The organism is Micromonospora sp. NPDC048986, assembly GCF_040649335.1.
In the GTDB taxonomy this organism is placed as follows: domain Bacteria; phylum Actinomycetota; class Actinomycetes; order Mycobacteriales; family Micromonosporaceae; genus Micromonospora; species Micromonospora alfalfae.
This window is the reverse complement of record NZ_JBEZFJ010000004.1, coordinates 55194-110435: the sequence shown is the minus strand read 5'-3', so window position 1 is coordinate 110435 and position 55242 is coordinate 55194. Positions and strand designations below refer to the sequence as shown.

61 protein-coding genes (2 of these 61 running past the window's edge) are annotated in these 55242 nt (G+C 72.5%); 30 read left to right on the top strand and 31 right to left on the bottom strand.

The features are described 5' to 3' along the window. The 3 genes from AB0B94_RS10765 to AB0B94_RS10755 all read left to right on the top strand — a co-directional run. A protein-coding gene (locus AB0B94_RS10765; protein WP_357271356.1) for a DUF2267 domain-containing protein crosses the window boundary here: on the top strand, nucleotides 1-977 show its 3' portion. Its footprint begins 1 nt before the window's first position; only the last 977 of its 978 coding nucleotides appear in the window; only part of the start codon is in view: it crosses the left edge, with 2 bases visible at nucleotides 1-2; the stop codon is at nucleotides 975-977. 103 nt (nucleotides 978-1080) lie between these two features. Then, nucleotides 1081-1875, top strand: coding sequence for a fused MFS/spermidine synthase (locus AB0B94_RS10760; protein ID WP_357271353.1), 795 nt, complete (start codon nucleotides 1081-1083; stop codon nucleotides 1873-1875). A 58-nt stretch (nucleotides 1876-1933) separates the two neighbouring features. Continuing rightward, nucleotides 1934-3019, top strand: coding sequence for an AI-2E family transporter (locus AB0B94_RS10755; protein WP_357271350.1), 1086 nt, complete (start codon nucleotides 1934-1936; stop codon nucleotides 3017-3019). A gap of 97 nt (nucleotides 3020-3116) precedes the next feature. Here AB0B94_RS10755 and AB0B94_RS10750 read toward each other — a convergent pair whose 3' ends face one another. The 4 genes from AB0B94_RS10750 to AB0B94_RS10735 all read right to left on the bottom strand — a co-directional run bounded on the left by AB0B94_RS10750 (nucleotide 3117) and on the right by AB0B94_RS10735 (nucleotide 8070). Next, nucleotides 3117-4418: an NAD(P)/FAD-dependent oxidoreductase gene (locus AB0B94_RS10750; protein ID WP_238666780.1), complete on the bottom strand. Its 1302-nt coding sequence runs from the start codon at nucleotides 4416-4418 to the stop codon at nucleotides 3117-3119. A gap of 54 nt (nucleotides 4419-4472) precedes the next feature. Then, a complete protein-coding gene (locus AB0B94_RS10745; RefSeq protein WP_357271346.1) occupies nucleotides 4473-6626 on the bottom strand; it encodes a glycogen debranching N-terminal domain-containing protein in 2154 nt (717 codons plus the stop codon). Nucleotides 6627-6749: 123 nt separating this feature from the next. Beyond that, on the bottom strand, nucleotides 6750-7277 hold the full coding sequence (locus tag AB0B94_RS10740) for a GNAT family protein (RefSeq protein ID WP_357271343.1): 528 nt from the start codon (nucleotides 7275-7277) through the stop codon (nucleotides 6750-6752). A gap of 70 nt (nucleotides 7278-7347) precedes the next feature. Beyond that, nucleotides 7348-8070: a VOC family protein gene (locus AB0B94_RS10735; RefSeq protein ID WP_357271340.1), complete on the bottom strand. Its 723-nt coding sequence runs from the start codon at nucleotides 8068-8070 to the stop codon at nucleotides 7348-7350. Nucleotides 8071-8382: 312 nt separating this feature from the next. On the opposite strand from AB0B94_RS10735, the gene AB0B94_RS10730 reads away from it, so the two are divergent. After that, nucleotides 8383-8790, top strand: coding sequence for a pyridoxamine 5'-phosphate oxidase family protein (locus AB0B94_RS10730; RefSeq protein ID WP_357271337.1), 408 nt, complete (start codon nucleotides 8383-8385; stop codon nucleotides 8788-8790). Between the two features lie 23 nt (nucleotides 8791-8813). Next, the gene (locus AB0B94_RS10725; RefSeq protein WP_357271334.1) at nucleotides 8814-9458 is read left to right on the top strand and encodes a hypothetical protein; all 645 of its coding nucleotides are present in this window, start codon (nucleotides 8814-8816) and stop codon (nucleotides 9456-9458) included. Here AB0B94_RS10725 and AB0B94_RS10720 read toward each other — a convergent pair. From AB0B94_RS10720 to AB0B94_RS10695, 6 genes are all read right to left on the bottom strand, one after another. Beyond that, nucleotides 9401-9883, bottom strand: coding sequence for a hypothetical protein (locus AB0B94_RS10720; protein WP_357271332.1), 483 nt, complete (start codon nucleotides 9881-9883; stop codon nucleotides 9401-9403). The genes AB0B94_RS10725 and AB0B94_RS10720 overlap by 58 nt on opposite strands. A gap of 34 nt (nucleotides 9884-9917) precedes the next feature. Next, complete coding sequence (locus AB0B94_RS10715) at nucleotides 9918-10211, bottom strand: DUF6510 family protein (protein ID WP_238666790.1); 294 nt, start codon at nucleotides 10209-10211, stop codon at nucleotides 9918-9920. Nucleotides 10212-10246: 35 nt separating this feature from the next. Beyond that, complete coding sequence (locus AB0B94_RS10710; RefSeq protein ID WP_357273818.1) at nucleotides 10247-11011, bottom strand: ferredoxin reductase; 765 nt, start codon at nucleotides 11009-11011, stop codon at nucleotides 10247-10249. 7 nt (nucleotides 11012-11018) lie between these two features. Beyond that, nucleotides 11019-11618, bottom strand: coding sequence for a sulfite oxidase-like oxidoreductase (locus AB0B94_RS10705; RefSeq protein ID WP_091408112.1), 600 nt, complete (start codon nucleotides 11616-11618; stop codon nucleotides 11019-11021). Between the two features lie 75 nt (nucleotides 11619-11693). Next, nucleotides 11694-12719 (bottom strand): TerC/Alx family metal homeostasis membrane protein, encoded by a 1026-nt coding sequence (locus AB0B94_RS10700; RefSeq protein WP_357271327.1) that lies wholly within the window; start codon nucleotides 12717-12719, stop codon nucleotides 11694-11696. Between the two features lie 216 nt (nucleotides 12720-12935). Further along, nucleotides 12936-13346 carry a DUF2267 domain-containing protein gene (locus AB0B94_RS10695; protein ID WP_357271324.1) on the bottom strand — a complete coding sequence of 137 codons (411 nt, stop codon included), beginning with the start codon at nucleotides 13344-13346 and terminating at the stop codon, nucleotides 12936-12938. A gap of 154 nt (nucleotides 13347-13500) precedes the next feature. Here AB0B94_RS10695 and AB0B94_RS10690 point away from each other — a divergent pair, with 154 nt between their 5' ends. Both AB0B94_RS10690 and AB0B94_RS10685 read left to right on the top strand, forming a co-directional pair. Beyond that, the gene (locus AB0B94_RS10690) at nucleotides 13501-13773 is read left to right on the top strand and encodes a DUF2795 domain-containing protein (RefSeq protein ID WP_030332551.1); all 273 of its coding nucleotides are present in this window, start codon (nucleotides 13501-13503) and stop codon (nucleotides 13771-13773) included. A gap of 42 nt (nucleotides 13774-13815) precedes the next feature. Then, a complete protein-coding gene (locus AB0B94_RS10685) occupies nucleotides 13816-14481 on the top strand; it encodes a DUF1345 domain-containing protein (RefSeq protein ID WP_357271321.1) in 666 nt (221 codons plus the stop codon). Between the two features lie 261 nt (nucleotides 14482-14742). Here the strand turns inward: AB0B94_RS10685 and AB0B94_RS10680 are convergent, their stop codons facing one another. The 6 genes from AB0B94_RS10680 to AB0B94_RS10655 all read right to left on the bottom strand — a co-directional run bounded on the left by AB0B94_RS10680 (nucleotide 14743) and on the right by AB0B94_RS10655 (nucleotide 19315). Beyond that, nucleotides 14743-15411, bottom strand: coding sequence for a hypothetical protein (locus AB0B94_RS10680; protein WP_357271318.1), 669 nt, complete (start codon nucleotides 15409-15411; stop codon nucleotides 14743-14745). A gap of 57 nt (nucleotides 15412-15468) precedes the next feature. Beyond that, nucleotides 15469-16443: a pirin family protein gene (locus tag AB0B94_RS10675; RefSeq protein ID WP_357271315.1), complete on the bottom strand. Its 975-nt coding sequence runs from the start codon at nucleotides 16441-16443 to the stop codon at nucleotides 15469-15471. 120 nt (nucleotides 16444-16563) lie between these two features. Then, nucleotides 16564-17217: a hypothetical protein gene (locus tag AB0B94_RS10670; RefSeq protein ID WP_357271312.1), complete on the bottom strand. Its 654-nt coding sequence runs from the start codon at nucleotides 17215-17217 to the stop codon at nucleotides 16564-16566. Beyond that, the gene (locus AB0B94_RS10665) at nucleotides 17214-17582 is read right to left on the bottom strand and encodes a hypothetical protein (protein ID WP_357271310.1); all 369 of its coding nucleotides are present in this window, start codon (nucleotides 17580-17582) and stop codon (nucleotides 17214-17216) included. Before AB0B94_RS10665 ends, AB0B94_RS10670 begins: the two co-directional genes overlap by 4 nt. Nucleotides 17583-17748: 166 nt before the next feature. Continuing rightward, nucleotides 17749-18333, bottom strand: coding sequence for a hypothetical protein (locus AB0B94_RS10660; protein ID WP_357271307.1), 585 nt, complete (start codon nucleotides 18331-18333; stop codon nucleotides 17749-17751). Between the two features lie 667 nt (nucleotides 18334-19000). Then, nucleotides 19001-19315 (bottom strand): MazG-like family protein, encoded by a 315-nt coding sequence (locus AB0B94_RS10655; protein WP_357271304.1) that lies wholly within the window; start codon nucleotides 19313-19315, stop codon nucleotides 19001-19003. A 189-nt stretch (nucleotides 19316-19504) separates the two neighbouring features. Between AB0B94_RS10655 and AB0B94_RS10650 the strand changes: the two genes are divergently transcribed. Next, on the top strand, nucleotides 19505-20875 hold the full coding sequence (locus AB0B94_RS10650) for a hypothetical protein (protein ID WP_357271301.1): 1371 nt from the start codon (nucleotides 19505-19507) through the stop codon (nucleotides 20873-20875). Between the two features lie 66 nt (nucleotides 20876-20941). Here the strand turns inward: AB0B94_RS10650 and AB0B94_RS10645 are convergent, their stop codons facing one another. Both AB0B94_RS10645 and AB0B94_RS10640 read right to left on the bottom strand, forming a co-directional pair. Next, the gene (locus tag AB0B94_RS10645) at nucleotides 20942-21655 is read right to left on the bottom strand and encodes a hypothetical protein (RefSeq protein ID WP_357271298.1); all 714 of its coding nucleotides are present in this window, start codon (nucleotides 21653-21655) and stop codon (nucleotides 20942-20944) included. Nucleotides 21656-22214: 559 nt separating this feature from the next. Then, nucleotides 22215-22685, bottom strand: coding sequence for a VOC family protein (locus tag AB0B94_RS10640; RefSeq protein ID WP_357271295.1), 471 nt, complete (start codon nucleotides 22683-22685; stop codon nucleotides 22215-22217). Between the two features lie 58 nt (nucleotides 22686-22743). Between AB0B94_RS10640 and tsaA the strand changes: the two genes are divergently transcribed. Continuing rightward, entirely contained in the window at nucleotides 22744-23172 is a 429-nt protein-coding gene (tsaA, locus tag AB0B94_RS10635; RefSeq protein WP_357271292.1) for a tRNA (N6-threonylcarbamoyladenosine(37)-N6)-methyltransferase TrmO, read from the top strand. A 37-nt stretch (nucleotides 23173-23209) separates the two neighbouring features. On the opposite strand, the gene AB0B94_RS10630 is transcribed toward tsaA, so the two are convergent. After that, entirely contained in the window at nucleotides 23210-23839 is a 630-nt protein-coding gene (locus AB0B94_RS10630; protein ID WP_357271289.1) for an MBL fold metallo-hydrolase, read from the bottom strand. Further along, nucleotides 23836-24924 carry an S-(hydroxymethyl)mycothiol dehydrogenase gene (locus tag AB0B94_RS10625; RefSeq protein ID WP_196922733.1) on the bottom strand — a complete coding sequence of 363 codons (1089 nt, stop codon included), beginning with the start codon at nucleotides 24922-24924 and terminating at the stop codon, nucleotides 23836-23838. Before AB0B94_RS10625 ends, AB0B94_RS10630 begins: the two co-directional genes overlap by 4 nt. Before the next feature lie 184 nt (nucleotides 24925-25108). Between AB0B94_RS10625 and AB0B94_RS10620 the strand changes: the two genes are divergently transcribed. Further along, a complete protein-coding gene (locus tag AB0B94_RS10620) occupies nucleotides 25109-25528 on the top strand; it encodes a hypothetical protein (protein ID WP_238670736.1) in 420 nt (139 codons plus the stop codon). A gap of 25 nt (nucleotides 25529-25553) precedes the next feature. Beyond that, complete coding sequence (locus AB0B94_RS10615) at nucleotides 25554-26735, top strand: low temperature requirement protein A (RefSeq protein ID WP_357271285.1); 1182 nt, start codon at nucleotides 25554-25556, stop codon at nucleotides 26733-26735. Nucleotides 26736-26742: 7 nt separating this feature from the next. Here the strand turns inward: AB0B94_RS10615 and AB0B94_RS10610 are convergent, their stop codons facing one another. From AB0B94_RS10610 to AB0B94_RS10595, 4 genes are all read right to left on the bottom strand, one after another. Next, on the bottom strand, nucleotides 26743-27651 hold the full coding sequence (locus AB0B94_RS10610) for an SDR family NAD(P)-dependent oxidoreductase (RefSeq protein WP_357271282.1): 909 nt from the start codon (nucleotides 27649-27651) through the stop codon (nucleotides 26743-26745). Between the two features lie 22 nt (nucleotides 27652-27673). After that, nucleotides 27674-29182, bottom strand: a complete 1509-nt coding sequence (locus AB0B94_RS10605) for an NAD(P)/FAD-dependent oxidoreductase (RefSeq protein ID WP_357271279.1) — start codon at nucleotides 29180-29182, stop codon at nucleotides 27674-27676. A gap of 73 nt (nucleotides 29183-29255) precedes the next feature. Beyond that, nucleotides 29256-29711, bottom strand: a complete 456-nt coding sequence (locus AB0B94_RS10600; RefSeq protein WP_238670740.1) for a hypothetical protein — start codon at nucleotides 29709-29711, stop codon at nucleotides 29256-29258. Then, on the bottom strand, nucleotides 29711-30190 hold the full coding sequence (locus tag AB0B94_RS10595; RefSeq protein ID WP_357271276.1) for a hypothetical protein: 480 nt from the start codon (nucleotides 30188-30190) through the stop codon (nucleotides 29711-29713). The genes AB0B94_RS10600 and AB0B94_RS10595 overlap by 1 nt, the downstream gene beginning before the upstream one ends. Before the next feature lie 44 nt (nucleotides 30191-30234). Between AB0B94_RS10595 and AB0B94_RS10590 the strand changes: the two genes are divergently transcribed. From AB0B94_RS10590 to AB0B94_RS10560, 7 genes are all read left to right on the top strand, one after another. Next, the gene (locus tag AB0B94_RS10590) at nucleotides 30235-31212 is read left to right on the top strand and encodes a YafY family protein (RefSeq protein WP_357271273.1); all 978 of its coding nucleotides are present in this window, start codon (nucleotides 30235-30237) and stop codon (nucleotides 31210-31212) included. A gap of 92 nt (nucleotides 31213-31304) precedes the next feature. After that, the gene (locus tag AB0B94_RS10585) at nucleotides 31305-31937 is read left to right on the top strand and encodes an ATP-binding cassette domain-containing protein (RefSeq protein ID WP_238670743.1); all 633 of its coding nucleotides are present in this window, start codon (nucleotides 31305-31307) and stop codon (nucleotides 31935-31937) included. Next, nucleotides 31934-33211 (top strand): extracellular solute-binding protein, encoded by a 1278-nt coding sequence (locus AB0B94_RS10580; protein ID WP_357271270.1) that lies wholly within the window; start codon nucleotides 31934-31936, stop codon nucleotides 33209-33211. The genes AB0B94_RS10585 and AB0B94_RS10580 overlap by 4 nt, the downstream gene beginning before the upstream one ends. After that, entirely contained in the window at nucleotides 33208-34974 is a 1767-nt protein-coding gene (locus AB0B94_RS10575) for an ABC transporter permease subunit (protein WP_357271267.1), read from the top strand. Before AB0B94_RS10580 ends, AB0B94_RS10575 begins: the two co-directional genes overlap by 4 nt. Beyond that, nucleotides 34971-37355, top strand: coding sequence for a tetratricopeptide repeat protein (locus AB0B94_RS10570; RefSeq protein ID WP_357271264.1), 2385 nt, complete (start codon nucleotides 34971-34973; stop codon nucleotides 37353-37355). Before AB0B94_RS10575 ends, AB0B94_RS10570 begins: the two co-directional genes overlap by 4 nt. Before the next feature lie 40 nt (nucleotides 37356-37395). Beyond that, the gene (locus tag AB0B94_RS10565) at nucleotides 37396-38019 is read left to right on the top strand and encodes an ABC transporter ATP-binding protein (protein WP_357271261.1); all 624 of its coding nucleotides are present in this window, start codon (nucleotides 37396-37398) and stop codon (nucleotides 38017-38019) included. After that, complete coding sequence (locus AB0B94_RS10560) at nucleotides 38016-39437, top strand: DUF6297 family protein (RefSeq protein WP_357271258.1); 1422 nt, start codon at nucleotides 38016-38018, stop codon at nucleotides 39435-39437. Before AB0B94_RS10565 ends, AB0B94_RS10560 begins: the two co-directional genes overlap by 4 nt. 44 nt (nucleotides 39438-39481) lie before the next feature. Here the strand turns inward: AB0B94_RS10560 and AB0B94_RS10555 are convergent, their stop codons facing one another. After that, nucleotides 39482-40969 carry a PLP-dependent aminotransferase family protein gene (locus tag AB0B94_RS10555; RefSeq protein WP_357271255.1) on the bottom strand — a complete coding sequence of 496 codons (1488 nt, stop codon included), beginning with the start codon at nucleotides 40967-40969 and terminating at the stop codon, nucleotides 39482-39484. Nucleotides 40970-41031: 62 nt separating this feature from the next. Here AB0B94_RS10555 and AB0B94_RS10550 point away from each other — a divergent pair, with 62 nt between their 5' ends. Both AB0B94_RS10550 and AB0B94_RS10545 read left to right on the top strand, forming a co-directional pair. After that, on the top strand, nucleotides 41032-41643 hold the full coding sequence (locus AB0B94_RS10550) for a LysE family translocator (protein WP_091406584.1): 612 nt from the start codon (nucleotides 41032-41034) through the stop codon (nucleotides 41641-41643). A gap of 7 nt (nucleotides 41644-41650) precedes the next feature. Next, entirely contained in the window at nucleotides 41651-42379 is a 729-nt protein-coding gene (locus tag AB0B94_RS10545; protein ID WP_357271251.1) for a phenylalanine--tRNA ligase beta subunit-related protein, read from the top strand. On the opposite strand, the gene AB0B94_RS10540 is transcribed toward AB0B94_RS10545, so the two are convergent. Next, nucleotides 42352-42954 carry an MBL fold metallo-hydrolase gene (locus AB0B94_RS10540; RefSeq protein ID WP_357271248.1) on the bottom strand — a complete coding sequence of 201 codons (603 nt, stop codon included), beginning with the start codon at nucleotides 42952-42954 and terminating at the stop codon, nucleotides 42352-42354. The genes AB0B94_RS10545 and AB0B94_RS10540 overlap by 28 nt on opposite strands. 79 nt (nucleotides 42955-43033) lie before the next feature. On the opposite strand from AB0B94_RS10540, the gene AB0B94_RS10535 reads away from it, so the two are divergent. Further along, the gene (locus tag AB0B94_RS10535) at nucleotides 43034-43840 is read left to right on the top strand and encodes an SDR family oxidoreductase (RefSeq protein ID WP_357271244.1); all 807 of its coding nucleotides are present in this window, start codon (nucleotides 43034-43036) and stop codon (nucleotides 43838-43840) included. Nucleotides 43841-43849: 9 nt separating this feature from the next. On the opposite strand, the gene AB0B94_RS10530 is transcribed toward AB0B94_RS10535, so the two are convergent. Further along, nucleotides 43850-44458 (bottom strand): hypothetical protein, encoded by a 609-nt coding sequence (locus tag AB0B94_RS10530; RefSeq protein WP_357271241.1) that lies wholly within the window; start codon nucleotides 44456-44458, stop codon nucleotides 43850-43852. A gap of 181 nt (nucleotides 44459-44639) precedes the next feature. Here AB0B94_RS10530 and AB0B94_RS10525 point away from each other — a divergent pair, with 181 nt between their 5' ends. The 4 genes from AB0B94_RS10525 (at nucleotide 44640) to AB0B94_RS10510 (ending at nucleotide 47372) form a co-directional block, all read left to right on the top strand. After that, nucleotides 44640-45737 carry a DUF5919 domain-containing protein gene (locus AB0B94_RS10525; RefSeq protein ID WP_357271238.1) on the top strand — a complete coding sequence of 366 codons (1098 nt, stop codon included), beginning with the start codon at nucleotides 44640-44642 and terminating at the stop codon, nucleotides 45735-45737. Between the two features lie 74 nt (nucleotides 45738-45811). Next, nucleotides 45812-46693, top strand: a complete 882-nt coding sequence (locus tag AB0B94_RS10520; RefSeq protein ID WP_357271235.1) for a pentapeptide repeat-containing protein — start codon at nucleotides 45812-45814, stop codon at nucleotides 46691-46693. Next, the gene (locus AB0B94_RS10515; RefSeq protein ID WP_357271232.1) at nucleotides 46575-47096 is read left to right on the top strand and encodes an MFS transporter; all 522 of its coding nucleotides are present in this window, start codon (nucleotides 46575-46577) and stop codon (nucleotides 47094-47096) included. The genes AB0B94_RS10520 and AB0B94_RS10515 overlap by 119 nt, the downstream gene beginning before the upstream one ends. 39 nt (nucleotides 47097-47135) lie before the next feature. Further along, nucleotides 47136-47372, top strand: a complete 237-nt coding sequence (locus tag AB0B94_RS10510) for a preprotein translocase YidC (protein WP_357271228.1) — start codon at nucleotides 47136-47138, stop codon at nucleotides 47370-47372. A gap of 7 nt (nucleotides 47373-47379) precedes the next feature. On the opposite strand, the gene rnhA is transcribed toward AB0B94_RS10510, so the two are convergent. From rnhA to AB0B94_RS10495, 3 genes are read right to left on the bottom strand one after another with little or no spacing between them, the layout of a single operon-like run. Further along, nucleotides 47380-47853, bottom strand: a complete 474-nt coding sequence (gene rnhA / locus AB0B94_RS10505) for a ribonuclease HI (protein ID WP_238670758.1) — start codon at nucleotides 47851-47853, stop codon at nucleotides 47380-47382. Between the two features lie 10 nt (nucleotides 47854-47863). Further along, nucleotides 47864-49144 (bottom strand): lycopene cyclase family protein, encoded by a 1281-nt coding sequence (locus AB0B94_RS10500; protein WP_357271224.1) that lies wholly within the window; start codon nucleotides 49142-49144, stop codon nucleotides 47864-47866. Nucleotides 49145-49199: 55 nt separating this feature from the next. After that, entirely contained in the window at nucleotides 49200-50468 is a 1269-nt protein-coding gene (locus AB0B94_RS10495) for an MFS transporter (protein ID WP_357271221.1), read from the bottom strand. 145 nt (nucleotides 50469-50613) lie between these two features. On the opposite strand from AB0B94_RS10495, the gene AB0B94_RS10490 reads away from it, so the two are divergent. The 4 genes from AB0B94_RS10490 to AB0B94_RS10475 all read left to right on the top strand — a co-directional run bounded on the left by AB0B94_RS10490 (nucleotide 50614) and on the right by AB0B94_RS10475 (nucleotide 54230). Further along, a complete protein-coding gene (locus AB0B94_RS10490) occupies nucleotides 50614-51447 on the top strand; it encodes a metalloregulator ArsR/SmtB family transcription factor (protein WP_357271218.1) in 834 nt (277 codons plus the stop codon). Nucleotides 51448-51757: 310 nt separating this feature from the next. After that, on the top strand, nucleotides 51758-52243 hold the full coding sequence (locus AB0B94_RS10485) for a hypothetical protein (protein ID WP_091406610.1): 486 nt from the start codon (nucleotides 51758-51760) through the stop codon (nucleotides 52241-52243). An 86-nt stretch (nucleotides 52244-52329) separates the two neighbouring features. Further along, on the top strand, nucleotides 52330-52941 hold the full coding sequence (locus tag AB0B94_RS10480) for a class F sortase (protein ID WP_357271215.1): 612 nt from the start codon (nucleotides 52330-52332) through the stop codon (nucleotides 52939-52941). A 188-nt stretch (nucleotides 52942-53129) separates the two neighbouring features. Then, nucleotides 53130-54230 (top strand): magnesium and cobalt transport protein CorA, encoded by a 1101-nt coding sequence (locus AB0B94_RS10475; protein WP_357271212.1) that lies wholly within the window; start codon nucleotides 53130-53132, stop codon nucleotides 54228-54230. Between the two features lie 18 nt (nucleotides 54231-54248). On the opposite strand, the gene AB0B94_RS10470 is transcribed toward AB0B94_RS10475, so the two are convergent. Then, a complete protein-coding gene (locus tag AB0B94_RS10470; protein WP_357271209.1) occupies nucleotides 54249-54959 on the bottom strand; it encodes an MBL fold metallo-hydrolase in 711 nt (236 codons plus the stop codon). Nucleotides 54960-55048: 89 nt separating this feature from the next. Between AB0B94_RS10470 and AB0B94_RS10465 the strand changes: the two genes are divergently transcribed. Continuing rightward, nucleotides 55049-55242, top strand: partial view of an SGNH/GDSL hydrolase family protein gene (locus AB0B94_RS10465; protein ID WP_357273815.1) — the start only. Its footprint extends 574 nt past the window's final position; the window shows 194 of its 768 coding nt (coding positions 1-194); its start codon is at nucleotides 55049-55051; its stop codon lies beyond the right edge, outside the window.

The window sequence follows — 55242 nt, the reverse complement described above, 5'->3', positions numbered from 1 at the left end:
TGCGCAAGCAGATGGAGGGCGACAACCAGAGGCGCCGGGCACTGGCCCGGCAGGCCCGGGAACAGAATCGCCAGCCCAGCGAGATCGGCGCCAGCCTGAGCGCGTCCAAGCAGCTCACGAGCCTCGATGCGGGTAAGCGGGCCGGCCCACCGGCGGCCGGAGCGCACAAGTCGGACACCACCCGCGGCGGGCCGGCACCGCCGCCGGTCGGTAGCGCCGACAACCCGCGACCCCAACCGTCCCCGCCGAGCGGCGCGGCCGGGGTGAACAGCATGGGCTACCACGACCTTGTCGACGAGGTCCGGCGTCGCGCCGGGGTCGACTTCAAGACCGCCAAGGTGGGTACCGAGGCGACGGTGCTGGTCCTCGCGTTCGCCCTGGAAGCCGCCGAACGGCAGCGGCTGCTCGCCGCGGTGCCGGCGTCGCTGCACGACGTGGTGCCGGTCGACGGCATCGAGCGACACCGGGACCTGCCCGGCTTCCTGGCCGAGGTGGGCCGGATCAGCGGCAACACCCCGGAACAGGCCCGTTACCAGGCCGAGGCGACGATCGCCGCGCTCGCCGAGCAGGACGGCGACCTGGTCGAGTCGTTGCACGTACCCGACGGGTTGCGCGACCTGCTGAATCCGCCGGAGGCCGGCGGCGGCCTGGTGGGCGCCTCCACCGCCACACCCACCCTGGACGCCGACGAGATCAGCGCGGCGCTGGACGACCTGCCCTACTGGGCCGGCGACAGCCAGGGCCTCTACCGGGTGGTCGCGCTGCCGCCCGACAACCTGGACCGGGTGCTCGCCCGGCTCGACCGGCTGCGTCAGGACAACGGCCGCGGCCCGAGCATCGGGCGTCCGGGCGACACCGCCGCCGTGTTGACAGTGCGGACCAACCAGGCCAACGGGGTCACCGCGCTCGACGTGGACCTCGCCCGCCAGATCGACGCCGCGATCGACGAGGTGGGTGCCGGGATGGCCGGCGGCTGACCGGCCACCACGACACTGTCGGGCCGGCGGAACGGGGGCGACCCCGCTTCGCCGGCCCGTCCGCCGTGCCGGGTCCCCGGTGGGCTCGGCTAGCGTGCCGGCTATGAACCGCGCCGCCGACCGGTTGGAGTTGGTCGCCGACCCGGTCCGCCGGACCGGGCGGACTCTGCTGTCCGCCGGGGTCGAGCAGTCGTACGTGGATGTCGAGGATCCCCGGCACCTGCACTTCGAGTACGTCCGGCGGATCGCCTCGGCAGTGGAGGTGGCGGCCCCGGCCGGCGCCCCGCTGAACGTGCTGCACCTGGGCGGTGGCGCGTTGACGCTGCCCCGCTGGGTGGCCGCCACCCGGCCCGGCTCCCCGCAACGGGTCGTCGAGCGGGACGCGGCGGTGGTTGAGCTGGTGACCCGGGAGTTGCCGCCGCTGCCGCCGGAGGTGCGGGTGGACGTCGCGGACGCCCGGGACGCCCTGACCGGCGCCCCCGACGGCCGGTACGACCTGGTGATCGCCGACATCTACCGCGCGGCCCGGATGCCTCGGCACGTGCGCACCGTCGAGTTCGCCGCAGAGGTCGCCCGCTCCCTGCGCCCCGACGGGTTGTACCTGGTGAACGTCACCGACCTGCCGCCGCTGGTCGGTACCCGGGTGCAGGTGGCCACCCTGCGGGCGGTCTACGCCGACGTGTGCGTGCTCGGCGACCGGCGGATGTTGCGCGGTCGCCGGTACGGCAACCTGGTGCTGGCCGCGACCTCCCGCCCCGGCGGGCTGCCGGTGGCCCGGCTGGCCGTGGCCGCCCTGCGCGACCCGGTGCCCGGCGGGCTGCTGCACGCCGCCGCGCTCGACACCTTCGTCGCCGGTGCCCGCCCGCTCAGCGACGCGGACGACACCTCCCACCACTGATCGCCGTTGTGCCCGCAATGCCGGGTTTCCGACGGCTCGGGCGGGGAAGGCCCGCCGGATGAGCGACGTCGACGATCGGGTGACCGGCCGCCGAACCCTGATCGTGATCGGTCTGGTGCTGGCGACCGCGCTCGCGCTGGGGTTCGTGTACGCGACCCGGCGGGTGCTGGTCTGGGCGGTGGTCGCCGCGTTCTTCGCCGTCGCGCTCAAACCCCTCGTCGACCGACTGCAACGCCGTTTCGTCCGGCGTCGGGCGCTGGCCACCCTGCTGGTGTTCCTCGCCGCGTTCGTGCTGCTGGCGATCCTGGCCGCGCTCATCCTGGTGCCGTTGTTCGGGGAGTTGGGCCGCTTCGCCGACCGGGCGCCCGAGCTGCTGCGGGAGGCCCGCGCCGGACGGGGACCGGTGGGGCAGGTGCTGGAGCGCACCGGGGCACGACGCTATGTCAGCGAGCACTCCGAGCAGCTGCGCGACCTCGGCAGCCGGCTGCGCCAACCCGCCGTCGGTGTGCTGCGCGGCGTCGTCGAGTCGGTCGCCGGGCTGGTCACGGTCATCGTGCTCGCGTACCTCATGGTGTTGGAGGCGCCGCGGATCACCAGGGGCGTACTCGCGGCGGCCGGGGACGGTCAGGGCGAGCGGCTGCGCCGGGTGGGCCGGGAGGTGTCGCGTACCGTCACCGGCTACCTCACCGGGAACCTGCTGATCAGCGTGATCTGCGGGGCGTTGACCTTCGTGGTGCTGACCGTCACCGGGGTGCCCTTCGCGGCGGTGATCGCCCTGCTGGTGGCGGTGGCCGACCTGATACCACTGGTCGGGGCGACCCTCGGCGCGGTGATCGCGGCCGGTGCCGGCTTCCTGCACTCCCCCACCGCCGGGGTGGTGGTGCTGGTCTTCTTCGTGGTCTACCAACAGGTGGAGAACCACCTGCTCCAGCCGCTCATCCTGTCCCGCGCGGTCCGGCTCAACCCGTTGACGGTGCTGATCAGTGTGCTGCTCGCGGCGGAGCTGGCCGGCCTGCTCGGCGCGCTGCTGGCCATCCCCGCCGCCGGCATCGTGCAGACCCTGCTGCGCGAGTACGGCCCGCGCCGGCTCCGACCCGCCCCGCCGGCCGGCCCGGCAGCGCGGTCGGCCGGCGCCGCCGACTGACCGTCGCGGGCGCGGCCGGTGCCGCCACCGGCCTGCTCCGCGACGACCTGGTCGGGGCCCGCCCTGCCGCCCCCGAGGACCTGGGCCGAGGGCCCGCTCAGCGGGACCGGGTCGCGACCTCGGGCGTGGTGCTCTCCAACGGCACCGCGTTCGCCGGCACCAGCCCCAACTGGACAGCGGACCGGGTCAACGCGGCGTCCAGCGCCCAGTCGGCGCTGACCCGCGTCCGGTTTCCCGGCATCGCCATCAGGTGGTACGCCCGGGTGACCGCCTTGGCCGGCAACCCGGCCAGGTTGACCTGCAACGGGTTCGCCGCCGCGTCCTTGCCACCCAGGTCGACGACCCAGCCCAGGTCGTGGTGCTTGTACGGCTTACGCCGGCCGAAACCGTACGACGCGGCGATGTTGTACGCCGCGCGCTTGCCCTGCCGCTGCGCGTGCTGGGCGGTCATCCCGCACACCTTCCCCGGGTTGACCAGGTCGGGCACGGCGGCGGCGTCACCGCAGGCGAACACCTCCGGATAGCCGGGAACGTTGAGGAACTCGTCGGTGACCAGTCGCCCCCGGTCGGTCCGCAGGCCCAGCTCGTTGACGAACGGGTCGGGGCGCACACCCACGCACCACACCAGGGTGCAGGTCGGCACGTACTCGCCGTCGGTGAGCTTCACCCCGTCGCACGTCGCCTCGGCCACCGAGGTGCCCATCCGCACGTCCACCCCACGCCGGTTGAGCACCTTGTGCGAGGTGTCCGACATCCGCTTGTCCAACTCCGGCAGCACCCGGGACGCCACGTCGAGCAGCATCCAGCGGGGCCGGACGGTGAGCCGGGGCCGCTGGGCGTGCAACGCGTCGGTGAACAACTGCCCGTGTGCCGCGACCTCGGTGCCGGTGTAGCCCGCCCCGACCACCACGAACGTGGACCGGGCCTGCTGCTCGGCCGGGTCCTCGGCCTGCTCGGCCAACTCCAACTGCCGAACGATGTGATCATGCAGGTAGACGGCTTCGGGCAGGCCGCGGAAGCCGTGCGCGTACTCGGTCACCCCCGGGATGGGCAGCAGCTTGTTGACGCTGCCCACGGCGAGCACCAGCCGGTCGTACGCCAGCCGGTTCTTCTCCCCCTCGGCCTGGGTGAAACCGACCCAGCGGTTCTGCAGGTCGACGTGGTCCGCCTCGCCGACCACCACCCGTACGCCCTTGAGCGTCCCGGTCAGCGGCACGGCGATCCGTTTGGGCTCGACCACCCCGGCCGCCACCTCGGGCAGCAGCGGCAGGTACAGGAAGTAGTCGGTGGAGTTCAGCACCACGATCTCGGCCCGGTCCCGGGCGATCCGGCTCAACGTCTTCGCCGCGTGGTAACCGGCGAACCCGGCCCCCACGATCACCACACGAGGTTTCGTCATTGCGGGCCGTTTCCCGTCGAAGCCCCGAACAAACGTCCGGCCCGCCAGCCGCGGTCAGCTCGGCTGGAGCCGGACGTGGCCGCTGCGGCCCACCGCCTCCACCTCCCACTGCTGGCCGAATGCCCGCACCCGCCCGGCGGTGATCCGGCCCAGCTCCTCCGGGACGTCCGGATCGAGGACCAGCCGGCCGTCGACCGGGTTGATGCCGAGCATGGCGCGGATCAGGGCCAGCGGCGTTCCGGCCGCCCAGGCCTGCGGGCTGCACGCGGTCGGGAACGGCACGGCGAAGAGCAGTCGCTCCCGATCGAACCCGCTGAGCGCCTCCGGCAGCCGGTAGCCGAACTGCTCGGCCGCCTCGATCATCGCCAGACTGATCCGGTTCGACTCGGCCCGGTAGCCGTACCGGGCCAGGCCGAGCGCGGCGATCGAGTTGTCGTGCGGCCAGACCGTGCCGAGGTGGTAGCCGAGGGCGTTGTAGGGTCGTTCCTCCCGGGACAGGGTGCGGATGCCCCAACCGGAGAACATCTCCGACGACATGAGTTGTCGCACCACAGCGTCGGCCCGCTCCGGCGGCACGATCCCGCTCCACAGCAGGTGACCCATGTTCGAGGTCTTGGAATCGACGCGGTTCTTGTCGCCGTCCAGGGCGACAGCGTAGTAGCCACCCCGCTCCTCGATCCAGAAGTCCTGGTTGAACCGCTCGTACAGGGTGGTGGCCTGGTCGCGCAGCCGGCGCGCCAACGTCGGGTCGTCCAACGGCCCGTCGAACAACTCGGCCAGCCGCATCTTCGCGTCGTAGGTGTAGCCCTGTAGGTCGCAGGTGGCCAGCGGGAGCACGGGGATCCGGCCGTCGGCGAAACAGACCCCGTCCGGGGAGTCGCGCCAGCACTGGTTGCCCAGCCCCTCGGGCGAGCGGGTGGCGTACTCGACGTAGCCGTCGCCGTCCCGGTCGCCGTACTCGTCGATCCAGCGCACCGCGGCCAACGCGTTGTCCCGCAGTTGCCGCACCGTTTCGTCGTCGCCGGTCCAGCGCCAGTACTCGGAGAGCAGGATCAGCCAGAGTTGGGTGGCGTCGGCGCTGCCGTAGTAGGGCCCGTACGGTTTTTCGCCGGAGCGGGTCAGCTCACCGCTGCGGACCTCGTGCAGAATCTTGCCGGGCTCCTCGTCGGTGAAGTCGTCGCAGGTCTCGCCCTGCAGCCGAGCCAGCGCGAGCAGGGCGCCCTTCGCCAGGGCCGGCCCGGCGACCAACGTCTGGTACGCGGTGATGAGGGTGTCCCGTCCGAAGACGGTGAGGAACCAGGGCAGCCCAGCACCGGGCAGCATGATCTGCTGACCCTTGACCTCCAGGTCGAGCCGCAGCGAGGACAGGTCGTCACGGGACTGGCGTATGGTGCGCTCCAACGGCATGCTGTCGCTGCGCAACACCGCCCGGTCCTCGGTCCACCGGCGCAGCGGGTCGTCGGCGCGGCCGTGGAAGACGTCCGCGATGTCGCCGCGCACCGGCTCGACCACCCCCAAGCCATGCGGCAGCGGCACGTGCAGGTCCACCTTCCAGACCTCCCGGGGACCCAGGTTCAGGTCCCAGATCAGGTCGTCACCCTCGACCCGGTCCGCCGGTAACGCACAGCACACCCGGGTCTGCGCGGAGAAGTCGCCGCGCCGGTAGGAGAAACACAACTCGGACCCGTCGGTGGCGTGGTTGCGGCTGATCTCGGCGGAGCGGTCCCGAACCGTCGACTTGACCTCGAACAGGTCGGCGAAGTCGGCGTCGACGGCCAGCCGCAGCTCCACCCGGGCCTGCTCCAGTTGGAACGAGACCAGTTCCAGGCGCTCGTGCAAGCCGTCGCTGATGTAGCGCAGCCGCCGCAGGCCCAGGCTGTTCGGCGGTAGCCCCGGCAGTTCGGGGTTGGTGAGCGTGTACTGCGCGGAGTAGTGCTCGATGGTCTCGGAGCGCAGCACCAGCAGTTCGCTGCCGTTGACGGTCAACGTCCAGCCGCTGAGCAGGCGAGTGTCAAGGTGGACAAGCCCGCCGATGCTGCCCGGCGGCACATCCCCCTGGGCGTTGGAGTAGAGAAATGTGGGCCCGCTGAGCACCGCGATGGAGTTGGGGCCCAATTCCGGGGGGATCGCCCGCTGGTCACCGCTGTCCGGATCCGCGACGGACAGGCCGGGGAAGGGGCTGGCAGGGGTCGCACGCACGGCAGCCATGCACCCACCGTAGGAAGTAGGGTGCGGAGCGTCATCACCCGGTCTGGGTGAAAGTCCCCGACGTCCGGGGAACGCTTGCCGCAGTGCCGGTCTGCCGTCAACCCGGCCGCGCCGGGCCGCCGGTCAGCCGAGGGTCGGTGCGGTGATCGCCCAGCGTTCGTGGTCGCGCCAGGCGCCGTCGATGAACAGGTAGTCCGGGGAGAAGCCCTCCAACCGGAAACCGAGCTTGCGGGCCACCCGCCGCGACGGCTCGTTGCCCGGTTGGATGTTCGCCTCCAGCCGGTGCAACCCGACCGAGGTGAACGCGTGGTCGATCACCAGGGCGACGCCCGCTGAGGCGTGCCCGGTCCCGCTGAAGGGCAGGAACGCCGCGTACCCCAGGTAGCCGCCACGCAGCGCGCCGAGCACGATCCCGCTGATGTTCACGTAACCGGCGATCTCGCCGCTGGCGCGATCGCAGATCAGGTACCCGGCACTGTCGCGGCGACGGATCCGGCGCAGATACAGCTCGTACTCCTGCGGGCTTGCCGGCGCGGCCAACCACGGGTGGTGCAGGTCTCGACTGCGCCGCGCGGCGGCGACGAACTCGTCGGAGTCGGTGGGCCGGGGCCGCCGGATCGCGGCGGGACCACCGGTACGCAGGTATCTCACGGCGGATCACTCTGACCGACGGGTGCCGCAGTTGTCCAACCGGCCGCCGGGTGGGTGGGCGTCGGTCGGCTCAGCGGGACGTCAGCAGGCCGAACTCCTGACCATCGGGGTCGGCCAGTGCCAGTCGGCCCGCCCGGTCCTGGTGGGTGTCGATTCGGGTCGCCCCGAGCGAGAGCAGACGGTCGACCTCGGCCTGCCAATCGCCGTCGACAGCCGGGGCGAGGTCGAACCGCACCCGGTCCCGTCCGCCGTTCGGCATGTACGGCGGACCGCCCCAGGAGATCTTCGTGCCGCCGTTCGGTGACTGGATCGCGGTCTCCTCGTCCTGGTCCCAGACCAGCGGCCACCCGAGCGCCTGGCTCCAGAAGTACCCGACCTGCTGCGATCCGTCGCAGGCCAGCGCGCCGACGAAGCCGCAGCCGGCGAGGAAGTTGTTGCCCGGCGCGATGACGTCGAACTCGTTGCCCTCGGGGTCGGCGAGCACCACGTGATCGATCTCGGGGCCCTGCCCGATGTCGGCGTGCCGCGCACCGAGTTCCAGTGCCCTGGCCACCGTCTGCCGCTGGTCCTCCAGCGAACTGCTGGTCAGGTCGAAGTGCATCCGGTTCTGGACGACCTTCGGCTGCTGGTCAGGGGCGAAGCGGATGTGGTACCCGTTGTCGTCGGCGGGTAGGAGCAGGACGCCGTCGTGTGGATCGTCGACGATCTCCCGCCCCAGCAGCCCGGACCAGAACCGCGCGAGCCGCAGAGGCTCGCTCGCGTCGAAGGTGATCGCGAACAGGTGTGCAGTCATCGCTGTGCTCATCTCCCATCGGACCGGACGCCGTGGCAGCCGTCGGAGCGGGAGCCTAGGGGTGTGCCAGGTCGACCGCACCCGAGTTTCCGGTCGAGCGGTGAGGTACGCCGAGGCGGTGCAGGTCGTTCGGCGGGATGCGGGTCATCCCCGGTAGGGCGGGGCGACACCCCAGCCCCAGCGAGGGACCGGCGCCTGCCGGATCGGGTCCGCGTCCGGTTGAGAATTGCCCGCACGGGCCGCTCGGGCCGGTACCGCGCAACAGGTGGAAGGTCGTCGTCGGGACGTGCGGCGTCGTGATCCACTGGTCCGGTGAGCCACGCCCTCTCGAACCCGCCAGCCGACGTCGAGGTACGACTGACCGACGAGTCGAACGTCTGGCTGTGCACGGTGCGGCGCGACGGATCCCCGCACCTGACACCGGTCTGGTTCGTCTACCTCTCCGCGACGTTCTGGGTCGGTTGTGAGAGCCGCAGCGTCAAGGCCCGCAACGTCGTGGCCGACCCACGGGTGTCAGTGGCACTGGAGAGCGGCAACGCGCCAGTGGTGGCCGAAGGCGCCGCCCGCGTGCACCGGGTCGGGTTCCCCAGCACCGTCGTCGAGGCGTTCGCGAGCAAGTACGACGGCTGGGACGTCGGCAGGCAGGTCAACCCGGACAGCGAGCGGGTGCTGTTGGAGATCCCGGTCCGGCGGTGGCTGCTCGCGGGCACCGCGCAGTGAGTAGTCGATGCGAGAATCGACCGGTGGAGAACGAGCTGAGGGCGGCCCTGGCGGGCGTACGGGACGCGTTCGGCCGTTACCCACGCCGCCCGGTGCTCGACGGGTGCCCGCACTGCAAGGGCTCCGTGCCGGTCGACGAGCACGACCTGTTCTCACTGACCATCAGCCTCGGCAGCACGGTCGGCGATCGTGCCGACGTGAAGGCCCTGCTCCCCGTCCTCCTTGAGCGCCTGCTCGCCTCCGACGACCTCGACCCGGCCATCGTCCTGGGCAAACTCCCCTATCAGGAGTGGCGTACCTGGCCGCGCGTCGAGCAGCAGGCCATCGACGCCTACCTCGACGTGGTGTGGCGGTCGTTGCTGGCCGACCACCCGCCGCGGCTCGGGTCGTTCACCGATCCGGCGACCTTCCTCGACGCGGCTCGCGCGGCCGGCGAGCGCGTCGAACGATTCCTCGACGTCTGGGACGCCACGCTCACCTCGTCGGCGGACCGTCACCTGGCCGAGATGGTCGGCGGGCTCAACTTCGCCAAGCAGAAGCCGAGCGCCATCGACGACTGGATACGCCGGGAGGCGACCCGCGACCGCCTGCACCGCGCGTGGGAACGTGACTACGGATCGCCCTGGGCCGACGACCTCGCCCGGGCCCACGATCTCCTCCGAGTCTGAACCGGCCTGCCGCTTCGACTGCGAGAGCCGATGAACCACGGTGCGAGCCACGGGCTGAGCGCGACGAGACCGACGGCGAGGCCGGTGATGACGGCCTGCCCGATCCGGCCCGGGGTGACGCCGGCCGCCGGGTCCAGCACGTAGTTGGCGTACCCGTTCGCGGCCGCGTCCGTCACCAGCACCGCGCAGCCCAGCACGAGCCCCTGCACCCGGCGAGCGGCCAACAGCAACGCCGCCAACGGATCCCACACGGTCAGGGACGTGAAGTAGAACGTCAGCCACCCGGGCAGGGCGAGCTGCGGCCCGAACTGAGGCAGGAGCAACTGCACCACGTGCACCGCGGTGCCGTAGGCGAAGACCAGCACGGCGAAGGCCACCACGCACCGGACCGCGAGCGGCACACCACCCCATCGACCGGCGCTCATCAGGCCATCGTGCCTCAGCCGGGCGAGCGTTCCGTCAGAGTGGGCCGGGGAACGTCTGCTCCATCGGCATCGGCACCTGGAGGAACGTGGTGCCGCGCATGTCCAGCCAGGCCCGGTCCGGCCCGCGCACCAGGCGCACCATCACCTCCTCGCAGGTGGGGCAGCGGGCGACGAGGCCCGGGGCGTGCGAGTAGACGTGCAGGCTGGCCATCGACCCGGTCGTCCCGCAGTTCTCGCAGCGGCCCATCGCGCTGCTCAGGTCGACGGTGAACAGCTCACGCATCGGGCCGTCGAGCATGTTGCCGTCCAGGTACGACATCTCGGTCATCGAATCTCCTCGAACACTGCGTGAGTGAGCGGTGGTCAGCCGGTGGGGCCGAAGCGTTCGGTCTTGACCCGACGCGACGGGTGACCGAGCCCCACCAGCAGGTCGGCAACGGTCTCCACGAACGCGGTAGGGCCACAGACGTAGGTGAGGGGTTCCAGGTCCGGTGGCCACCCGTGCGTGTTGACGTCGGCCAGCCCGATCCGGTGCGGCTCACCGCGCCAACCCTCGGGCGCCTCACGGGTGTAGACGTACGCGACGTCCAGCCCGAAGTCGTCGCGGACCCGGCGGCGCAGCTCGTCGGCGTAGATCACGTCGCCGGGGGTGCGCACCGAGTAGATCAGCCGGAACGGCGCCTTGCTGCCCACCGCCCGCCGCGCCCGGATCATCGCCATCAGCGGCACGACGCCGGAACCGCCGGCGACCAGCTGCACCGGCGCGGTCTCCTCGGACCGCCAGATGAACCAGCCACCGAGCGGTCCGCGGACCTCCACCGGGTCGCCGGCGCCAAAGACATCAATGAGGTACGGGGACACCTCGCCGTCGGGCACCCGCTGCACTGTCACCTCGATGCGCGGGCCCCCGGGCCCGTCCACGGCCGGCCCGGCGATCGAGTACGACCGGGCCGCCTGGTAGCCGTCCGGGGCGGTGAGTCGCAGGTCGACGTGCTGCCCGGCCAGGTGCCCCGGCCAGTCCGGCACCTCCAGCACCAGGGTCTGCGCGGTCGGAGTCTCCACCCGCCGCTCCACCAGCCGGCCGACCTGCCACCGGTTGGGCGTACGGCGCTGGGTGCTCGTCGCCACGGCGCGCTCAGTCACCCTGGTACCGCTGTTCGCGCCACGGGTCGCCGTAGTCGTGGTACCCGGCGGTCTCCCAGAACCCTGGCTCGTCCATCGTCTTGAGCCGGAGGCCGCGCACCCACTTGGCGGACTTCCAGAAGTACAGGTGCGGCACCAGCAGTCGCGCCGGCCCGCCGTGCTCAGCGGGCAGCGGTGCGCCGTCGAAGGTGTGCACCACCCAGGCCTGGCCGCCGCGCAGGTCGTCGAGCGGCAGGTTGGTGGTGTACCCGCCGTAGGAGTGCGCCAGCGCGAAGTGCGCCCCCGTGTCGACGTCGGCGAGCAGAGTGTCCAGTGAGACGCCCTGCCAGTTGGTGCCGAGCTTGGACCAGCGGGTGACGCAGTGGATGTCCACCATCGGCGTCTCCTGCGGCAGGGCCATCAGCTCCTGCCACGACCACCGGTGCTCGCTGCCGTTCTCGGCGGAGATGACGAACTCCCAGGTGTCCAGTGACACCCGGGGTGTCGGGCCGGCCGAGAGCACCGGAAAGTCCTCGGTCAGATACTGGCCGGGGGGCAGGGCCGGCTCCTGCGTTCGGGGCCGACCCTGAAAGCCCGGTGACACGATTCCCATTGCACAGTCGTACCACCCGCGCTGGTGGAGGCGGGAGCTTTCCCGCGTACCCCGTCGTCAGCCGGCGCGGCGCGGTCAGTGCCGCTCCGCGACGACGGTGCGGTCCTCGGGCAGGTTGCCGCCCCGGGTGGCGCGCAGGCTGGTCATCGTGACCACCACCAGCACACCGATGATCACGCCGAGCGAGGCCAGTGTGGGGATCTGCGGCACACTGTCCCAGATGCCGTGCGCCCAGTGCAGACCGAGCTTGAGGCCGATGAACGCCAGGATGATGGCCAGGCCGTAGCTGAGGTGCACCAGCCGGCTCAGCGCCGCGTGCAGGACGAAGTAGAGCGCCCGCAGGCCGAGCAGGGCGAACGCGTTGGTGGCGAACACCAGGTACGGGTCCTCGGTGATGCCGTAGACGGCCGGCACCGAGTCGACAGCGAAGACGATGTCGGTGGCCAGCACCGCTACCACCACAAGGGCGAACGGTGTGAGTGCGCGCTTCGCGCCCTGCCGGATGGTCATCTTGGTGCCGTGGTAGTCGTCGACCACCGGCATGACCTTGCGCAGCAGCTTCACCGACCGCATCTTGTTGATGTCGACTTCCTGCTGATGCCCGGACATGGCATCGCGCAGCAGCTTCACCGCGGTGGCGATGAGGATGATCGCGAAGAGCAGGAAGGCGAAGTCGAGGGTCTGCAACGCCGCCGCGCCGAGGGCGATGAAGACGGCCCGCAGCACCAGCGCGCCGGCGATGCCGTAGAGCAGCACCCGCTGGGCGAGCACCGCCGGCACCGCGAACGCCGCCAACAGCAACATGAAGACGAAGAGGTTGTCGACCGAGAGCGACTTTTCCACCAGGTAGCCGGTCAGGTACTCGACGCCCTGCTGGGAGCCGAATCGGGACCAGATCCAGCCACCGAACGCCAGCGGCAGCGCTATGTAGAACGCCGACCAGCCGATGGCCTCCCGCATGGACACCTCGTGCGGACGACGGGTGACCAGGAAGTCCAGCACCAACAGCAGGAGGACCCCGATGATGGTGACCGCCCACAGCGTGGGCGTGCCCACCGACGACAGGTCACTGGCGGCGGACAGATACGACACTTGGCTCATGTGGGGTCTCCTCGAACACCGTCATGTTCGAGGTCTCCTTCACCCACCACCTGATGGGCAACCACCCGAGGCGCGCCGGGCGCGCCGTACTGACCGGAATGGTTCGTGGGAAGTACTCCCCTCGCACGACAAGGTTAGGCCAGGCGGAATCGCCACGCCAAGCGGGACATCGATGGTTGCCCTGGTAAACCGCTGTGTGCCCGTACCAGCGCTGTGTCAACCACGGCGCAACGTCGCGCCCGGGGCCATCGCCTGCTCGACCAGGCCCCGATAGTCACGTGGCAGTTGGGTCGCCACGTCATCGAACTCACCGCCGGTGATCGCCTCGCGCAGAGTGGTGAAGACCGCTCGACTGGCGTCCTCGGCGGCGGGCTCCTGCACACCGGCGCGCAACGCGACCCGGGCGACGAACTCCGCGGCGCCGAACCGGTCCGCCTGCTCGGTGCTCGGGCTCGGCTTCAGCACGAGTTGCAGCGGCTGGGGCAACTGGGCGGCCAGGTCCAGCACCTCACCGCCGGTCAACCGCTCGGCGAACGTCTCCAACACGGCCCGGGTCAGCTCGACCGCACGCTCGGACGACGTGGCGGTGCGCTGGGAAACCTGGTCGATGAAGGTGTCGTAGTTCATCGCGTACTCCCTTGGCTCGCGTCGGCGTCAGCGGGTACCCGCGGCGGCCGAGGAGAAACGGTGCCGGTTTCCTGCGCCGGGCGGGCGTGACCGGCCGGCGGGCGGGTAACCGCCGCCGGTCGTCACCACATCGATGCCCGAGGGAGCCCACGCCATGGCGAGCTACGCCGACGTCCTGCAGTACCTGTCGAGCCTGGACTACCCGGCCGAGAAGGACGACGTGGTCCGCGAGGCCGAACGGGAGGGTGCCCCGCCGGACGTGTTGAAGGCGCTGCGCGCCCTCCCGCCGGTCGACTACGCCAACGGGACCGAGGTGGCCCGCTCGGCTGGGATCGAGGCGGCACCCGAGGTCGGCCCCGCCCAGCGGGCCGAACAGGCCCGGGACAAGAAGCACAACCGGGTCTCGCAGCACCTGCGCGGCATCTGACCCAGCTGTGACGCCCACCGCCCTGGCCCGGGAGCGTCCCGAATGACCCAGACCGGCCCCGACCGGCCAGCGGACGTGCGTTTCCCGGCTGCGAAGCAGCTCGCCGTCGTGGCGGTGGTCGGCGTCATCGCCGGCTGCGTCTTCGCGCTGCTGCTGCCCCTGCCGCTCGCCGCGCTGGCCGGCTGGGACGTTGGCGCGCTGAGCTGGCTCGTGCTGGTCTGGCACAAAATCTGGCCGATGGACGCCGAGCGGACCGCCCAACTCGCCGTCCACGAGGACCCCAACCGGGCGATCCGGGACGCCCTGCTGCTCGTCGCCTGCCTGGCCAGCCTGCTGGCCGTCGGGTTGGTCGTGGCCAGCGCGCAGAGCGCGCCCCCCGGGACGGCCCGGGAGCTGCACAGCAGCCTGGGCGTGCTCAGCGTGGTGCTCTCCTGGTTCGTGGTGCACACCGTGTTCGCCGCCCGGTACGCCCGGATCTACTACACCGGCCCGGACGGCGGAGTGAACTTCAACCAGCCCGAACCGCCGCGCTACTCCGACTTCGCGTACGTCGCGTTCACCATCGGGACGACGTTCCAGGTCTCCGACACCAACCTGACCAGCAACGAGATGCGTCGAACGGTGCTGCGCCACTCGATGGTGTCGTACCTGTTCGGCGCGTTCATCATCGCCGTGACGGTGAACCTGCTGGCGGGTCTGGCGCGCTGACGACACCGGCTGCCTGGTCCCCCGGAGCATGACACGGGGCGGGGCCGATCGAAGGGCCGGGACAGGCGGGCGCCCCTGGTCACGAACCGCGACCCAGGGCGCCACGCAAGCCTGCCCAGGCGGTGAACCGCATCCGAACCGGTCGCGGTCACCAGGCGGTGGAGGGCCGCTCGAACCGAGCGGCCAGCACTGCCGGGTCCAACCATACGGCAGAACATCCTCCGTTTGGTCAGAATTTGGGGAAGTGTGGGCCAGGGCACGTCACGGCCGACCGGTCACCTCCGCGTACCGATGCTCCAGGTCGACCCGGGCCAACGCCCCCACCAGCCAGGCCAACTGCTCGGACTCGCCAGTGGCAAGGCCGGCCAGGTCGTCCGCCGACCTCCCCAGCCCGAGCCGCCGGGCGGCGGTCAGCGCCCGCCGATCGGCGACCGGGGCCACCTCCCGCCACAACGCCTGCGCCTCGCGGAGAAACAGAACGACAACCTGATCGTCCACGCCCGGAAGCTCGGCCAGCAGCGCCCGCTCCCGGACCGGGTCGTGGTGCGCCACCGCCCGCAGCCGGCGCAGATCACCCCGGTACCGCTCGACCACCGCCCGAGCCAGGTCACCCAGCACCGCGGCCAGCGCGTCCACGTCACCGCGCTGGCCGCTGGCGCGCAGCACCCGGACCCGATCCTCGTGCAACGAACGCGCCAGCCGGGCCGCGCTGTCCCACCCCTCGTCGCGCACCGCCCGCGCCCCGTCCAACGCCCGCCGGAAATCACCACGACGGGCCAGCAACACCGACAGGTACAGCACCTGGAACAGGCTCGCCGGGTTGTTGGTCACCCGGAACCCGTACTGCTCGGCGAAGCCTCGCCCGCTACCGGCGAGCCGGCGCGCCAGACGTTTACGGTCCTCCACCGGAGTGATCAAACTGGTCGCCATGCCGGCGACTACCCGCGCCGCCAACTGCCACACACCGGGCCGCGCGCGCCGGTGTCGTCAGTCGTGCAGGCCGCCGGTGCGGTCGCGGGCCTTGAGGCGGGTCGTGGGCAGGGCCGGCGCCGGCAGCGGCGGCGCCGCATCGTCGGCGACCACACCGAAGCGCCCGTCGCCGGCCATCCAGTCCTCCCGGGCAGCGGCGATCTCCTCGTGTGACCGGCCGACGAAGTTCCACCACATCACCAACGGCTCCTCGAACGGCGTACCGCCCAGCAGCAGCAACCGGGCCCCGGCCCCGCCCCGCACTGTCAACTCCCGGCGGCCCGAGCCCAGATACAGCAGCGCCCCCGGCTCGAACCCGACCCCGGCCGCCTCCGCGGATCCGGACATCGCCAGCACGGCGTACTCGAAATCCGGCCGCAACACCATCGTCGCCGGCGCCTCACCGCGCAGCTCCAGTTGGACCCCCACCAGCGGGGTGTGCACCACCGCCGGTGACCGCTCCCCGGCGAACCCGCCCACCAGCACCGTGACGTCCAGGTCGCCGTCGCGCCAACGCGGCAGGTCGGCGTGGTGGGCGAAATCGGCCGCTCCGGCCCGCGCCGGATCCGGCAGCGCCACCCAGAGCTGCACACCGTGCATCACCGGCGGATGGGTCGCCGGTGAGCGCTCCGAGTGGGCGATACCGTTCCCGGAGGTCATCACGTTCAGTTGGCCGGGCACGATCGGCTGCACGTTGCCGAGGCTGTCCCGGTGCAGAATCTCCCCGTCCAGCAGCCACGTCACCGTCTGCAGCCCGGTGTGCGGGTGCGGCGGCACCTCCATACCGGGCCGCTGCGCCACATCGTCCGGGCCAAAATGATCCACGAAACACCACGCGCCGACCATCCGGCGGGCGCGCTGCGGAAGCAGCCGCCGCACCGTGGTGTACCGACCCAACGGCACGTCGTGGCCGGGCAACAACACACTGCCGGGATCGACGTCGGCCACGCCAGGCGGTCGGGTCTGCGCCAGCATCGATTCAGTACGCTCCACCGCCCGACTGTACGCGCACGCCCACTCACGACCACGACGCTTCTGGCCAGGGCGGGCGTGGTTCACCGGCCAGTGGTTGTCAGGGTGGGCCGACCGGGCGCGCGCTGACCCGGCGCGGGTTCACCGGTTGCTGGAGGAGACCAGAACACTGTTGGCACCGGCGACCAGGTCCAGGTACAGGCGTTCCGCCGACCGGTCCCAATCCGGCGTACCCAGCACCGAGCCCGCGGCCACCCCATCCCAACGGTCGCCGCGTACCACCACTGAGCCGGCACCGACTCCCGCCCGAACCCGTACCGGAGTCTCCTCCGGGACCCGGACGTCGAGCTGGCTGGTCCCACCGGTGAGGCGTACGGTCAGGGTGCCGGCGGGCTGGTCTGCGCGCGGGCCGGTGGGGTTGCCGGGGCCAGCGGCGGTGATCGGTGGCAGAAGAATCTCGGTACGGCTGGAACCCCCGGCGAGTTCCACGCCCAGCAGCCGGGCCCGGGTCAGATCCAACACCTGACTACTCACCCCGCCAACGAGGTGGAGACGCCAGGCGACCCGCTCGTTGAGCAACACCCGCACGGCCCGTGGCCCGCGCGTCCCGGACCCCACGAGGTCGAGCCGCACGGTCTCCCCCCGCACCGCCGGTCGGCCCGCCACACCCGAGCCGGCCGGGATACTGATCCGGTACAGGTCATCGCCCAACTCGGCCACCCGCAGCTCGAACGAGGACAGCCCATCCGCGAGCACGAAGGTGCCCTTCCGCCAACCCGCCAACGGCGCTGTCAACAGGTGCTCGGCAGCGGCACCCGCACCACCGCGGCGACCCTCAGCCGCGTCCGGGTCAGCGACGCCCCCCGGGCGGCCGCCGTCCCCGGGGGGAGTGCCATCGGGCGAGTGCCATCGGGGCGAGTGCCATCGGGGCGAGTGCCATCGGGCTGGCTGGAGTAGGTCATGCCGAGGTGGTCGGGAGCGGCAACGATCACGGTCACCGCCGCCGCGCCCAGGAGCAGCACGACGGCGGCAGCGGCCACCAACAGACGAGCACCGGCTGACAACCGTCGTGGTGCCGGCTCACCGGACTGTGCTGACTCACCGGACTGTGCTGGCTCTGACTCCGGTTCGCGATCCGCGCCGTACCCCACTGCGGCCATGCCTGTGTCCCTCCGCCGGTCCCCGCCCGGTGGTACGTAAAGACCAACCGATCGGATCACTCGGCGCTGAACGGCGACCGGCCAGAGCAGAAAGGCCGCTGGCCGGCACCCGGGGTTGGGGGTGCCGGCCAGCGGTCGGTGTCGTGCGGTGGTGCTGTTGTACGGGTCAGCTGTTCCAGTACTGGCCAACCAGGTCGGCGGCCTGCTGCTCCCACTGGGCGTAGGCGTCCGGGTAGGCCGACACCTGCACGGTCTGCGCGGCGTCGGTCAGCGGCATGTCCTGCCACCCGTCGACCTGCTTCAAACCCTTGAGGAACGCCATCGTCGAGTAGGCCGGGTCAGTAATCTGCTCCGGCGTGCCCCAACCCGAGCTCGGGCGCTGCTGGAACAGACCCAGCGAGTCGTGATCGTTCATATCGCCCAGGTGGCCGAGGTTCTCCAGCTTCGACTCCTGCAGGCTCGTCGCGATCGAGATCACCGCGGCCCGCTCCGGCAGACCGGCCTTCTTCGTCGCGGCGATGATCGCCTTCACGTTCGCGGTCTGCTCGTCGTTGAGGGCGATCCGGGACTGCTCGCCCTGGGTGCCGTGCGGGATGAGCTTGCTGGTGTCGGGCTTGTCGGCCTGCACCGCAACGGCGACGGGCTTGGCGTCGACCGGGTTGGCCACGTGGGCGATCGGGCCGGCGAAGACACCACCGGCGAACGCGAGACCAGCAACGGACAGCACGCTCTTACGCATGATCGTGTTCATGGGGGTAGCTCCTTCGGGGGTAGGACACCCCGACCGCCAAAGGGGGGCGGCGGCGGGGTGTGAGCACCTCGTCCGGCGCTGCACATACAAGGGGAAAAGTCTCTGGGGTGACGCCCATCAGGGCGTCGGGTCGGCGACCTGCGAGCGGGGGGCTCGTGGCGCCGGGACCCTGTGTAACGACCCGGGGGCCGGGGTCATTCCGGGGGGTGGCCCACCATCGGCGCCCTCAGCGTGGCGGTGCCCGGTGGTCGGTCGTGGGGACTGTAACGACCGGGTGGAGGCTGGCATTCCAGCCTGCGCGACCAGCCCTCAGGGGCGGGCGGCGGGTCGGTGGTACTGCGATCGTCGGGGTATGTAACGACCCCGGCCCCGCCATGATTCCGGCCCACGAGTGCGCCCGACCATACCCCACAACACCCAGCAGACGACAAACCGCCCACGCGGCACCCGGTGGCGGGGCGTCGGATCATGCCTCAGCGGCGTGATCCACTCGGATTCACGGAAGTCGGGGCATCCGAGACGCTGGGACAGCCCCGACGTCAGGAAACCCGAGTCGATCACGAATGAAGCGACCGGCGCATGACACCCGTTGCCGGCAAGGTTCTCAGACGGGCCCCGGCCGGCGACAGTCGGGAGGGGGACGGCGTTGACCGGACGCCAGGAGCGGTTACTGGCCCGTCAGGCGGGAGCGCACCTTTGCGGCGCAGGCGTCCAGAACCGTCTGCGCGTCCAGCCCGAGGCTTTCGATGGCCACCAACGCGGTGAAGGCGACGTCGGCCAACTCCGCCGCGACGTCCTCGCGGGTGTGGGTGACACCCTTGCGTGGATTCTGCCCGAGCAGACCGATCCAGGCGGCCGAAGCCTCCCCCGCTTCCTCGGTGAGCTTGAGGATGCGGCAGGTCAGTTCCGTCTGGCCGGTGCCGTTCGCCGCGTCCAGCCAGCGGCGTGACGCTCGGGCCGCCTCCCAGATCGTCTCGTCCACGACGACCAGTCAACCCGATCGGCCCACCGGCCCGAACGACCGGGTGCGGCCGGACCGCCGTGTTGACCGGCGGATCAGCGAACCCATTGACACTGGTCGACGGCGGTTCTAGGTTCAGGACGCTACCGGCCGGTAGGCAAACGTCCCGCTGGTCGCCCCCGGGCGACAACCGTCCGATGGGGAGCACCGATGCTGTCCACACCCGTCCGTACCCTCCGCCGCCTGTTTGCCGCGGCTGCGACGCTGACCCTCGCGGTCGGGCTGGCCGGTGCCGCGCCAGCCAACGCCACCGGCCGCGACCCGAGGGGCGGCGAGCCGCTGCCCGGCTACACCATCGAGAATCCGCCGTTGCCGCCGCTGGTCGTGGGCGGCAAGCCGACGACGGTACGCCAGGGCGTGCACCGCCACGCCGGGTACATGATCGAGGTCCCCGCCCGGTGGAACGGCGACCTGGTGTTGTGGGCGCACGGTTACCGCGGCCAGGGCACTGTGCTCTCGCCGGAACCGCCGGCCTTCGGGCTGCGCCAGCGCCTGCTGGAGCAGGGGTACGCGTGGGCGTCGTCCTCGTACGACCGCAACGGCTTCGACATCCGCTCGGGGGTGCTGGGGACGAAGGATCTCGCCGACCACTTCGGGCGGACGGTCCGCCGACCGCAGCACACCTACGTCGCCGGGGTGTCGATGGGTGGGTACGTCATTGGTCGTTCGCTGGAGCAGTACCCCGGCTTCTACGACGGCGCGTTGCCGATGTGTGGTGTGCTCGGCGATCAGACGCTGCTCGACTTCTACCTGGACTACAACCTGGTCGCGCAGGCACTCGCCGGGGTGCCGGCGTATCCCACGCCGGCTGACTATCTGACGAACGCGGTGCCCCGCATCCAGGTGGCGCTCGGCCTGGCCGGGCTGACCCCCACCGGTCCGGACACCACCACGGACCGGGGCAAACAGCTGCGGGCGATCACCGTGAACCGTTCCGGCGGGCCACGTCCGGGAGCCGACGCGGCGTTCGCGGTCTGGAAGGACTTCCTCTTCTCGATCAGCGTGCCCACCGGGAGCGGCAACTCCCCCGCCCAGCGGCCCGGCCAGCTGTCCACCAACCTGCTCACCCGCTACTCACCGAACAGCCCGGTGAACGTCAACGCGACAGTGCAGCGGGTCGCCCCGGAGAACCTGCGGCAGCGGCTCCTGCCGACGCTGACCGAGGTACCGCGCATCGCCGGCCGCCCGACCGCGCCGGTGCTCAGCCTGCACGGTCTCGGCGACCTGTTCGTGCCGTTCAGCATGGAGCAGGCGTACGCCAGTGACGTGGCGCGCAACGGTCGCAGCAGGCTGCTGGTTCAGCGGGCGATCCGGGCCACGCAGCACTGCGAGTTCAGCCCGGCGGAGGCCGGCGCCGCCTGGGACGACCTGGTGTCCTGGGTACGCACCGGCAAGCGCCCGGCCGGCGACACCGTGACCGACCCGGTGGTGGTGGCCCGACCCGACTACGGCTGCCGGTTCAGCGACCGGGACGCGTACGCGGCCGGTGTCGGCACCCGCCGCCTCTACCCGGCCTGCTGAGCTACGCGAACACGAAGAACCGGCCGGCTCCCGTCGAAGGGAACCGGCCGGCCTCGTGTGCGGGTGTCACCACATCTGCTGGACGATGTCCGCAGCCTGCTCCTCCCACTGCGCGTACGCGTACGGGAAGGCCGAGACCTGGACGGTCTGCGCGGCGGCGGTCAGCGGCAGGTCCTGCCAGCCGCCGACGTTCTTGAGCGCGGTGAAGAACGCCGTGGCGGCGTACTCCGGGTCGGTGATCTGGTCGGGCGTGCCCCAACCGGACGACGGACGCTGCTGGAACAGGCCCTGCGAGTCGTGGTCGTTGTACGCGCCGAGGTGGCCGAGGTTGTACAGCTTCGACTCCTGCAGCGAGGTGGCGATGCCGATCACCGCGCCCCGGTCACCGACGCCGGTCTTCTTGGCGGCGTCGACGATGGCGCGGGCGTTGGCCAACTGCGCGTCGTCGAGCGGTACGCGCGACTGCGCGCCCTCGATGCCGTGCGGGATCAGCTGGGCTCGGCTCGGCTTGCCGGCCGGCGGCTTGCCGGTGGCGGAACCGGTGGTCAGGCCCGACTCGACGGGCTGCTCATCCTGGCGTGCAGAGGTGGCAGCCTTGCCGGTGGCGAGGTCGATGGCGGCGACGGCGCCCTGGTGCGGTCCGGAGGTGACCGGGGCGGCGGCTGCGGTCGGCGCGAGGGCCAGACCGCCGAGGGCGGCCACACCCGCCACGCTCAGCGCGGTCTTGCGGTACGAGTCCTTAGCGATGGCGGGGAGCCATCGAGTGAAGTCGACCTTCACGATGGTTGCCCTTTCGATCGTGCGGAGCGCTCCGGGGTGAACACTCCTCGGGAGATGACCGCGGAAAAGCGTTTGGGCTCCGGCGGTACGGGGGACACAACCGGGTTCACGTGTCGGGCATTCCGGAAACGCCCGAGGCCCGGGCCGGTGCGGCCTCGGTCACGGGACGACCCCGGACACGACGGCTCTTGGCGCACCAGACGGTGCGGGCTGTGACGCTTTCGGGGCCAGGGGGCAGTCTCCGAACAACAGCCTTTGCTCTGCTTACCTATGCGCGCCAGCGACGGTCCGTGACGATCGGGAGGGACCTCCGAGGCTGGCCGAAAGCGCCCATCCGCAGCTCAGGGGACATGGTGCGTATAGGTAAGCAGAGCAAAGGGAACGTGCAGGGTGGGCGGGGGTAGGGACCGAGTGGTGTGTCGCTACCGTCAGTGGCCGTTTCCGGATGATCGTCGCGGAGGCGGTGCGACGCGCGGCCACGGCCAGCAATCGCCAGTGGGCGTCCGCCGCTGCGGCTCGTCTGCACCGGGATGAGAGGACCGCCCGGAGGCTGCCCGACTCAGTCGTCGCCGTCGCGTCCGGAGTTCGCGGCCCGCGTCCCGACACCCTCGTCGCGGCCGAGGAGTTCCTGGAAGACGGTGATGTGCAGGCCGGCTGGGGCGTCCAGGCGGGAGTTGAGCGACTGCCACGGTGTGCGGGTGGGCGGGGCGACCTCGCTGGCCCCGGCGGCGACCAACCGGGCGGTGGTCGCCTCGGCGTCGTCCACCTCGAAGGCCACCCGGATCCTGGGCGCGACCTGCCGACCCACCTCGACCTCGTCGATCATGCGTTTCTGCGCCGGGTTGGCGATCTCCAGGGTGGCGCGGCCGGCGTCCAGGATCACCACCCGGGCATCCCCGTCGCCGCTGAACGCCGCCTCCTCGGGCAGGCCGAGCGCGTCGCGGAAGAACGCGACGGCAGCCTCGTGGTCGGCGGCCTCCACCACGAGCCGCAACTGGCGGACAACGGGGGCGGGCGAGTCGGCGGCCATGTTCAAGATCCTAGCGCCGCGACAGGGTTATGTTGGGACCGTCCAGAGGGGAGCGACAGTGGTCGAGGCGGCGAGCGATGACACCTACCTGCTGCACCCGATCGGCCGGGTCGCCTCACCGCTGACCGACGCGGCGAGCGCGCCACGGCAGGGCGACGAGGGCGCGCCGACGGCGTGGCTGGTCTTCGACCCGCAGGTCGAGCGGGCCGGGCGTGACCTGCGGGTCGGCACGGAAATGCTGGTACTGACCTGGTTGGACCGTGCCCGTCGCGACGTGCTCGCTGTGCACCCACGCGGCGACGAGAACCGTCCGGAGACCGGGGTGTTCAGCACCCGCTCACCGCACCGGCCCAACCCGATCGGGCTGCACCGGGTGCGGATCCTGGCGGTGGATGGGCTGCGCGTCGAGGTGGCCGACCTGGAGGCCCTCGACGGCACCCCGATCCTGGACGTCAAACCGGTGCTGGGCGCGGCCGACGAACGCTGAGCCGTCGACCGCGCGACAGCGGTGCGGTCTGCCGGGCTCAGTGGCCGCGGTCCAGCCACTCCTGCAGGTGCGGCGCCTCCGCGCCGATCGTGGTGTCGTGGCCGTGGCCGGTGTGCACGACCGTCTCCGCGGGAAGGCTCAGCAAGCGGGTGCGGATCGACCGGACAATGGTGTCGAAGTCGCTGTACGAGCGGCCGGTCGCACCCGGTCCACCAGCGAAGAGCGTGTCACCGGTGAACACCACACCGAGGTCCGGGGCGTGGAAGCTGCACGCGCCGGGGCTGTGCCCGGGGGTGTGCAGCACCCGCAGCGTGGTGCCACCCACCTCGATGCTCTGCCCGTCGTGCAGCTCACCGTGCGGCGGCAGGTGCGGGTGGACCATGTCCCAGAGGACCCGGTCGGCGGCGTGCAGCAGCACCGGCGCGCCGGTGGCCTCGGCCAGCTCGGGCGCCACCCGGACGTGATCGTCGTGGGCGTGGGTGGCCAGGATCGCCCGGACCCGACGGTCACCCACCAGCGCGAGGATCGCCGCCACGTCGTGCGGCGCGTCCAGGACGACGCACTCACTGTCGTCACCGATCACCCAGACGTTGTTGTCCACGTCGAAGGTCTGCCCGTCCAGCGAGAACGTGCCCGAGGTGACAGCGTGCTCGACGCGGGCGGTCACGGGAACACCACCACCGAGCGGAGCACGTCGCCGTTGTGCATCCGGTCGAAGGCGTTCTCGACCTGGTCGAGCGCGATCTCCTCGGTCACGAACGCGTCCAGGTCGAGCCGGCCCTGCAGGTACAGCTCGGTGAGCATCGGGAAGTCCCGGCTGGGCAGGCAGTCGCCGTACCAACTGGACTTGAGAGCGCCGCCACGACCGAAGACGTCCAGCAGCGGCAACTCGACCTGCATCTGTGGGGTCGGTACGCCGACCAGCACCACGGTGCCGGCCAGGTCGCGAGCGTAGAACGCCTGCTTCCACGTCTCCGGCCGGCCCACCGCGTCGATCACCACGTCGGCGCCGAAGCCGCCGGTGGCGGCGCGGATCGCCTCGACCGGGTCGGTCTCGGACGCGTTCACCGTGTGGGTGGCGCCGAACTTGCGGGCCCAGTCGAGCTTGCGGCTGTCGGTGTCCACAGCGACGATCGTGGTGGCGCCGGCAAGGAGCGCACCGGCGACCGCCGCGTCCCCGACGCCGCCGCAACCGATCACCGCGACCGAGTCGCCCCGCGTGACGTTTCCGGTGTTCATCGCCGCACCCAGCCCGGCCATCACCCCGCAGCCCAGCAGACCCACGGCGGCGGGTCGAGCCGCCGGGTCGACCTTCGTGCACTGCCCGGCGTGCACGAGGGTCTTCTCGGCGAACGCCCCGATGCCCAGCGCCGGCGCGAGTTCGGTGCCGTCGGTGAGGGTCATCCGCTGGGTGGCGTTGTGGGTGTTGAAGCAGTACCACGGCCGACCCCGGCGGCAGGCCCGGCAGACCCCGCAGACCGCCCGCCAGTTGAGCACCACGAAATCGCCCGGGGCCACGTCGGTGACGCCCTCGCCGACCTGCTCCACGATGCCCGCCGCCTCGTGACCGAGCAGGAACGGGTAGTCGTCGTTGATGCCACCCTCGCGATAGTGCAGATCGGTGTGGCAGACCCCGCACGACTGAATCCGGACGATCGCCTCACCGGGCCCGGGATCGGGCACCACGATGGTGGTGACCTCGACCGGTGCGCCCTTGCTGCGGGAGATGACTCCCCGGACTTCCTGGCTCACTTCGCCTCCTGCTGGTGGTCTGCGGCAGGGCCGGGCGCCGGGTGGGCGGATGTGCCACGGGCTCGGCGGTGGGCCCCCGGCGAACCTACCGCGACCACCACGGCCAGCCCAGCCGGCCCGGCGGGTTATCGCGGGCGGTCCGGGGTACGCGGGCCGCATTCGACAACGGCCGACGGGAGTGACAATGAAATCCGCGCACCTGCCACTGCGGGTCAGTATCGGCGCGTACTTCCTCAACTCGGGTCTGGGCAAGCGCACCCTGGAGGGGACCGCCGCGGAGGGCCTGCACGGGATGGCGGTCGCCGCCATGCCCCAGCTCGGTCAGCTGGAACCGGCGCGCTTCGCCAAGCTGCTGTCGTACTCGGAGATCGCCCTGGGGGCCGCGCTGATCGCGCCGTTCGTCCCGGCGCCCCTGGTCGGGCTCGGCCTGACCGCGTTCGGCGCCGGCCTGGTGCAGCTGTACCTGAAGACGCCGGGGATGCGCGAGCCCGGCAGCATCCGTCCGACCCAGCAGGGCTCGGGGCTGGCCAAGGACGTCTGGCTGGTCGGTGCGGGGCTGACCCTGGTGTTGGAGGGGCTGACCCACGGCCGTCGGCGCGGCTGACCCGGTGGGTGCCTGAGGAGCTTCGGTGACCCAGCCTCGGTCCGTGCGGCCGTTCTACCGGCCGATGCGGCCACGTCGTCGCGACGAGCCGCACCGCGCGGCCACGCCGCTGGAACTCTTCTTCGACCTGTGTTTCGTGGTGGCGGTGTCCCAGGCCGCCGCCAACCTGCACCACGCCGTCTCCGAGGATCAGCTCGGCCACGCGCTGACCAGGTACCTGTTGGTCTTCTTCGCGATCTGGTGGTCGTGGATGAACTTCACCTGGTTCGCCTCGGCCTACGACACTGACGACGACCTCTACCGGATCGCGACGCTGGTGCAGATCGCCGGTGCGTTGATCATCGCGGCCGGCGTGCCCCGCGCGTTCACCGACGGCGATTTCGGCGTCATCACGTACGGCTACGTGGTGATGCGGATCGCGCTCGTGGTGCAGTGGTGCCGGGCCGCCGCCGGGGACCCGGCGCACCGCCCGGCGGCCCGGCGGTACGCGATCGGCGTCACCGTCGTCCAGCTCGGCTGGCTGCTCCGGCTGGCCCTGCCGCCGGGGTGGGAGACCGCGGCGTTGCTGCTGCTGGTCGTGGCCGACCTGCTGGTGCCGGCGGTGGCCGAGCGCCCGGGGATGACCCCCTGGCATCCGCGACACATCACCGAACGGTACGGGCTGTTCACCCTGATCGTGCTCGGTGACGTGGTGCTGGCCACGTCGGTGGCCATCCAGACCGGCGTGGACGCCGGCGACCGTCGTCTCTGGTCGCTGGCGGCGGCGGCCACCGTGATCGTCTTCGCCCTGTGGTGGCTCTACTTCGACCGGCCGATCGAGGCGCCCGCCCGGCTGCCGTACTCCCTGGTCTGGGGCTACGGCCACTACCTGATCTTCGCGGCGGTCGCCGCGGTCGGCGCGGGCCTGAACGTGTCGGTGGACCACGAACGACACCTCGCGCACATCCCGGGCCGGACCGCCGGGTACGCGGTGGCCGTCCCGATCGCCGTCTTCCTGCTCACCGTCTGGGTGCTGCACGTACGCCGGCACCAACACGGCGCGGTGGTCGTCGCCTTCCCGGTCGTCGCGCTGCTGGCACTGCTCGCACCACTCGGTCCGGCCCCGGTGTACGCGATGGCGGCGCTGCTGGTCGCCCTCGTGGCGTTGACCATCCTGGTGCGCCACCGCGACGTGGGCCCCAGCGCAACGGTGGCCGGCCCGGCCTGAACCGCTGTCACGCCACCTCGCGGGCCGGGTCGGCGAGGGTGTCGGCGGGACGTTGCGCCGGCACGGCGGGGGCGTTCGCCGGGCGGACCACGCCCCGGTTCAGGCCGGTCACCAGGAGCCGGTTGTACGAGGCCGGCAAGGCCCGGGCCAGCAGGTCGGGCAGCTTCGCCGACCAGCCGATCAACACCCGGCCCCGACGCCGCTCGACGCCGCGCAGGATCACCTCGGCGGCCCGCTCCGGCGCGATGGTCAGCAGCTTCTCGAACTGCGCCCGACCGGCCGCGTACTCGTCGTGGGAGACGCCGCTGCCGATCCGGGCGTTCTCGGTGATCCGGGTGCGGATGCCGCCGGGGTGCACCGAGGTCACCCCGATCCCGTCGTCGACCAACTCGTGGCGCAACGCCTCGGTGAAGCCGCGCACGGCGAACTTGCTCGCCGCGTACGCGGTCTGCCCGGCCGGCGCGATCAGCCCGAACAGGCTGGAGATGTTGACCAGGTGCGCGCCCGGCTCGGCCCGGAGGGTGGGCAGCAGCGCGTGGGTCAGCTGCGCCACTGCCCGGAAGTTGACGTCGATCACCCAGCTGAACTCGTCGAACGTCACCTGGTCGAACCGGCCGCCGAGGCCCACGCCGGCGTTGTTGATCAGGAGGCGTACCCGGGGGTGCCGCTGGCCGATCTCCGCGGCCACCTGGGCGGTGGCGGTCTGGTCGGCGAGGTCCACCAGGTACGTGGCGAGCTGACGATCCGGGTGCTCGGCGCGGATCGCGGTGGTGACCGCGTCCAGCCGCTCGGCGTCGCGGTCCAGCAGGACCAGATCGGTGCCTCGGCGGGCCAGCGCGTGGGCCAGCGCGGCGCCGATGCCACTGGCCGCCCCGGTGAGCACCGCTGTCGCGCCGGCGAAGTCGAACCTCTGCACGATCCTGCTCCTCTGCTGGCGGTTACCGATGCTCGGACGCGACGGGACGCGGGGTGCGGTTGCGCACGGTCACCCCGGCGGCCCGCGAGAACCGCACACCCTCGTCGGTGAGCCGGCCGTGCCGCATCAGCAACACGTCGCGGGCGTAGTTCTGGTGCAGCCGCCACGGCGCTGTCGCACCCTGCTTGGGCAGCGTGTCGACGGCACGCAGCAGGTAGCCGGAGCGCAGGTCGATCAGTGGCACCCGCTCGGCGTCGGGCGGCGGGAGCGGGGTGACGACGTGCTGACCGGTGCGGTCCAGGTGCCGCAGCAGTCGGCAGACATAGCCGGCGACCAGGTCGGCCTTGAGCGTCCACGACGCGTTGGTGTAGCCGATGGTCAGCGCGAAGTTCGGCACACCGGAGAGCATCATGCCCTTGTAGGCCACGGTGTTCGGCAGGTCGACGTCGACGCCGTCGACCCGCAGCGTCAGGCCACCGAGGGCGAGCAGGTTGAGCCCGGTCGCGGTGACCACGATGTCGGCGGGCACCTCCGCGCCGGAGGCCAGTCGGACACCGTTCACCGTGAAGGTGTCGATGGTGTCGGTGACCACCGACGCGGTGCCCGCACGCACCGCCGCGAACAGGTCGCCGTCGGGTGCCACGCAGAGCCGCTGGTCCCAGGGGTCGTAGCGGGGCGAGAAGTGCCTGTCGACGTCGTACCCCACCGGGAGCATGCCCCGCGCGGCCCGGCGCAGCACCCGCTTCACCAGGCCGGGCGCACGCCGGCTGAGTTGGAAGGTGACTGTGGACAGCAGCACGTTCTTCCAGCGCACCACCGGATACGCGGCCTTCGCCGGCAGCCAACGCCGCAACGCGTCGGCCAGGCGGTCGCGGGCGGGCAGCGCCAGAATGTACGTGGGTGAGCGCTGGAGCATTGTCACGTGCGCGGCCCGCTGCGCCATCGCCGGCACCAGTGTCACCGCCGTGGCGCCGCTGCCGATCACCACCACCCGCTTGCCGCTGTGGTCGAGGTCGTCGGGCCAGCGCTGTGGGTGCACCAACCGTCCGGCGTACGCGTCGACACCGGGCAGGGACGGGGTGTAACCCTCGTCGTAGCGGTAGTAGCCGGCGCAGGCGAAGAGGAACGAGCAGGTCAGCACCACTGCTTCGGCGGTGTCGGTGCGCTGGGCGTGCACCGTCCAGCGGGCGGTGTCGCTGTCCCACTCGGCGCGCAGCACCCGGTGGCGGAAGCGGATGTGCCGCGGCACGTCGTACTCCCGGGCGGTCTCCCGTACGTACTGCCTGATGGTCGCGCCGTCGGCGATGGCCTTCGGCGCGGTCCACGGCTTGAACGAGTAGCCGAGGGTGAACATGTCCGAGTCGGAGCGGATGCCCGGGTAGCGGAACAGGTCCCAGGTGCCGCCGATGGCGTCGCGCGCCTCCAGCACCGCGTACGTCTTGTCGGGGCAGTCGCGGCGAAGGTGGCAGGCGGCGCCGACGCCGGACAGGCCGGCACCGATGATCAGCACGTCGACGTGGTCGGAGGCCATCGCGTTCCTCCATCCGGGGCGGTGATCGGACGATAACACCGCACCCGAACGGCGGAAAGTTGTCGCGAGAGCCCTAGGACGCCCGGGTGAAGGTCATGATCCAGTTGGTCTCCCAGGTCTGCTCGCCGTCGACTGAGAACGCCTGCTCCCAGCGGGCGGTGGTAGCGCTGATGTCGGACCAGATGAACCGGCACCGGACCGGCCGCCCCTCGTGCTGGTCGTCGGCGTAGAAGCGGCCCACCCCGTCGACGAAACGGCCCACCATCGGCGGCAGTCCCAGCACCCCGTCCACGCTGCTCATCCAGTAGATCGACCACTGCTCGCGAGCTGGGTCGAAGATCCGGACGGTGGCCCCAGCGGAGCCCTTGGTCGGGAACGTGATCTCGTCGAAGTGACCGCCACCGGCGAAGAAGCCGTGCGCCACCGACACCCCCGGGAACTCCTCCCACTCGTCGGAGCCGACGAGCCGCTTGCGCAGCCGCCGGTTGACAACGTTCCAGGTGCCCACAAAGAAGTCGAAGTCGCCCATCAGCGGCCCACCGGCCCTTCCGCTCGCGTGTCACGCAGATAATTGATCAGATTCGGACTCTCCGGCAGCAGCATGTGCCGGACCCAGGCGGCCCGCTCGTGTTCCAGAACCGCCAACTCCCAGACGCAGCCCACCGCCGGGCGGCGCAGGTGGACGAAGTGTGCCGGGTCGTCGTCGGGACAGTCCAGCGCCGGCTGCCCGGCCGCGGCGACACGGATCTCCACCGCGTTGTCCCACACCCAGGTGTACGCCAGCAGATAGGCGCCGGTGTCCGCGCCCCGGTGCAGCACCACCCACCCGGCGGCCGGGGTGCCGTCGTCGACGATGTCGGCCAGCAGCGCGGGCAGCAGGTCGTACGCGGCCTTCTCCATCTCCGGCTCGATGGGCCGATCCGGCTGGTCGACGTGGTAGCGCTTGAGCTGCCGACCGTCCACCACGATCGGTCCCGGAGTTCTCAGTTCCTTGTCGCGAAAAGCCATGCCGGGACGGTACGACCGCTCCCCTGACAACTAGTGTCAGTGAAGTGCGAGCCAGTCGACTTCTCTCCGTCCTGATGCTGCTCCAGTCGCACGGGCGGTTGACCGCCGCGCAGCTCGCCGAGCGGTTGGCCGTCTCCCCCCGCACCATCTACCGGGACGTCGAGTCGCTGCACGCCGCCGGCATCCCGCTCTACGGCGAAGCCGGGCACGCTGGCGGCTACCAACTGGTCGACGGCTGGCGGACCCGACTGACCGGGCTGACCGCCGAGGAGGCCGACCGGCTGTTCCTCGCCGGGCTGCCCGGCCCCGCCGACGAGTTGGGCTACGGCGACGTGGTGGCGGCGCTGCAACTCAAGCTGCACGCCGCGCTCCCCGCGCCGCTGCGCGACCGGGCGACCCGACTGCAACAACGCTTCCACCTGGACACTCCCGGGTGGTACGCCGACGGCGACGCCTCCCCCGAGCTGGCCCGCACGGCCGAGGCCGTCTGGCGGCAGCACCGCGTCGAGGTGCGCTACCGCGGCTGGAACGGCGAGGTGACCCGGGTCCTGGAGCCGTACGGCCTGGTGCTCAAGGGCGGCCGTTGGTATGTGGTGGCCGACCAGCCCGGCCGGGGCGCGCCGGCGACCTACCGGGTCAACCAGATCCTCGCGTTGACCCCACTGGCGCAGGAGTTCGACCGACCCGCCGACTTCGACCTGCCGTCCTGGTGGCGGGCGCACGTGGTGCAGTTCCGGGCCCGGCTGCACCGCGACGAGGCCCGCGTCCGGCTCTCCCCCGCCGGGCGGGAACGGCTGCGCGAGGTCGGCAGCGATCCGGTGGTGACAGCGATGGACAGCAGCGCCGGGCCACCGGACGCGCGGGGCTGGGTGACCGCGGTGCTGCCGATCGAGTCGCTCACCCACGCCCACGGTGACCTGCTGCGCCTCGGCGCCGACGTCGAGGTGCTGACCCCGGTGGCGCTGCGCGAACGGCTGGCTGCCACGGCCGCCGGGCTCGCCGCGCTCTACTCCCCCGCCTGAACAGCCCCGACCGTCTCCACAGTGGAAGGGTCGGGGGCGTCGTTTGTCGTCACGGTGTGCCACCCTGGGACGGTCATCGATTGTCACCGGAGGTGAGGGTCACGCTACGACTGCGCGCACTGGTCGCCGTACCCGGCACCGGGCCGGTGACCCTCGACGTTCCCGCCGGCACGCTCGCCGCCCTGGTGGCGCCGCCCCGGTTCGGCACGGCGGTGGCCCGGGTGCTGGCCGGGCTCGCTGCGCCGGTGACCGGTCGCGTCCTCGTCGGCGAGCGGGACGTCACCGGCCTGCCGCCGCCCCGCCGGCAGATCGGCTACGTGCCCGCCGGTGGCGCGCTGCTGCCGCAGCTCACCGTGCGGCGCAACATCGAGTACGGCCAGCGCAAACGCGAACGGGTGCACGAGGTGGCGAACGACTGGACGGCCACCGTTGTCGACCGGCTCGAGTTGGCGCTCTCCCTCGCCCTGCTGCCGCACCAGATCTCCGACGCCCAGCGGTTCCGGGTGGCGCTCGCCCGAGCGGCGGCCTGCCTGCCCGAGGTGCTGGTGATCGACCTGCCGGCCGGTTCGGCGGGCGACAGCCGCCTCGGTGACCTGATGCCTCGCCTCTCGCCGCCGGACGCCCCTGGGGTGGCGGTGCTGGTCTGCACGGCCGACCCGGCCACCCTGGCCGAGATACCGGTGCGGCACGAGTTGGTCACCGAGCCGAGCGAGGCGGCCCGATGAGGCAGGCCGCCCGGGTGAGTCGCCGTACGCTGCTGCGCGCCGCCGCCGCGGGCGCCACCGCCTTGGCCGCCGGCTGTTCCGGCGGAACCCGGTCGGTGCAGGTAGCGGTGGTCTGGAGCAGCAGCGAGCTGGACCGGTTCCGCGAGGTCGTCGCCGGCTACCCCGCCCCGGTGCAGGTGATCAGCGCCGGCAACGACATCGACGCGTTCCTGCGCGCCCGACACCTGGCCGGCACCAGCCCGGACGTGGCGATCCTGCCGCGCCCCGGCCTGGTCACCGAGTACGCCCAGCGCGGCTGGCTGAGCCCGGTGCGCCCGTCCACCGACTACGCCGTGCGCGTCGAGCTGAGCGATCTGCTGATGACCGAGAGTGAACGCTACGGCGTCTGGGTCAAGGCGGCGCACAAGTCGCTGGTCTGGCACCTGCCCTCCATGCTGCCCGCGCCGCCGACCACCTGGGACGACCTGGTCCACCGGACCAGGCAGCTCGCCGCGCGCGCCCGACGCGACGGCGGCCCGGTGCCCCTGGCCATCGGCGCCGCGGACGGCTGGGTGCTCACCGACTGGTTCGAGAACGTCCTGGCCGACGTGGCACCCGGGAGCTACTACGCCCTCGCCCAACAGGGCGCCGACTGGCAGGACAAGCCGGTACGCGACGCCCTGGACCGCCTCGCCGGGCTGTGGAGCATCGACGGCGCGTTCGTCGGCGCCGGCCGGCGTGCTCTGCTCACCCAGTACGAGGAGTCGGTTATCCAGGTGGTGCACACCCGACGGGCGGTGATGCTTCTCGGCGCGGACTTCACCGCCGACGTCGTCCGCCCGTTCCGGCGCGGCCTGGAGGCACCTGTCACGTTCCGGTTCCCGGGCACCCAGCCGGGCGGCGGTCCGCTGATCGTCGGCGGGGACGCGGCAGTGGCGTTCGCCGACGCCCGGGGCGGCGTCGAGCTGGTCGAATGGCTCGCCAGGGCCGACTCGTTCCAGCCGTGGCTACGCGAAGGTGGTTACCTGTCGCCCAACACCAATGTCTCGATCACCAGTTACACCGACGGCGTCGGCCAGCAACTCGCCACGGAGATGCGGGCCCCCGGCACCTTGCGTTTCGACCTTTCCGACCAACTGCGCGGCGCGTTCACCGGCTCGGACGGGGTCGGCATCTGGCGGATCATGCAGGGCTTCTTCGCCGACGTCACCGACGGGGTCCGCGCCAGCGAGGCGATCCGCCGGGCCACCGGCCTGCTCGCCGCGGCGGCCCGCAGCGCGGGGGGCGGCCGATGAGCCAGGTGCGGGTCCTCGGCGAGTTGGCCGTCCTCGACGACGTCGGTCCGGCGCGGCGGGGTCGGGCCTATCCGGCGGCGGGTGCCACGTCGGCGCTGCTGCTGCCGGCCGCTGTGCTGCTCGGCGGGCTGGTGTTGTGGCCGGTGCTGCGGACCATGCACGCCAGCGTCACCACCGACGGTCGCTGGGTCGGCGCGCAGCACTTCCGGACCGCGCTCGCCGCTCCGGGCACCGGCGCGGTGGTCGGTCGGACGGTCCTCTGGGCCCTGCTGGTGCCGGCGGTGGTGACGGCGCTGGGATATCTGCTCGCCGCCGCGTCCCGCCGCTCCCAGGAGGGTGGTCTGGTCCGGTTGATCCTCCTGGTGCCGGTGGCGTTGCCGCTCGTCGTCACGGGGGTCACCTTCCGGCTGATGTACGACCCGGACCCGAGCCGAGGGCTGGCCACCCTGGTCGCGACCCGACTGGCCGGCCGCTCGGTCGAGGACGCGCCGCAGTTTCTCGGGCCGGGGATGGTCACCGTCGCGTTGATGTCGGCGTTCGTCTGGGCCTGGGTGGGGTTGGCGGTGCTGGTCTTCCGATCCGCGCTGGACGCGGTGCCGCCGAGCCTCGCCGACGCGGTCCGTGCCTACGGCGGTACGCGTCGCCACGTGCTGTGGGACGCGCAGTGGCGGCCACTGCTGCTGCGGACGACCGCCGTGGTCTTCGCGTTGGTGGCGGTCGGTACCAGCCGCACGTTCGACCTGATCCTGGTGATGACCCCCGGCTCGGTCCGCGACGAGGCCTCGGTGCTGGCGCTGCGGATCTGGCAGACGTCCGGGGGCACCACCACCGGCGACGGCGCCGCGCTCGGGGTGGTGTGGCTGGTGGCGGTGATCGGCGGGATCATGGTGGCGGCGCTCTTCGTCCGGCAGGCCTGGCCTCCACCGCGCGTCGAGGCGGCACCGGAGCCCGCCCCGGTCGCCCCGCCCCGACGGGTGTTCCGGCTGCTCGCGGCGGGTGCCGCGATCGCCTGGCTGGTGCCGCTGGCGGTGCTTGTCGCCACATCGGCGCACGGCCGGGTGGACGCCGCAGCGCGTGGCTGGTGGTCGGCGCCGCCGAATGGCGAGTCCTACCGCGACCTGGTCACCGGCGCCGAGCTGTGGCGCACGCTGGGCTTCACCCTGCTGCTGGCCGCTGCGGTGACCGCCACGGTGCTGGTGGTCGCGCTGCTGGCCGCGTACCCGTTGGCCTGGTTGACCGGGCCGGCCGCGCAGGCCACCGGGCTGCTGCTGCTGGCGGCCAGCGTCGTGCCGATCCAGGTCATCGCCGGACCGGTCAACGAGGTGCTGGGCCTGGTGCTCTCCTCCGGCACGACCCAGGGCCTGGCCCTGGTGCACATCGCGCTGGGCGTGCCGTTCGCGGTGCTGGTGCTGCGCAACGCGTTCGCCGACCTGCCTGTGGAGCAGGTCCGCGACGCCCGGTTGGGCGGGCGTCGGTGGTGGCACACCCTGCGCCGGTTGGCCCGGCACAACCTCTCGGCGGTGGTGGCGGTCTCCGTGCTGGAGTTCGTCCAGGTCTGGAACGACCTGGTGGTGGGGCGGCTGTTCGGTGGGCCGGGCTCGGCGCCGCTCGGGCCGTTCCTGGCCGAGCAGACCCGCAGCTTCGTGAGCAACAGTGGGGCGCTGGCCGCCAGTTCGGTGCTCGCCTCGGTGCTGCCGGTGCTGCTGGTGGTCCTCTCGCGGCGGCACCTGGTCGCCGGGCTCGTCTCCGGGGGCGTGCGGTGACCGGGCCGGGTGGTTCGCGTGGCGGCTCACGCTGGCCGGCGCTGATCGCGATCGGCGGTGTGGTGGGCAGCATCCTCGCCAACGTGGCCAGCAACCTGGCCGGCAACGTCCTCTCCGAGCTGGCGGCCAGCGTGCTCGGGCCGGCGACCATCGTCCTGGCCTCCGGCGGCGTCGTCGGTTACGTGGTGTACGAGGTGCGCCGCCGCCGGGGTGGCCGGGAGGTCGACCCCGAGCCGACGGAGGTGCTCACCACCCCGGCCGCCGGGGCGCCCAATCTGCCCTACACCGCCGAGTTCAGCGGTCGTGAGGAGCACGTCGACGCGCTGGTCGGTCTGCTCAGCCGGGAGCACGCGGTGGCGGTTCTGGGCCGACGGGCGGTGGGCACCTCCGCGTGCGCGGTGCAGGCCGCCAACGAGTGCCGGGAGGAATTCCCCGACGGGCAGTACTACCTGGACCTGCGGCGGCGCGGCCGACCCCGCTCGGCCCGACAGGTGCTCACCGCCCTGGCCCGGATCCTGGGCACCACCCCGCCGACCTCCGGCCGGCCGGACGCGCTCGCCGCAGCCGCCGACGCGCTGCGCGGTCAACTCGACGGCCGCAAGATCGTGCTGGTGCTGGACAACGTCGACCGCCCCGACCAGGTCCGGCCACTGTTGCCACCCACCGCGCGCACCTGCCGCCTGCTGCTCGCCGGTGGTCCGGCGCTGGCCGGCCTGGAGGGTGTGGTCGCGCACTGGATCGCCGAACCGGGCACGTCCGAGGCGGTGGAGCTGTTCGCGACGGCGGGCGGGGCCGCGCCCGCCGCCAGGGTCCGTCGTGCCGACCCGCGCACCGATCCGGCGGTACGCGAGATCGTCGACCTGTGCGGGCGGCAACCGCGGACCGTGCGCGCGCTCGGTTACCGCACCGCTCAGCACGGCTGGCGGCACTCCGACGTGCTGGACGCGCTGCGCCGCGCGGTGCAGACGCCACCGCACCAGCGGCTCGCCGTCTCACCGGCGGCCCGCCTGGTCACCGAACGGGACATCGCGTACCGGGTGTTGCCCCGCCAGGCCCGACGGTTGTACCGGCTGATGTCGCTGGTCCCCGCCCCGGTGGACCGGCCCACCATCGCCGCGCTGGCCGGGCGGCACCCCGAGCTGGTGACCGCGTTGCTCGACCGGTTGGCCGCGGCGGCGTTCGTGGTCGGCGCGCCCGGGGACCGGTACGAGATCCGCCCCCTGCTGGCCGGCAGCGCCCGACTGCACCTGCGGGACGCGGACCCGGTCCGGGCCCGGGTCGCCGCGCAGGCCCGGCTGACCCGGCACCTGGCGCGCCGGGCCGAACGGCACGCCGCCAACCTGGCGGTGCTCGGCTCCCCGGGGGACCGGGAGTGGTCGCTGCCGCTGGACGACGACCCGTACGGCTGGTTCGACCTGCACCAGGAGTTGCTGCTGGCGGTGGTGCGGGTGCCGGCCGGCGCGAAGGAGACACTGCCCCGCCGGGTCCGTCGGTGGTGGTTCCGGTTGGCAGTGGCGCTGTGTGGGTGGCTGGCGTACGCCGAACGGCTCGACGAGTGGGAGCAGGTCTGCCGCACCGTGCTGGCCACCCCGACCGCCGACGACCGTCCGGAGATCGCCGGGTGGGCGCACAACGAGCTGGGGGTGCTGCGTCGACGTCGGCACGACCCGCAGGGTGCGGCGGCAGCGCTCACCCTCGCGGTCAACGAGCGGGGGCGGCGGGGCAACGCCCAGGCGCGGATGAACCTCGGCCTGGCCCTGCTCGACCTGGGGCAGCTCGACGACGCTGTGGAGCACCTGGAGATGTCGCGCCGACACCGCTCCGGCGCCGACCGGGCCGGGCACGCCCTCACCGAGCTGGGCCTGGGCGCGGCCCAACTGGCCCGGGGCGAACCGGACACCGCGCACCACCACCTGGTGCGGGCGGCGAACACGTTCCGGTCGGTGGGCGACGCGCGGGGGTACGCGGCGGCGCTGACGAACCTGGTGCTGGTGCACGCGGCGCTCGGCGAGCACCTGGACGCCGCCCAGGCGTGGCGGGCCGCGCTGCGCGAGTACGAGTCGGTGAACGACCCGACCAGCCGGGCGACGGCGCTGCTCAACGCCGGGGCGACACTGCTGAGCAGCAGCCCGGGGCAGGCGCGCACGGCGTACGAGCTGCTGGCCGAGAGCCGCCGGATGCGCGAGGGGACCCGGCTGACCGCCGGGCTGGCGCGTACCCTGCTCTACCTGGGTGACGCCTGCGCCGCGCTGGGCGAACGGGCCGACGCGCGGCAGCACTGGGCGGACGCGGCGGCGGTGGCCGAGGAGGTCGCCGACGCCCAGGGGCTGGCCGCCGCCGACGCCCGACTCGACGACGACGCCGACAGCCGGGTGACGTAGGTCGCTCGGGTTGGTCGGTGGTGTGGCTCTGGGAGACTCTGTGATCGTGGACGCGCTCTCGGTACGGGGACTCAGTCGCAACTTCGGCAACCTGGTAGTGCTCGACGAGGTGAGCTTCACGCTCCCGGCGGGCCGGATCGCCGTGGTGCTGGGTCCGAATGGCAGCGGCAAGACGACTCTGCTGCGGTGTGTCGTCGGCGCCGACCGGCCGGACGCGGGTGAGGTGCTGGTACAGGGCCGCCGCGCCGACGAGACCGATCCTCAGGTGCGGGCGCTGGTGGCGGCCGCCCTTGACGACATCGATTTCTTCCCCGACCTGTCGGTGGTCGAGCACCTGGAGTTGGTCGCGTACGCCCACGGGGGTGACGCCGAGCCGGTCGAGGAGGTGCTCACCGAGCTGGGTCTGGAGCCGGCCCGCGACCAACTGCCCGTGACGCTGTCCAGCGGGCAGCGCCGCCGGCTGGCGTTGGCGTCCTGTTTCGTCCGGCCCCGCCGGGTGCTGATCCTGGACGAGCCCGAGCAGCGGCTGGACGTCCGCGGGCGGCAGTGGCTCGCCGACCGTCTGCTCCGGGAACGGGCCGCGGGCACCGCCGTGCTGCTGGCCTCGCACGACCCGGAGCTGATCGACGCGGTGGTCGACGAGCGCATCGAGATCGGCAAGTGACCGCCGCGCCGGCCACCATCGCCGACACGCCGGTCGGGGTGCCGACCGCCCGGCAGGTGCGGACGCACCTGCGCAAGGCCCGCGGCCGGCACCACGACCATTCCCTCGGTGACGTGCTCGGCGACGCGTACGTCATGGTCCTGTTCGTGGGCATGTACGGCTGGTTCGCGATCAGCGCCAGCCGCGACCTGCTGGATTCTCCGACTGTGGGGCGGGCCGAACCGGGCGTGCGGTGGTGGCTGGCGGTCGCCGCGCTGCTGGCCGGCGCGGGGCTGGCCTGGCGTGGTCTGCGCGCGCTCGGTCCGTTGCTGGTCACCCCGGCGACGCAGAGCTGGGCGACAAGCGCCCCCATCGACAGGCGGGCGTGGCTGGCGCCGCGTTTCGTCCTCCTGCTGCTGGGCTCGGCGGTCGGCACCGCGGCGCTCGCAGTGGCGGTGGCGGCGCTCGGCGGGGCCAGCGAACCGTCCGCCCTGGGCTGGGCGGCGGCGGCCGGCGCGGGGTGGGGCGCTGCCGCGTTGGCGCTCAGCGTCGTCGCCCAGGGCAGCCGCTCAGGGCGACGCTGGCCGACTGTGGTCGGGGCGGTGCCGATGGTGGCGGCGGCGGTGATCACCGCCCTGGTGGTGCTCGTCGGTAGTCTCGGCGACGGGCTGCCCCGGCCGGCGACCACGCCGACCGTCGCGTTGTTCGCCGCCGCGGTGCCCCTCGTGGGCTTGGGCGTGATCCTCGCGGTACGCGCGTTGCCCCGGGTCGACAGGGCCACCCTTACCACCGGCGCGCAGTTCGCCAACGCCGCCGCCACGGCCACCATCCTGCTGGATCCGAGCCTGCTCACCGGCCTGGTGGAGAGCCGCCGCTGGCGCCGGATCGGCCGGGTCCGCAGCCGCCGGTTCCGGCCCGGCCCCGGCTGGTGGGCGCTGCTCCAGGCCGACGTACGCCGGTTGCGCCGCCACCCGAGCGCCGTGCTGATCTGGGCGGCGCTGATCGGGGTGCAGTACGCTGCCGCGCTCGCCCTGCCCGGGTTGGCCGGGGCCGCGCAGGTGGTGTTCGCGTACCTCGCCGCCAACCGGCTGACCGGCGGTCTGCGGTCGGTCAGCCGCTCATCGGGGCTGCGCCGGGCGCTCGGTGGCAGCGACAACCTGCTGCGCGGGATCCACGTGGTGGTGCCGGCTGTCGGCGCGGGCCTGTGGTGGTTGCTGACAGTGCCGACGGTCGACCCGGGGCCGGCCTGGCTGGCGCCGACGCTGGCGCTGGGGGTGGTCGCCGCCGCGTTCCGGGCCGGCACCCGCCCGCCGATCGACTACGGCGGCGCGACGGTGAACACACCGTTCGGGATGATCCCGGTCGACCTGCTGCGTCAGGGGTCACGGGGGCCGGCGCTGCTCGCCGTGCTGGTCCTCGTCCAGCTGTTCCTGGGCTGAGCCGGAGCGGGTTCGTCCCGGAGGAACGGGATCCTCAAGGTGGTCTACGACGTCAAGCGCTGATCCAGGTCGAGCGCGGCGGCGACAGCGGCGACGCCGTCCTCGATCTCGGTGGGCGTACAGGCCGCGTAGCCGAGCACGAGACCGGGCCGGTACGGCCGCTGGCAGTGCCAGGACAGCGGTTGGACCTTCACCCCGCGCGCCAGCGTCGCCGCCGCCAGCTCGGTGTCGACAACTGTGTCGTCCAGCGTGATCATCAGGTGCAGGCCGGCGGCGGCGCCGTGCACCGTCGCCGACGGCAACGCGCGGGCCAGCGCGGTGATCATGGCGTCCCGCCGGCGGATGTGTCGGCGGCGCAGCAGCCTTAGATGCCGCTCGAAGGCGCCGGAGGTCATCAACTCCGCCAGCACCAGTTGCGGTAGCACGGCGTTGCCCAGGTCGGCGTTGCGCTTGGCGGCCACCACTGCCTCGCGCAGCCGCGCCGGCACGAGCAGCCAGCCGACCCGCAGGGCGGGGGCGAGCAGTTTGGAGACGCTGCCGGCGTAGCAGACCTGCTCGGGCAGCAGGCCACGCAGCGCCGGCACCGGAGGCCGGTCGTAGCGGTGCTCGGCGTCGTAGTCGTCCTCGATGATCAGACCGCCGGCCCGCGCCCAGGCGACGAGTTGGCGGCGGCGGTCACCGTCGAGCACCACGCCGGTCGGGAACTGGTGCGCGGGGGTGAGCATCACGGCCGGTACGCCGCTGGCGACCAACTCGTCGACGCGCAGCCCGGCGTCGTCGACGGTGATCGGCGGGGTGTCCATCCCCCAGTTGTTCAGGTGCTGTCGCACCCCGAGTGAGCCCGGGTCCTCGACGGCGATCCGGTCGACGCCGGCAGCGGTGAGTGCCTGGGCGAGCAGCCCGAGCGCCTGGGAGACGCCGGCCACGATGATCACCTCGGTGGGGTCGACGCCGATACCGCGGTTACGGGCCAACCAGGCGGCGACGGCCTGTCGCAGCACGGGCGTGCCACAGGGGTCGCCGTAGCCGAGGTCGGTGGCGGCGAGGCGGCGCAGCACGCTCCGTTCGGCGCGCAGCCAGTCCGCGCGGGGAAAGGCGGCCAGATCGGGTACGCCGGGCGTCAGGTCGATGCTGGCGTGCGCCGCGCGTACCGCGTCGAAGATGTCGGTGCCCGGTGCCGGCGGGAAGGTCGTGACCGGTGCCGGCACGGCGGCCGCTGTGGGTGTGGGCGTTGCCGGCGCGGCCACGACGACGGTGCCGGCCCGACCTCGACCGGCGATGTGCCCTTCCTCGGTGAGGCGCTGGTACGCCTCGGTGACCACGCCCCGGGAGACACCGAGGTCGGCGGCGAGCACCCGGGTCGGGGGCAGCCGGTCACCGACCGGCACCCGTCCTTCGGCGATGGCCTGCCGCAGCCGGTCGGTCAGCCAGGCGGCGCGCCTGCCCGGCGTCGCGTCGGCGATGGTCAGGTGCAGGAAGTCGGACCCGGCCGATATGGACCCCTCGGACGCAGTCGCTTTGGCTCTGCCCATCGGACCATTGTGGCAGCAGAGTGAGCAGGAGCCAGACCTGCCAACTCCGTCGGAGGACAACCGTGACCATCCCGTTCCTGATCACCACGCTGATCGTGGTGGTCACCCCCGGCACCGGGGTGATCTTCACGCTCTCCGCCGGCCTGTCGCGGGGTGCGCGGGCCGGGGTGCTGGCCGCGTTCGCCTGCACGCTGGGGACGTTGCCACACCTGCTGGCCGCGATGACCGGGCTGGCCGCGCTGATGCAGACCAGCGCGGTGGCGTTCGAGACCGTCCGCTACCTCGGTGTCGGCTACCTGCTCTACCTGGCCTGGTCCATGGCGCGGGACCGCGACGCCTTCGCGGTGACCACCGACGCCCCGCCCCGCTCGGCGATCCGGGTGATCGTCTCCGGGGTGCTGGTCAACCTGCTCAACCCGAAGCCGACGATGTTCTTCGTCGCGTTCCTGCCGCAGTTCGTCGACACCACGGCACCGGGCTCGACCCGGGCGATGCTCGGCTGCGGCGCGGTGTTCATGCTGCTCACCTTCGTGGTGTTCAGCGGCTACGGCATCTTCGCGGCCCGGGTACGCGACCGGGTGCTGACCCGACCCCGGGTCACCGACTGGCTGCGCCGATCCGCTGCCGGCACGTTCGTCGCGCTCGGCGTGACCCTCGCCCTCACCGAACGATAGGACCACAGTGCAGTTCGAACATTCTCCGCAGCTCCGTGACACGTACCCCGACCTGGTCGCCGGCGTGGTGCAGGCCGCCGGGATCACCGCCGACGCCGACGTGGCGGCACCCACTGCCGATCATCTCGCCGAGGCACGGCGGCGGTTGGCCGGTGGGGCCGAGAGCGGGTTCCCGGAGATCCAGGCGTGGCGGCGGGCGTACGCGGCGATGGGGCTGCGACCCACCAAGTACCGGTGCGCCGCCGAGGCGCTGCTACGCCGGCTACGCCTCGACGGCGAACTGCCCCGGGTGCACCCGCTCGTCGACCTCTGCAACGCCATCTCGGCCGCGTACGCCATCCCGGTCGCGGCGCTCGACCTGGACCGGGTCGACGGCGACCTGGTGGTCCGGCCGGCACACGGCGACGAGACGTACCTGAGTTTCGCGGGCGACACCGAGCATCCCGAGCCGGGCGAGGTGACCTTCGTCGACTCCGCCGGGCGGGCACACGCCCGACGGTGGACGAACCGGCAGAGCGGGTGGTCGGCCGTGCGGGCGGGCACCTCGTCGGTGCTGATCGTCGCCGAGGCGCTGCACCCGGGTGGCGGGCCGGCCGTGAGCCGGCTGGTCGCCGACCTCGTGACGGAGCTGACCGACGGGTGGTCCGCCCCGACGGCCGCCGCGGTGCTCACCGCCGCCGCGCCCCGTTTCCGCACCCCGGCGACGGATCAGACGCTGTCGCCGGGCAGCAGGTGACGGTAGCCGGGGATCGTCTCGGCGAACCAACCCGCGACGCTGGCCAGACCGCGGTCGTTGAGCTGCGCGTCGTGGATCGGGTACGCCGCCGCCGCGCCCACGGCGCTGGCGAACCGGATCGCCTCGTCGAGGCGTACCCAGGACCCCTGGGCCGGGACGAGCAGGGTGCGCACCGGCTCGTCCGGCACGTGCAGGGCGTCGCCCGGGTGGTAGAGCTCGCCGCCGATCAGATAGCCGAGGTTCGGGCAGTCGGGCTGCCCCTCGTGGATCGGGGCGTGCCGGCCGCCGTGCGCGCTGACCGCAATGCCGGCCGCCGTGAAGCGCTCGCCCGCCCGGACCCGGCTCACCGGCAGCGGGGCGAGATCCGGCAGGCGTGCGCCCTCCGGCGCGTACACGGGGACACCGAGACCGGCGAGCCGCAACACGTCTATATGGTCGGTGTGCTCGTGAGTGACCAGGACGGCGTCCGCGCCGACCAGGGCCTGCGGCTCGCTCCACGTCCCCGGGTCGACGACCAGCACCCCGCCGTCGTGCTCGACGCGGACACAGGCGTGCGTGAACCGGGTGATCCGCATCAGGCGACCGTACGCCGCCGGCAGCGCAGTCGTGGTCCCCGTGGTGGTTGGGCCGGCCCTGCCGGGGTAGTGCGGCAGCATGCCACAGCGATACGAGAACTACCCCAGGATCGCCGTCGTCACCGGCGCGGACTCCGGCATCGGCAAGGCCTGCGCGGTGGCGCTGGCCGAGGCCGGCTTCGAGATCGGCATCACCTGGTACGGCGACCCCGACGGCGCGGAGCGGACGGCCACCGAGGTCCGCGCGACGGGGCGGCGCTGCGAGGTCGCCGAGGTGGACCTGACCCGGCTGCCGGAGGCGGCGGCGGTGGTGGACGAGCTGGCCGACCGGCTGGGCGGCATCGGGGTGCTGGTCAACAACGCCGGCATCGGGGCCTCGGCGCCGTTCGTCGACACCGGGTGGGAGCAGTGGCGCGAGGTGCTCACCGTCGACCTGGACGCGCCCTTCCTGTGCGCCCAGCGGGCCGCGCGACGGATGCGGGCCACCGGTGCCGGCGGGCGGATCATCAACATCACCAGCGTGCACGAGCACGCGCCCCGGGTGGGCTCCGCCGCGTACTGCGCCGCGAAGGGCGGGCTCGGACTGCTGACCCGGGTGATGGCGCAGGAGTTGGCCGCCGACGGGATCACCGTCAACGCCGTCGCCCCGGGCGAGATCGCCACGCCGATGACCGACCAGGAGGATGTCGACCCGTTCACCCAGGAACGGCCCGGCGTGCCGCTGGGACGGCCGGGCGACGCCCGGGAGGTGGCCGCCGTGGTCGCGCTGCTCGCCTCCCCCGCCGCCAGCTACGTCACCGGCGCGTCCTGGCCGGTCGACGGGGGCATGTCTCTGATGGGCCCGCAGGCCACGGCGTTGACGAACGACGACTGGCGGTCGGTGTGAGCGACTGCGTCAGCGCATCGATGCGGCCGACGCCCGGACGATGTACGCGAACTGCACGCCGAACGCCACCACAGCGACCAGCACCCCGACCACAACCGTCAGCCCGACCCCGGCCCCGACGGTCGCGGCCACCAGCGCGATGCCGAGTCCGGTCAGCACCGCGTTGACCGCGCCCACGAGCGCGGCAGTGGTCAGCAGGAACTCCCACCGCCCCGGACGCGTGCCGACCAGGTTCCAGGCGGTGCTCATGGCGTCGCCGGCCACCACCGCGTCGGCGAAGAAGTCGTGCTCGCCGGCGAGCTGGTGTTGGTAGTAGGCCCGGATGCGTTGGATCCGCAGCAGGTCCAACGAGTTCTCCACTGTGGTCTCCACCAGCCGCAGAAACGTCAGCACCCCGATGATGACAAGCGTGGGGAGCACCGCGGCCAGGTAGGGCCGGACCAGCTTGTCGTTACTGGCGACGAAGCCGAGGCCGATCAGCGCCGCCGACAGTACGGACAGGAAGATGGTGGCGCGGCCGGTGGCCTCGGCGATGGTGCCGGCGCGAGAGGTCTGCAACGCGTAGTGCTCGGTGGTCAGGACCGTGAGAAGCGCCTGCTCGCGTTCGCTCTCGTCCACCCCGCCACCCTCCGTGTTCGCACGACTCCGTTACCGTCACCCTATGAGCACCGGAGCGGGTCCGAGCGGCGAACCAGCCGCTCGGAGAACGGGACAGCGCGCAGCAAAGCGGGCACGTATCCTCCGAACTCCGGTGAGCAGCAAGCGGCGGTGGGGCCGACCGACGACGGAAGGGGACCTGATGCCCGGGTGGGCTGGGCGGGGTGGGCGGCAACGACGGGCCTTCGTCGTGGGTGGGGCACTCTTCGCGATCGCCGTCGTCATGCTGCTGGCCGCCTGGCGCAGCACCGGCTTCCTCAGCGACCTGCTGCTCAACCTCGGGGCCAGCGTGGTCCTCGCGGCCATCTCGTACGTCATCTTCGACCCGTTGTTCGAGGAGGCCCGCAAGGCGCGGGTGCAGGAGCACCTCAGCTTCGACCAGCAGGCGTTCGTGACGCGGCTGCACCGCTGCGGGCGTCGGGTGCGCATCCTCGACACCTGGACGATCCTGCTGGAGCAACGGCACCGGGAGGAGACGCTGAGCGCGGTGCGCGCGGCGCTGGCCAACGGCGCCCAGGTGCAGTTGCTCCTGCTCGACCCCGACTGCACCGCCGCCCAGCAACGCTCCGAGGAGCTGGAACGGCAACGGGTGGACGTGCCCCGGCAGATCCGCACGAACCTGCGCCACCTGGCCGCGTTCGCCGACGCGCTCGACTCGCGGCTGCGCCACCGCCTCCAGGTCCGGCTCTACGACGCGTCGCCGTCGATCCAGCTCTACCAGTGGGACGGGCGGGCGCTGATCTCGTTCTTCCCGATCGGGAAGCTGTCGTTCAACGTGCCGCAGCTCGAGGTGGACATGGACAGCCCGTGGGGCGGGTTCGTGCACGCCCGGTTCGAGGAGCTGTGGGAGCACCAGCAGGCCACCCTCGACCTGGACCGGTACTGGTCGGTCACGGTCACGCTGCGCCACGACGAGTCGGACGTGGTCGAGGTACGCGTGCCGTTCGTGACTGTGGACGGGCAGCACTACGTCGACTGCCGGGGGTTCCGGGTGACCGGGCCACTGACGGTGCGAGCGGTGCTGCCGCCCCGCGCGCCCGGGGCGGCACCCGGCGTGTTCGCGCTGGCCGAGCCCGCCGACGGGGACCGGACCCCGGCCGACGTGGTGAAACGGCACTTCGACCAGAAGTACGGGCACGACGACGGCGAGCGGGACGTCCGCCGACTGGTGCCGCCACCGGGCGATGCCCGTACCCCGGCCCCCCGCCCCGCGACGGCCGGTGACACACACGCACGGTGACCCCCGAGGGACCCGTGTGCCCGGCACAGGAAACAATGGTGGCCCAACCCTGATCGCCAGGAGGGACCGTCGGCGTGTCGCACCGCACCGCACCGCCGTCCGGGGCGGAGCAGCTGCGCGCCGACTGCGGACGCTGCTTCGGGCTGTGCTGCGTGGTGCCCGCCTTCGCCGCGTCCGCGGACTTCGCCATCGACAAGCCGGCCGGATCGCCCTGCCCCAACCTGCGCCCCGACCACCGCTGCGGCATCCACACCGAGCTGCGGCAGCGTGGGTTTCCCGGCTGCACGGTGTTCGACTGCTTCGGCGCCGGGCAGCAGGTCGCCCAGGTGACCTTCGGCGGGCGGGACTGGCGGGACGCGCCGGAAACGTTACCGGCGATGGCGGAGGCGTTCGCGGTGCTGCGACCGCTGCACGAACTGCTCTGGTACCTCACCGAGGCGGTGGCGCTGCGCCCGCCGAGCGACCTGCGCGCCGAGCTGGAACGCGCCCGCGCCGAGACGCTGACGCTCACCGAGGGTGGCCCGGCGGACCTTCGCGCGGTGGACGTCGCCGACCAGCGGAACCGGGTCAACCCGCTGCTGTCCCGGGCCAGCGACGCGGCCCGTGCCCCCGGCGGCGTCGACCGGCGGGGCGCGCACCTGCTCGGGGTGGACCTGCGCCGCGTCGACCTCCGCCGGGCCAACCTGCGCGGGGCGCTGCTCATCGGCGCCGACCTGCGCGGGGCGGACCTCAGCCTGGCCGACGTCACCGGCGCGGACCTGCGCGGGGCCGACCTGCGGGGCGCGGACCTGCGGCGCACGCTGTTCCTGCACCAGACCCAACTGGACGCCGCCCGGGGTGACACCCACACCGGGCTGCCGCAGACGCTCACCCGGCCGGCGCACTGGACGGCGCTGCCGCTCACCCCGGTCCGTCAGCCGGTTCGCTCCCCCGCCCGTCGGGGCCGTCGCCGCTAGGAACGCCGCCACCTCGGTGGCGCTGCTGCTGCCACGCACCGTGCCGCAGATGGCCGTCGCGCTGGCGGCCTTCGGTCTCGCGCTGGCACCGTTCCTCGCCGTCACCGACGAGATCCTCGCCCGGTCCACTCCGGCGGTCCGGCTCCCCGAGACGTACGGGTGGTTGCAGACGGCCGGACAGCTCGGCATCGCCGCCGGCTCCGCGACCAGTGGCGTGGTCAACGACCACCTCGGTAACACCTGGGCGTTCCTGGTGGTCGTCGGCGCGCTCGCGCTGGCGCTGATCGTCGCGCTCAGCCGCCGCCGGACGCTGCGGCTGCCGTCCGCCGCGCCGCAGGCCGAGACGGTCGGCTCGGCGGTCCCCGCCGGCGGGTCAGGTTTCGGCCGGGACGACGCCGGGTAGCCAGCGCCGACGCGAACCGGCATCGACGGGGGGCACGGCGTGGGCTACCGAAATCGCCAGGGTGAGCAGCCGGGCGACCCGCAGCACAGCGAGGACGAGGTCGGCCAGGCGGCACTGGTGCAGGTCGAGGCGGACACCGAGGTCCCCGCACCGGCGGACACCGACGTCCGGCCGGACATCGTGACCGAGCCCGACAACTCGGGCGTCGCCGGTGGCTCGTCGGGCAGCAGCGGCGGCGGGTCGAGCATGCCGGGGCACCCCGACGCGACCCGCTGATCCGGGATCACCGGCTGGTCAGCGCGCCCCGGGCCTCGGTCATGCCTTTGTTGGCGAGCCGGTCGGCCCGCTCGTTCTCCGGGTGGCCGTTGTGCCCCTTGACCCACAGCCAGGTGACCTCGTGCCGTTCGCAGGCCGCCTCCAGCCGCTGCCACAGGTCGGCGTTCTTCACCGGCTGCTTCGCGGCGGTCCGCCAACCGTTGCGCTTCCACGATGCCAGCCAACTGGTGATGCCGTTGCGCACGTACGTGCTGTCGGTGTGCAGTTCCACGGTGACCGGCCGGTTGAGGCTCTCCAACGCCTGGATGGCCGCCATCAGCTCCATCCGGTTGTTGGTGGTGGGCGTGGCCTCACCGCCGCACAGCTCCCGCTCGTGATCGCCGTAGCGCAGCAGCGCGCCCCAACCACCCGGACCCGGGTTGCCGCTACACGCCCCGTCGGTCCAGATCTGCACGCCCCTGCCGGCCGCCGCGTCCACCATGCCCGGCAACCTACCGGGCGCGGACCTCGTCCTCCCCGCTCGGGGGGCCGGCGCGCCGCACCGTCGGCGCCGAACCCACCACCGCTGGTGGGATGGCCGGCGCTGGCCGGATGGGGCGTAGCCGGTCGCGGACCCGGTGTACGGCGTCGCCGGCGGTCGCGGCGATCATCGGCAACAGCCGGGTCGAATTCATGATCGCGATCTCCTCGGCCGGAGTGGTGCCGCCGTCGAGGAAGCGCAGCACCCGCTCGGCCGGGTTACGGTCGAAGAGCCGGTCGAAGAACTCGGGACCGCCCACCCCACCCCGGTCCAGCGCGCGCAGCGCCACCGCGTCCATCCAACGGTGCCGGCGCGGGTACGCCGGCGCGGGCACCGGCGGGCGGCCCGCGGCGAGGGCGCGGGCCACCTGATCCGCCTGGCGGTACATGGCGGAGAAGGTGAAGCCGGTGGAGGGGCGGGTCGCGCCACCGGCAGTGCCGAGCCGCACCACGCGGGGAGTCGGCCGGGCCGGGAACGGCGCGTCGGTCATCGGGATCACCCCGTTCTCCACCTCGCGCACCCGCAGCCCGCTCGGATCCAGCCCGAGCAGATCCCGGTAGCCGGCCAACGCCGCGTCGTACCCGGCGTCGGTGAGCAGGTCCGGTGAGAACTCGGTGTACTCGACCAGGGCGTAGCGGTCGCTGACTGGCAGCACGTACCCGAAGGAGACGCCGCGGGGCGGCTGCGGGGTACGGAAGTCCATCAGCACCGCACGCGTCGGGTCGAACACCGGCCGGTCCGCCTCCAGCCACCACCCCCGGAAGTGCTGCAACCAGGTGGTCCGCCCCGCTCGCGTCGGCGGGCGGGGGCGGGAGTCGAGCACCCAGCCGGCCCGTACGCCGCGCCCGTCGCCGGTGCCCACCAGCACCCGGTCCCCGTCGTCGCGCACCGTCTCGGCGGGTGCGACGATCCGGGTGGCGTGCAGGCGACGCTCGGCGTCGGCAGCCCGGTCGTAGACCGGGCCGGAGCGGAGCATGGCGTACCGCAGCGGGGTGAGGTCCAGGACGCGGCGTCGCGCCGCAGTCGCCACCTCGACCTGTTGCCAGCTCGCGCTGAGCAGCGGTTCCAGGTCGCTGTCCGGGTGACCCCAGAACGCCCAGGTGCGGTCCTGACCGCGTCGGCGCACCGGGTCGACGATGGCGATCCGCAGATCCCGGACACCGTGGCGGTCCAGTGCGGCGAGCAGCAACGACGCGGCGCCGCCACCGCCGAGCAGCGCGAGGTCGACGTCGAGCGGCGCGGAGTCGGTCACAGGCACCACGCTGCCACACCGTCGCCCGCGACCACGGGATGGGCCGGATCGGCGCTCAGGCCACCGGGGCGGGCGACTCGACCGGGGGTGGGTCGGCGTAGGCGTGCGCGACGGCGGCGCGGTTGAAGACCCGCCAGGTGGCCGCGGAGACGCCGATCGCCACCACCAACCCGACCCAGTACGGCGCGGTGATGCCGAATCGGGCGGCGAGCAGCCCGCCCAGCAGCGCGCCCACGCAGTTGCCGCCCGCCGCGACGAAGAGATTCGTGCTGGCCACCCGGCCCTGCAGGTTCGGTGGGGTGAGTCGTTGGCGCAGTGAGTTCGACACGATGTTCCAGAGGCCGCCGTGCACGCCGAAGGCGAACAGCGCGAACCCGACCACGATGGTGCTGCGGGACGCCGCCAACGCCAGGTGCAGCCCCGCCTCGATGAGCAGGCCGACCCGGATCGTCCAGGTGGCGCTGATCCGGGCGACGATCCGGTCGCCGAGGAGGGCGCCGAGCACCCCACCGCTGGCCATGCAGGTGAAGAGCAGTCCGTAGCCGACAGACCCGAGTCCCAGCCGCTCGGCGGCGAGCAGCACCAGCACCGCGAGCGCGGCGGTGAGGGTCACGTTGAGCAGACCGATCAGCACCGCCATCGTGCGCAGCAGCCGCTGGTTGGCCAGCCAGCGCAGTCCCTCGGCGATCTCGCCGCCCATCGAGCGGGTAGGGCGTGCGTGCGTGTCGCCGATGGCGGCCCGGAAGTCCCCGCCGATCAGTGCCACCAGCACGGCGCTGAGGGCGTACGTGACGGCGTTGACCAGGAACGGGCTGCCCGCCGAGAGCGCGAACAGGAAGCCGCCGAGCGGGCCGGCGAGCATGCTGTGCATGAGGGTGGCGCCGCCACTGAGCCAGCCGTTGGCACGCTCCAGGCGGTGCCGTGGCACCACCACCGGCACCATGGCCTGGCTCGCCGCGCGGAACACGATCTCACCGGTGTTGACCAGGAACAGCACCGCGAACAGCAGCACCACCCCACCTCGACCGCTGAGGATCGCCGTGGCCAGAACGGTGAGCGCGGCCACCCGGATCAGGTCGATGACGATCATCAGGCGGCGTCGGTCCATCCGGTCCACCAGCACCCCGCCGGGCAGGGCGAAGAGCAGCCACGGCAGCCAGGCCACGGCGGACGCCCCGGCGACCACGAGCGGGTCATCGGTACGCGACGCGACGAAGAGCGGCGCGGCGACGGTGGCCAGGCCGCTGCCCAGGGCCGAGAGGGTGCTCGCCGCCCAGAGTTTGGCGAAGACCGGTCCCAGGCCGGCTCCCACGTTCCGTGTCACGGCGAGCGAACCTACCAGCGTCTCCCCGGGCCGCCAGCGGATTTATCCCTGCGAGAGAAGGCCGCCCGCGGTCGGATTGACAGGCAACCCATTGGTTGCCTAACGTGACGAGCAACCGAATGGTTGCCTGTTGCGAGGAGGGTCGATGGACGACGCGTTCCGGGCGCTGGCCGACCCCAGCAGGCGTCGACTGCTGGACCGGCTCAACGAGCGCAACGGCCAGACCCTGCGGGAGCTGTGCGACGGGCTGGCCGGCACCCGGCAGGCCGTCAGCAAGCACCTGTCGGTGCTGGAGGCAGCCGATCTCGTCACGACCGTGCGGCGCGGCCGGGAGAAGCTGCACTACCTCAACGCCGCCCCGATCAACGCCATCGCCGACCGGTGGCTCAGCCGCTACGACCGCGAACGCGCTGCCACCCTGGCCGACCTGACCACCGCATTGGAGCGACAACCCATGGAGAGCCCGACCTTCGTCTACACCACCTACGTCAGCACCACCGCGCGGCGACTCTGGTCCGCGCTCACCGAACCGGCGTTCACCAGACGCTACTGGGGTGGAGTCGCGCTGGTGTCGGACTGGCAGGTCGGGTCACCCGTGCTGTGGCAGGACGCACCCGACGGCGAGCCGCGCGACCTCGGCCAGCGGGTGCTCGTCGCCGAGCCGTACCGTCGGCTCTCCTACAGCTGGCACGGCTTCCAGGCCGAACACGCCACGCACTTCGGCTGGTCCGCCGAGGAGTTGGCCGCCCGGCTCGGTGAGCGCCGCTCGACCGTGACATTCGAGATCGCGCCGCACAGCGGGTCGACCGTCCGGCTGACAGTCATCCACGACGGCTTCTCCCCCGACAGTGAGATGCACCGGGCGATCAGCGGCCAACTCGACGGCAGCGGCGGCTGGCCCGAGCTGCTGGCCAGCCTCAAGACCCTGCTGGAGACCGGCGAGCCGATGCCCGACCCGACCCAGGCCCAGGCCCGCTGACCGAGCGCGGATCGCGCCGCCCCAGGCGGTGCATTTCCGCCGTCGTCGGCAATACCTCAGCATTGGCCCAGCGACGACAGCCCGGCCGGAGCAGACATCGATCGGAGCACCGGTGCCGGTCGGGTCGTCCGGGCCTTTCCGCAGCTCTCCCCGCCTTCGGGTGGACACGTGACGGCAACGAGGATTTCTCATTTTCACCTGATCGTGGGCCCAACCCACCTAGTGTTGGGCACACCGGTGCTAGTCACGGAGTTGGCCACCCGAACGACGTCCCACGCAGTCAGCGGACGAAAAGTGAGGGAAGACGCGTATGAAGGTCTCAACAGCACTCTGCTCGGCGGCGCTCGGCGTGGGCCTCGGCACGCTCCTGCTGCCAGGCGCCGCACTGGCCGACACCACTGTGTCACCGGCCACCACCCCGGTCGGTGGGACCGTCGTGCTCACCGCGACGACCTGCAACCCGAAGTCGGGTGACGCCCTCTTCCGGGTCACCGGCCCCAACCGCGACCAGAACGTCCGATCCACCACGGCCGCCGCCGGCGGCGGGCTGAGCGCCGAGCTCTTCACCGCCGGGTTCACCCTGGGCACCTACACGGTGGCGGCGACCTGCGGCGACGGTAGCTCGGCCGGCACCGCCACCTTCGCCGTGACCCCGATCGGCGGCGCGCCGGCCGGCTCCGGCGGCGACAACCGTGACACCGGCGCTCTCGCCGCCGGCGGCACGCTGCTCGGCACCGCCCTCGCCGGCGCGGTGATCCTGATCCGCCGGCGCCGACCGGTGTCCACTGTCGCCTGATCGGCGGCCGTTCCATCCCTGAGACGGGTGCCCGCGCCGGTGACACCGACGCGGGCACCCCGACGATCCGGTACGGAGGTGCACACGTGTGGTGGCGGCGGACCCTACCGGCGGTGGTCGCCCTGCTCGGCGTGACCGGGCTCGGGCTGATCACCGTCGGCCTCACCGCCGACCCCGCGCGGCCACCACTACCGTCGGCCGACGCGCCGACCCGCACCCACCCCGCACCGGACCTGGCGCCGCTGCCACCCGCCGCGCCGATCCGGGTGCAGATCCCCGCCATCGACGTACGCGCCGACATCGTCCCCGTCGGCGCCGACGCCGCCGGGGTGCTGGAGGTGCCGCCGCTGGACCGGCCCACCCTCGCCGGCTGGTACCGGCACGGGGTCAGCCCGGGCGAGACCGGCAACGCCGTCCTGGTCGGGCACGTCGACGCGCCGTCCGGTCCCGCGGTCTTCTTCGACCTCGGTCGGCTCCGCGCCGGGCAGCAGGTACAGGTCACCCGCGCCGACGCACGGGTCGCCACATTCACAGTGGACGACGTGCGGGCGTACCCCAAGGAGCACTTCCCCACCACACTGGTCTACGGCCCTTCCGACGCCGCCGGGCTACGCCTGATCACCTGCGGCGGCCGGTTCGACGCGACGACCGGCAACTACGTCGACAACGTCGTCGTCTTCGCCACCCGCACCGCCTGAACCGGACCGCCCGCCTGAACCAGACCGCCCGACTCAACCGGACTGCCCGCCTCAACCGGACCACCCGCCTGAAACCGAGCCGCACGCCCGCGCCGCCTCCCCGCTGTCGGGAGCCGGACCCCGGTCGGCAGAATGCGGTGGCACCATCGCCTGATCGGGACGGTGCGCCGGCGACGGGGAGGCACGCGGTGGATCAGCGACCGGTACGGGACCGGACCGGTCGAGGCGTACGCGCCCTGGCCCGACGACTGCTCGGACGGGTCGAGGGCGACTCCCCCACCCCCCGCCGGTCCAACCCGGACGCCGTGGTCGACTGCGCCGTCTACGTCAACGGCCGGCGGGAACCCGGTCAACCGCACTACGCCGACGCGTACGCCCGGGCGCGGCACGTCCGCGACGCCTTCGTGTGGCTGGGGCTGCACGATCCCGGCCCGGCCGTGCTCGCCGCAGTCGGCCAGACCTTCGGCCTCGACGAGCTGACCGTCGAACAGGCGCTCGCCGACGGGCACCGGCCCACAGTGCAGCGCCACGGGCCGGTCACGCTGCTGGTCCTGCGCACCGCCGGGTACGTGGAGCACGACGAGCTGACCGACACCTCCGAGGTGATCGACACCGGTGACGTGATGGTGCTGCTCGGTGACCGCTTCGCCATCACTGTGCGGCACGGCGCCGCCGGGGCGCTGCGCAGTGTCCGCGCCGACATCGAGCGCCGCCCCGCGCTGCTGGCCGCCGGCCCGTGGGCGGTGGCGTACGCGGTCTGCGCCCGCATGGTCGACTCCTACCTGGAGGTGGCCGGGCACGTGGAACGGGACCTGGAACGGGTCGAGGAGGCGGTGTTCGCCCGCGACCGCAGCGCCGACATCCAGCACATCTACCAGCTCAAACGGGAGGTGGTGGAGTTCAAGCGGGCAGTCCTGCCGTTGCAGGCGCCGATGCGTACGCTGCTCGAACCCGACGGTCCGCCGCGTGCCCTGCACCGCTGGTTCGTCGACGTCGACGGCCGACTGAGCCGGGCGGTGGACCGGGTGGCCGCGTACGACGACCTGCTCACCTCGATCGTTCAGTCGCGACTGGCGCAGCTCGCCGTCGAGCAGAACAACGACATGCGCAAGATCGCCGCCTGGGCGGCCATCGCGGCCACCCAGACCGGCATCGCCGGCATCTACGGCATGAACTTCAACCACATGCCCGAGCTGGCCTGGCGCTACGGCTACACCGGGGCCCTCACCCTGATGGCGGCGGCGGCCCTGTTCCTGTACCGGCTGTTCCGCCGCTCCGGCTGGCTGTGAGGCGCGCCGACGGGCCGCTCAACGGTGCGCGGAGAGGAAGGCGCGAATGCGGTCGCGGGGTTTGTCGGTCAGCTCGGGGCCGTGGGTGAAGGCCGCGAGGTCGTAATCCAACTCGCCGAGGACGTGCGCGGTTTCCCGGGTCATCCGGAAGTCGCTGCACAGCCACTTCACCGGCCACCGGACACCGAGCACGTTGAACAACGCGTCACCGGTGATCAGCAGGCGGGTCGGCTCGTGCAGCAGCGACACGTGCCCCGGCGAGTGCCCGGGGGTGTGCACCACCCGCAGGCCACCTCCGACGTCGAGCAGGTCCCCGTCGGCCAGCGGCTGGGCCACCTCGACCGCCGGGAACCGGCCGCTGTTGAGCCGGGCGAAGAGCCGGCCGCCGGTCACCGTCGGGTCGCTGACCGGCGCGCGGCCCGCCTGCGCGTACGGCACGTCGGCGGCGTGCGCCGCGACCGGGGCGCCGGTGCGGCGGGCCAGCTCCGCCGCGCCGCCCGCGTGATCGGGGTGCGCGTGGGTGAGCACGATCCTTGTGACGTCCGCCGGCGTCTTGCCGATCGCCGCGAGCCCGCGCACGATTCGGGCCGGCGCCTTGGCCAGCCCGCAGTCGACAAGCGTGACGCTGCCGTCGTCGTCGACGAAGGCGTAGGAGTTGACGGCCGCGCGGCCCACGGTGGGGATGCGCCAGACGTTCGGCGCCAGTGGCACCGCGGGGGCACGCGTCATGTCGTGAGTCTAGGAGCGATCGTCAACTGTCGTTCTCGGCCGACCGGGCGCTCCGCCTGGGCTGACGGAGGGCTAACCTCGCGCGGGTGATGTGGCAGCGGTACGTGGCGATCGGCGACAGCACCACCGAAGGGCTCGACGACCCCGACGGCGTCGGCGGCTACCGGGGTTGGGCCGACCGGTTCGCCCTGGCGGTGGCCCGCGCCCAGGGCGGTCTGGAATACGCGAACCTGGCCATCCGCGGCCGGACCACAGCGCTGATCCGGGCCGAGCAGCTCCAGCC

Coding starts and splice junctions, on each gene's coding strand:
- AB0B94_RS10575 (WP_357271267.1), top strand. CDS start 33,208: ATGAGCCAGGTGCGGGTCCTCGGCGAGTTGGCCGTCCTCGACGACGTC.
- AB0B94_RS10665 (WP_357271310.1), bottom strand. CDS start 17,582: ATGGCCGCAGTGGGGTACGGCGCGGATCGCGAACCGGAGTCAGAGCCA.
- AB0B94_RS10485 (WP_091406610.1), top strand. CDS start 51,758: ATGAAGGTCTCAACAGCACTCTGCTCGGCGGCGCTCGGCGTGGGCCTC.
- AB0B94_RS10695 (WP_357271324.1), bottom strand. CDS start 13,346: ATGAACTACGACACCTTCATCGACCAGGTTTCCCAGCGCACCGCCACG.
- AB0B94_RS10540 (WP_357271248.1), bottom strand. CDS start 42,954: ATGCGGATCACCCGGTTCACGCACGCCTGTGTCCGCGTCGAGCACGAC.
- AB0B94_RS10620 (WP_238670736.1), top strand. CDS start 25,109: ATGAAATCCGCGCACCTGCCACTGCGGGTCAGTATCGGCGCGTACTTC.
- AB0B94_RS10490 (WP_357271218.1), top strand. CDS start 50,614: ATGGACGACGCGTTCCGGGCGCTGGCCGACCCCAGCAGGCGTCGACTG.
- AB0B94_RS10680 (WP_357271318.1), bottom strand. CDS start 15,411: ATGGCGACCAGTTTGATCACTCCGGTGGAGGACCGTAAACGTCTGGCG.
- AB0B94_RS10685 (WP_357271321.1), top strand. CDS start 13,816: ATGACCCAGACCGGCCCCGACCGGCCAGCGGACGTGCGTTTCCCGGCT.
- AB0B94_RS10535 (WP_357271244.1), top strand. CDS start 43,034: ATGCCACAGCGATACGAGAACTACCCCAGGATCGCCGTCGTCACCGGC.
- AB0B94_RS10640 (WP_357271295.1), bottom strand. CDS start 22,685: ATGGCCGCCGACTCGCCCGCCCCCGTTGTCCGCCAGTTGCGGCTCGTG.
- AB0B94_RS10470 (WP_357271209.1), bottom strand. CDS start 54,959: ATGACGCGTGCCCCCGCGGTGCCACTGGCGCCGAACGTCTGGCGCATC.
- AB0B94_RS10760 (WP_357271353.1), top strand. CDS start 1,081: ATGAACCGCGCCGCCGACCGGTTGGAGTTGGTCGCCGACCCGGTCCGC.
- AB0B94_RS10735 (WP_357271340.1), bottom strand. CDS start 8,070: ATGACTGCACACCTGTTCGCGATCACCTTCGACGCGAGCGAGCCTCTG.
- AB0B94_RS10715 (WP_238666790.1), bottom strand. CDS start 10,211: ATGACCGAGATGTCGTACCTGGACGGCAACATGCTCGACGGCCCGATG.
- AB0B94_RS10660 (WP_357271307.1), bottom strand. CDS start 18,333: ATGAACACGATCATGCGTAAGAGCGTGCTGTCCGTTGCTGGTCTCGCG.
- AB0B94_RS10720 (WP_357271332.1), bottom strand. CDS start 9,883: ATGAGCGCCGGTCGATGGGGTGGTGTGCCGCTCGCGGTCCGGTGCGTG.
- rnhA (WP_238670758.1), bottom strand. CDS start 47,853: ATGGTGGACGCGGCGGCCGGCAGGGGCGTGCAGATCTGGACCGACGGG.
- AB0B94_RS10705 (WP_091408112.1), bottom strand. CDS start 11,618: ATGGGAATCGTGTCACCGGGCTTTCAGGGTCGGCCCCGAACGCAGGAG.
- AB0B94_RS10690 (WP_030332551.1), top strand. CDS start 13,501: ATGGCGAGCTACGCCGACGTCCTGCAGTACCTGTCGAGCCTGGACTAC.
- AB0B94_RS10605 (WP_357271279.1), bottom strand. CDS start 29,182: ATGGCCTCCGACCACGTCGACGTGCTGATCATCGGTGCCGGCCTGTCC.
- AB0B94_RS10700 (WP_357271327.1), bottom strand. CDS start 12,719: ATGAGCCAAGTGTCGTATCTGTCCGCCGCCAGTGACCTGTCGTCGGTG.
- AB0B94_RS10755 (WP_357271350.1), top strand. CDS start 1,934: ATGAGCGACGTCGACGATCGGGTGACCGGCCGCCGAACCCTGATCGTG.
- AB0B94_RS10525 (WP_357271238.1), top strand. CDS start 44,640: ATGCCCGGGTGGGCTGGGCGGGGTGGGCGGCAACGACGGGCCTTCGTC.
- AB0B94_RS10555 (WP_357271255.1), bottom strand. CDS start 40,969: ATGGGCAGAGCCAAAGCGACTGCGTCCGAGGGGTCCATATCGGCCGGG.
- AB0B94_RS10745 (WP_357271346.1), bottom strand. CDS start 6,626: ATGGCTGCCGTGCGTGCGACCCCTGCCAGCCCCTTCCCCGGCCTGTCC.
- AB0B94_RS10580 (WP_357271270.1), top strand. CDS start 31,934: ATGAGGCAGGCCGCCCGGGTGAGTCGCCGTACGCTGCTGCGCGCCGCC.
- AB0B94_RS10595 (WP_357271276.1), bottom strand. CDS start 30,190: ATGGCTTTTCGCGACAAGGAACTGAGAACTCCGGGACCGATCGTGGTG.
- AB0B94_RS10600 (WP_238670740.1), bottom strand. CDS start 29,711: ATGGGCGACTTCGACTTCTTTGTGGGCACCTGGAACGTTGTCAACCGG.
- AB0B94_RS10650 (WP_357271301.1), top strand. CDS start 19,505: ATGCTGTCCACACCCGTCCGTACCCTCCGCCGCCTGTTTGCCGCGGCT.
- AB0B94_RS10750 (WP_238666780.1), bottom strand. CDS start 4,418: ATGACGAAACCTCGTGTGGTGATCGTGGGGGCCGGGTTCGCCGGTTAC.